The sequence below is a fragment of the Burkholderia sp. BCC0097 genome (genome assembly GCF_902832985.1).
GTDB classification, from domain to species: domain Bacteria; phylum Pseudomonadota; class Gammaproteobacteria; order Burkholderiales; family Burkholderiaceae; genus Burkholderia; species Burkholderia orbicola.
Genome location: NZ_CADFDM010000007.1, coordinates 1 through 56,713, shown reverse-complemented (window position 1 = coordinate 56,713; position 56,713 = coordinate 1). Strand labels below are relative to the sequence as shown.

Genomic DNA, 56,713 nt, shown 5'->3' with positions numbered 1-56,713 from the left:
ATGCGCACGACGAGCGGCACGTTCAGGTTCACGGCCTTCGAACCGGCGATCACGCCTTCCGCGATCACGTCGCAGCGCATGATGCCGCCGAAGATGTTCACGAGGATCGCCTTCAGGTCCGGGTTCTTCAGCATCAGCTTGAACGCTTCCGTGACCTTCTCGGTCGTCGCACCGCCGCCGACGTCCAGGAAGTTCGCCGGTTCGCCGCCGAACAGCTTGATGGTGTCCATCGTCGCCATCGCGAGGCCTGCGCCGTTCACGAGACAGCCGATGTTGCCGTCGAGCGAGATGTACGCGAGATCGAACTTCGACGCTTCGATTTCCGCCGGATCTTCTTCGTCCAGATCGCGGTACGCGACGATTTCCGGATGACGGAACAGCGCGTTCGAGTCGAAGTTGAACTTCGCGTCGAGTGCGGTGACCTTGCCGTCGCCGGAGACGTTCAGCGGGTTGATTTCAGCCAGCGATGCGTCGGTTTCCCAGAATGCCTTGTACAGGCCTTGCAGGATCGCGCGCGCTTGCGGGATCGAAGCAGCCGGCACGCCGATCTTCGCGGCGAGGTCGTCGGCCTGCGCGTCCAGCAGGCCCGTCGACGGCTCGACGATGACCTTGTGGATCAGTTCCGGGTGCTTTTCGGCGACTTCTTCGATGTCCATGCCGCCTTCGCTCGAGCCCATCAGCACGATCTTCTGCGAGATGCGGTCGACGACGAGGCTGACATACAGTTCCTGCTTGATGTCGGCGCCTTCTTCGATCATCAGACGGTTGACCTTCTGGCCTTCCGGACCGGTCTGGTGCGTGACGAGCTGCATGCCGAGGATCTGGTTCGCGTATTCGCGCACCTGCTCGATCGACTTCGCCACCTTCACGCCGCCGCCCTTGCCACGGCCACCCGCGTGAATCTGAGCCTTCACGACCCATACCGGGCCGCCGAGCTCTTCCGCCACCTTGACGGCCTCGTCAACCGAGAACGCCGGCTTGCCGCGCGGTACCGCGACTCCGAATTTCCGCAGGATTTCCTTACCCTGGTACTCGTGAATCTTCATGCGTGATTCCCTTCAGTCTGAGAGTTGGATGAAAAGTCGCTTAAGACGCTTCTTCGAATGATTTCCGTTCATTCCTTCGTGCTGCCTTCACCGGGCAGATCCGGCCGAATCGGGCCGTACCAGCGCGGGTAGTACTGCCGCACGACCTCACCGTCGAATCGCAGCGCACGGCAGCGGCCGAGCTGGAAAGGCGGTTCGGCGTGCGCGCCGTCGTGATCCGGCCCTTCGCCGCCCTCCTCGCGCACGTTCCACACGTCACCGGCGAACGCCTGGATCGCCGCCGTCGGCAGCACGGCGCACAGTTCGGTGAGATGGGAACAGCCTGCGACGCCGGCGAGCAGCCGGTTCGCGTTGCGGCGGAAATTGCGGAAGAGATTGAGCCCGATGAGGGCCCGATAGGCGGGCGGGGCGGATTGACAATGACCAGGATAGGGCACCCATTCCGAAGACGCTTCGGCGTCGACGACATTGAGGTCACGATCGATGGTCACGCGCAGCCAGAGTTCGTGGATCGGCAGGCCCTGGGGCCGGATGCCCGACGCAAGCGCGACATCGCGCGGCTTGTGGTCGGTCAGGCAGGCTTCGATGTCCCACAAGCCGTCGCCGCGCTCGTAGGCTTCCGCTCGGATTGCGCGTCGATGTCGCAACTGACGGGGCACGGGCTCGGATAGCGGCATGCTGGAGGTTGAGGCCGAAGAGGAAAACCCGTGGATTTTAGCATATTGGGTATTTGAGACAGTTTGCCGCGACGGCGGGTATTCCCGCCTGTCCGGAAGCGGTTGCAATGCAGCAAAATCGCGCGCCACGCGCGCGACCGGGCAGCTCAGTCGTCGATCGGGAAATCGTCGCCGACCTTCAGCAACTTCACGATGGTCGCGCTCGAGAAGCCGCGCGCGGCCAGGAAGCGCGCCTGCTTCGCGCGTTCGGCGGGCGTTTGCGGCAGTGCACCGAATTTCTTGCGCCAGACGGCCTGCGCGCGCGTCAATTCGGTCTCGCGCAATTGGGCATTCACCTCTTCGACGAGACTGTCGCCGACCGCATGGCGCTTCAATTCGCTGACGATGCGCGCGACGCCGACACGCGACGCGCGACGATGCACGAGGCTCTCGGCGAAGCGCGCGTCGGACAGCCAGCCTTCCTGCTCCAGCGCATCGAGCACCGGTTCGATGGACTCGCCTTCGTCGACGTAGGGTGCGAGTTTGCGCGCGAGCTCCGCGCGGCTGTATTCGCGCCTCGACAGATAGCCGAGCGCGCGGCCCTTCAACGATCGCGCCGGCTTCGACGACTTGCGCTCGCTGGCGCCCGGCGCGTCGCTTGAAGCAGCGCCGCCGGAAGATGCGCCGAAAGACGCACCGGCTGCGCGGCGTGTGCGGCGCGGATGCTGGCTGCTGCGCGTATAGACGTCTTCCGTCACGGGCGTATCGGCTGTGCGATCGCCCGGGGCACGATCGCCCGGGAAGCGGACACCGGACACGCGACGGCGGGAGCGATCATGCGCGTCGAACGACTCATCGTCGTCGAACGGATCGTCCGGTGCGGCGATCTCAAATGAAACGAGGGCATCGTCAGATGCCCTCGTCGCGGTGCGGTTCGCGGCGTTGCCGCCTGCGCCCCGCCGGTCGGCGCCCGAGGAACCGGCTCGCCGGCCGGAGCGACCCGCCGTTTCGGGCACGTCGCGCTCCTCCGGCTCGCCAGCCTGACCTCGGCGCACAACCATTACTCTTCTTCGTCCAACGCCTCGGCTTCGTTGGCTACGCCATCGGGCATGCTGACGACACCGAGCGATTCGCGGATGCGGTTTTCGATCTCGCGTGCGATTTCCGGATTCTCGCGCAGGAATTCACGCGCATTGTCCTTGCCCTGGCCGATCTTCTCGCCGTTGTAGCTGTACCAGGCGCCCGCCTTGTCGACGATCTTCGCCTGCACGCCAAGATCGATGATCTCGCCCTGACGCGAAATGCCTTCGCCGTACAGGATGTCGAAGATCGCTTCGCGGAACGGCGGCGACACCTTGTTCTTGACGACCTTCACGCGGGTTTCGTTGCCGATCACCTCGTCGTTCTTCTTGATCGAGCCGATCCGGCGAATGTCGAGACGCACCGACGAATAGAACTTCAGCGCGTTGCCGCCCGTGGTGGTTTCCGGGTTGCCGAACATCACGCCGATCTTCATTCGGATCTGGTTGATGAAGATCACGAGGCAGTTCGTGCGCTTGATCGTGCCGGTCAGCTTGCGCAGCGCCTGCGACATCAGGCGAGCCTGCAGACCCGGCAGCGAATCGCCCATCTCGCCTTCGATTTCGGCCTTCGGCACGAGCGCCGCGACCGAGTCGATGACGATCATGTCGATCGAGCCCGAACGCACCAGCGCATCGGTGATTTCGAGCGCCTGCTCGCCGGTGTCCGGCTGCGAGATCAGCAGTTCCGGCACGTTCACGCCGAGCTTCGACGCGTACTGGACGTCGAGCGCGTGCTCGGCGTCGATGAAGGCTGCCGTGCCGCCGATCTTTTGCAGTTCAGCGATGACTTGCAGCGTGAGGGTGGTTTTACCGGACGATTCCGGACCGTAGATCTCGACCACCCGGCCGCGCGGCAGGCCGCCGACGCCCAGCGCGATGTCGAGACCCAGCGACCCCGTGGAGACGACCTGAATATTCTCGGCCGCCTCGCCGTCGCCCATGCGCATGATCGAGCCCTTGCCGAACTGCTTCTCGATCTGTGCGAGTGCGGCCGCCAGCGCCTTGCTCTTCTCGGCGGTCATCCCGGAGCCCTTCTTGCTATCTTCCATGAATCGTCCTTTGCTATGATGAGCAGCGTCTGTTGGAGGCGCGCCCTTCAAGCGCTGCCCACGAATGCAGACACTGTATAAAAAAACAGTGTTTTGTGCAAGCCCGCAATGCAAAGCGTTGTGCACGAATAACTTCGGAGACAGCCGCGCCGGCGCGAACGCCCTGCCGGCACCGGTCAGCAACATGCGAATTCTCATCGCCGAAGACGACAGCATACTCGCGGACGGCCTCACCCGGTCACTCCGCCAATCGGGCTATGCCGTCGATCACGTGAAGAGCGGCGTCGACGCCGACACCGCGCTGTCGATGCAGACTTTCGACCTGCTGATCCTCGATCTCGGGCTGCCGAAAATGTCCGGGCTCGACGTGCTCAAGCGCCTGCGCGCGCGCAATTCCAATCTCCCCGTGCTGATCCTGACCGCCGCCGACAGCGTCGACGAACGCGTGAAGGGGCTCGACCTCGGCGCCGACGACTACATGGCCAAGCCGTTCGCGCTCAACGAGCTCGAGGCGCGCGTGCGCGCGCTGACCCGGCGCGGCGCCGGCGGCGGCCCGACCGTCGTGCGCCACGGCTCGCTCGCGTTCGACCAGGTCGGCCGCATCGCGTACGCGAACGATCACGTGCTCGATCTCTCCGCGCGCGAGCTCGGCCTCCTCGAGGTGCTGCTGCAGCGGATCGGCCGGCTCGTGTCGAAGGAACAGCTCGTCGATCACCTGTGCGAATGGGGCGAGGAAGTCAGCAACAACGCGATCGAAGTCTACGTGCACCGGCTGCGCAAGAAGATCGAACCAAGCGGCGTGCGGATCTCGACCGTGCGCGGCCTCGGCTATTGCCTCGAGAAGGTCGCGCCCGCGACGCCGGCCGACACGGCGGCGCCCCAGCCCGCGGCGGCCGGCACGCCGCTGCGCTGACGCCGGGCGTCGCCGCGATGGCCACGCCGGCCCATTCCCGCCACCCGACCGGCGCGCCGTCGTCGGCTGCCGACGAGGCGCGCGACGCGCGCTACGAGAACCCGTTCGCGCCGCCCGACGAAACCGAATCGCCCGAAACGCCGCGCCCGCGCTCGCTGTTCGGCGAAATCCTCGACTGGATGCTCGCGCCGCTGCTGCTGCTGTGGCCGATGAGCATCGCCGTCACCTATCTCGTCGCGAAGACGATCGCGAACAGCCCGTTCGATCGCGCGCTCGAGACCAACGCCTACGTGCTCGCGCGGCAGATCCATCCGGTCAACGGCGTCGCCGAGTTGACGCTGCCGGAGCAGACGCGCGACTTCCTGCGTGCGGACAACATCGACAGCGTGTACTTCCAGGTGCTCGGCACGCGCGGCGAGCTGGTCGCCGGCGAAGCCGACATGCCGCTGCCGCGCGACGAGGACCGGCCGCCGCCTGGCGTCGTCGTGTTCCGCGACGATCTGCTGCGCGGCAACGACGTGCGCGTCGCGTATACGACCGTCGCGCTGCCGCAGGCGAGCGGCGCGCAGCCCGTGCTCGTGCAGGTCGGCGAGACGCTCGACAAGCGCAACGCGCTCGCGAACGACATCATCAAGGGCGTGATCCTGCCGCAATTCGTGATCCTACCGCTCGCGATCCTGCTCGTCTGGTTCGGGCTGTCGCGCGGGCTCGCACCGCTCAACGCGCTGCAGGCGCACATTCGCGCGCGCCGGCCCGACGACCTGTCGCCCGTCGAGGCGCAGCGCGCGCCGCCCGAGATCGAGCCGCTCGTCACGTCGTTCAACGAACTGCTCGCGCGCCTCGAACAGAACATGGCGCTGCAGAAACGCTTCATCGCCGACGCCGCGCACCAGATGAAGACGCCGCTCGCGGGCCTGCGCACGCAGGCCGAGTTCGCGCTACGCCACCCGGTGCCGCCCGACGTGCAGCGCTCGCTCGAGCAGATCGCGACGAGCTCCGAGCAGGCCGCGCGGCTCGTCACGCAACTGCTGGCGCTCGCGCGCGCCGAGAACCGCGCGAGCGGGCTGACGTTCGAGCCGGTCGAGATCGGTTCGCTCGCGCGGCGCACCGTGCGCGACTGGGTGCAGGCCGCGCTCGCGAAACGCATGGACCTCGGGTACGAAGGCCCGGACGACGATGCGCCGCTCGAGGTCGACGGCAATCCGGTGATGCTGCGCGAGATGCTCGGCAACCTGGTCGACAACGCGATCCGCTATACGCCCGAAGGCGGCCGCATCACCGTGCGCGTGCGGGCCGAGCGCGCGGCGCGGCGCGTGCATCTCGAAGTCGAGGATACCGGCCCCGGTATCCCGGCCGGCGAGCGCGAGCGCGTCGTCGAGCGTTTCTACCGGATCCTCGGCCGCGAAGGCGACGGCAGCGGCCTCGGGCTCGCGATCGTGCGCGAGATCGCCACGCAGCACGGCGGCACGCTGACGCTCGACGATCACGTCTACCAGCACGCGCCGCGCCTCGCCGGCACGCTGGTGCGCATCAGCCTGCCGCTCACCGATACCGCCCCGGATTAACCCTGACGCGCGCCGCCACGGCGCGGCGCCAATACGCAGAAACCGGCGCTTTACCGGACGTTCACGCCACAATCGACACACGAAGCGACTGATTCGACACGGGTTAACGCGCAGTCGTTTTGTACGCGCAAGTCAGTGCGCCGTAAGTTTCCGTGCCAATAATCGTCGACAGGCCCGCCCCTCCCAAGGCGGCCGCACATCTATATCAAGGGACTTGGAGACGATTCATGGCAACGTTAGGCGGGCAAATTTCGCACTCGCCGATGACGGGCGAAGAGAAGAAGGTGATCTTCGCGTCGTCGCTCGGCACCGTGTTCGAGTGGTACGACTTTTACCTGGCCGGCTCGCTCGCGGCCTACATCAGCAAGAGCTTCTTCTCCGGCGTCAATCCGACCGCCGCGTTCATCTTCACGCTGCTCGGCTTCGCGGCCGGCTTCGCGGTGCGGCCGTTCGGCGCGATCGTGTTCGGTCGGCTCGGCGACCTCGTCGGCCGCAAGCACACGTTCCTCGTGACGATCGTGATCATGGGCATCTCGACGTTCGTGGTCGGCTTCCTGCCCGGCTACGCGTCGATCGGCATCGCCGCCCCCGTGATCTTCATCGCGATGCGGCTGTTGCAGGGCCTCGCGCTCGGCGGCGAGTACGGCGGCGCGGCGACCTACGTCGCCGAGCATGCACCGGCCAACCGGCGCGGCTTCTACACTGCCTGGATCCAGACGACGGCCACGCTCGGGCTGTTCCTGTCGCTGCTCGTGATCCTCGGCGTGCGCACGTTCATCGGCGAGGAAGCGTTCGGCAACTGGGGCTGGCGCGTGCCGTTCGTCGCGTCGATCCTGCTGCTCGGGGTGTCGGTGTGGATCCGGCTGCAACTGAACGAATCGCCGGTGTTCCTGCGCATCAAGGCGGAAGGCAAGACGTCGAAGGCGCCGCTGACCGAAGCGTTCGGCCAGTGGAAGAACCTGAAGATCGTGATCCTCGCGCTGATCGGCCTGACGGCCGGCCAGGCCGTCGTGTGGTACACGGGCCAGTTCTACGCGCTGTTCTTCCTCACGCAGACGCTGAAGGTCGACGGCGCCAGCGCGAACATCCTGATCGCGATCGCGCTCCTGATCGGCACGCCGTTCTTCCTGTTCTTCGGTTCGCTGTCGGACAAGATCGGCCGCAAGCCGATCATCCTCGCCGGCTGCCTGATCGCGGCGCTGACCTACTTCCCGCTGTTCAAGGCGCTCACGCACTACGCGAACCCGCAGCTCGAACTCGCGACGCAGAAGGCGCCGATCACGGTCGTCGCCGATCCGGCCACCTGCTCGTTCCAGTTCAACCCGGTGGGCACGTCGAAATTCACCAGCTCGTGCGACATCGCGAAGAGCGCGCTCGCGAAGGCCGGCCTGAACTACGAGAACGTCGCGGCGCCGGCCGGCACGCAGGCCGAAATCAAGGTCGGCGACACGGTGATCCAGACCTACGACGGCAAGGCGGCCGACGCGAAGGCGCAGGGCGCGGCGTTCGACAAGACGCTCGCGTCGACGCTGAAGGGGGCCGGCTACCCGGCGAAGGCCGACCCGGCGCAACTCAACTGGCCGATGACGATCGTGATCCTGACCATCCTCGTGATCTTCGTAACGATGGTCTACGGCCCGATCGCCGCGATGCTGGTCGAGATGTTCCCGACGCGAATCCGCTACACGTCGATGTCGCTGCCCTATCACATCGGCAACGGCTGGTTCGGCGGCTTCCTCCCGGCGACCGCGTTCGCGATCGTCGCGGCGAAGGGCAACATCTACTCGGGGCTCTGGTATCCGATCGTGATCGCGCTGGCCACGTTCGTGATCGGCCTGCTGTTCGTGAAGGAGACGAAGGACTCGGACATCTACGCGCAGGATTGATGTCGGGTCCGCGGCGGGGACGGCCGGCGGAGGCTCTTCTTCCGGTGACCGGCTCCCGCCTGCGATGGAGGTCGGCACGGCGGCTGGCAACTTTTTTCGGGAAAGATGGAAAAAGGTATTGACAGCCGACGGGCCGATCGACATAATTCAAGTCTTCACGGCGAATTAGCTCAGTCGGTTAGAGCGACGGAATCATAATCCGCAGGTCCGGGGTTCGAATCCCTGATTCGCCACCAAATGCGAAAAGCCGCTGTTTCGAAAGAAACAGCGGCTTTTTTCATTGCTTCATCCGGCGCACGCGGCGTCGCGCGTTGCCCGCCTTCAGCCCGCGCGATGCGCCGCGACTACGCCACCACCACTCCGCGCTGCGCATCCGGCGTCTCCGCCCGCAGCTTCCCCCGCCAGTTCTCCCCACCCTCCAGCGCCGGCGTCGACTCGAACACCTCCGCGATCCAGTCGGCGAACACGCGCACCTTCTGCGACAGATGCCGGTTGTGCGGATACACGATCGAGATCGGCTTCGGCTTCGGATTGCAGTCCGGCAGCACCTCGACGAGCGAGCCGTCGAGCAGGTGCGGCAGCACCATGAACAGCGTCGGCTGGATCATCCCGAAGCCTTCGAGCCCGCACGTCACGTACGCATCCGAATCGTTGACCGTGACGCTGGCGTTCATCCGCACCTCGAACGGCTTGCCGTCGATCATGAACACCCACGGAATCGCCCGCGCGCCGTGGCTTGAGCGAAAATTCACCGCGTGATGCTCGACGAGATCGGCAATCTCGTTCGGCTCGCCGTGACGGGCAAGGTAATCGGGCGACGCGCACGTCACGCGCTTGAGCATCCCGATGCGCCGCGCGACCATCGACGAATCCTCGAGCGGCCCGACCCGGATCATGCAGTCGATGCCTTCCTCGACCGGATCGACGTAGCGGTCGGACAGCCCCAGCTCGAGCGTGATGTCCGGATAGCGCTGCCGGAAGATCGACAGCGACGGCAGCACGACGCGCCGCCCGAGCGAATTCGGCATGTGGACGCGCAGCACGCCGCTCGGCTTGCGGTTGCCGGCCTGGAAACTCGCGTCGGCCTCGGCGATCTCCGCGATGATCTTCATGCAATGCTCGTAGTACGCGGCACCCTCCGGCGTCAGCGACAGCCGGCGCGTGGTCCGGTGCATCAGGCGCACGCCGAGCAGCGCCTCGAGATTCTGGATGATGGTCGTCACCGATGCGCGCGGCATCGCGAGCGTGTCGGCCGCCCGCGTGAAGCTGTTCGCGTCGACCACGCGGGTAAAAACCTCCATTGCCTGGATGCGGTCCATGCTGCTTCCCCCTTCGAATCGCCAACGGGACAGAATAGAGCGCGCGGCGGGCGCGGCACAAGCCCCCGCCTATTGTTCTCCGATCCTGAATAGTTTCGACACTTCGGACTGGAAACCGACGATTTCCGTTCAGTTCCGGGTAGCGGCCGCCGCGGCCTTGCTCATCCGTCGACCGTCACCGCACGAACCGCTCGCGATATCCCTGCGGCGATACGCCCAGCACGCGCACGAAACTGCGCCGCAGCGTCTCCTCCGAACCGAAGCCGCAACGCCCGGCGATCCGCTTGACGGGCCACGCCGTTTCGCCGAGCAGGCGTTGCGCGGCCTCGACCCGGATCTGCTCGACCGCACGCGCGGGCGTGCGGCCGGTTTCCGCGCGATAGTGGCGCACGAAGCTGCGCTCGCTCATGCTCACGCGCTCGGCGAGCGCGGGCACCGACAGGTCGGCCGTCAGGTGCTCGGCCATCCATGCGTGCAGCTCGCCGAACCGGTCGGCGGTGCGCTGCATCGACAGCATCGTGCTGAACTGCGCCTGCCCGCCCGGGCGCTTCAGGAACACGACGAGTTCGCGCGCGACGTCGAGCGCGGTCGCCCGCCCGAGATCCTCCTCGACCAGCGCGAGCGCGAGATCGATGCCGGCCGTCACGCCGGCCGACGTCCACAGCGCGCCTTCGCGGATGAAGATCGGGTCCGGCTCGACGCGCACGCTCGGGTAGCGCGCCGCGAATTCGTCGCAGCGCGCCCAGTGCGTGACCGCGCGCCGCCCGTCGAGCAGGCCGGCCTCGGCGAGCAGGAACGCGCCGGTGCAGACCGACGCCACGCGCCGCGCGCGCCCGGCCTGCTGCCGCACCCAGCGCACCACCCGCGCGTCCTTCGACGCCGCATGCACGCCCTTGCCGCCGGCGACGATCAGCGTGTCGGGACGGCGCGCGGCCGCACGCAGCGACTCGGCCATCACGACGAGGCCCGACGACGTCTCGACGGGCCCCGCTTCGACGGCCACGACGCGCGGCGCATACGGCGCCGGTTGCCCGCGCTCCAGCGCCAGCTCGTTGACGGACGCGAACACCTGCAACGGGCCCGTCACATCGAGCAGTTGCGCACGGGGAAACGCGAGGACCAGGATCGAACGCGGGGCGGCGGCAGGCATGGCGATTGGCTGAAAACGTGGGTGATATGGCAATTTCGCCAAACACTACGCGCCTAGAATCGAACTGTCCATCCCGTGCCGAACGGCGCGCCCCTTCCCTCTCGGAGCCTTCGCATGACCCTGCATATCGGCCTTCTCGTCTTTCCGGGCGTCCAGCAACTCGACCTCACCGGCCCGCACGACGTGCTCGCGTCGCTGCCGGACGCGACCGTCCATCTGGTGTGGAAGTCGCGCGACGCGGTCGCGTCGAGCAGCGGCCTCGCGCTCGCGCCGACCTGCACGTTCGACGACTGCCCGCCGCTCGACGTGATCTGCATCCCGGGCGGCATCGGCATCAACGAACTGCTGCTCGATGCCGAAACGATCGCGTTCGTGCAGCAGCGCGCGGCCACCGCGCGCTACGTGACGTCGGTCTGCACGGGCTCGCTGCTGCTGGGCGTGGCCGGCCTGCTGCGCGGGCGGCGCGCGACGACGCACTGGGCGTTCCACGCGCTGCTCGAACCGCTGGGTGCGATACCCGTGCGCGAGCGCGTCGTGCGCGACGGCAACCTCGTCACGGGCGGCGGCGTGACGGCCGGCATCGACTTCGCGTTGACGATCGCCGCGGAGCTGGTCGGCGACGAAGCCGCGCAGGCGATCCAGCTGCAGCTCGAATATGCGCCCGCGCCGCCGTTCGACGCGGGCTCGCCCGACACCGCGCCGGCGGCGGTCGTGAAGCGCGTCACCGAGCGTTCGGACGCCGGCTTCGCGAAGCGCAAGCAGATCATCGAGCAGGCGCTGCGCGCCACGTCGCGCTGAATGCTGAACGGGAAATTCGGATGCCGGAAAAATCACTGGAACGCAGCGCACGCGCGTGCCGGAGAACACCTCGATGAACATCATCCGGAGTGCCGCATTCACCGCGGACCGCGCGTGGGGCGCCCTCGACATCGCGAACCTGAGCGGTATCACGGTGCGGCTGCACTGGACCGACGAGCCGTATCGCTGGCACGTGAACGACGGCGAGGAGGTGTTCGCGGTGCTCGACGGCCGCGTCGAGATGCGCTACCGCGAAGCGGGCGTCGAGCACGCGACGGTGCTCGAAACGGGCGACGTCTTCCACGCGACGGTCGGGACCGAGCACGTCGCGCATCCGCTCGGCGCCGCGCGCATCCTCGTGATCGAGGCCGAAGGCAGCGTTTGACGGCGGGCGTCGGGGTTTCGATGTCGCGCGGATGACGAGCGCCGCCGCGCGGCGAAGGTCACCCCGAGATCGTCCCGGTTGCCTGCGAGGGGATCAGTTTCGGTAGCGGCGTGCACTGGCACTGGCACAGGTCGTGTTCGAGCGCGACGACCTTGCCCATCACGGTCATCGTGCGCTCGCCGCCGTCCGACACGATCACGCCCGGCGACTTGCATGCCGCGCAGAACACGGCTGCGCCGAGATAGGAAAGTTCGCGCCCGTCGAACGACGAATTGGCGATCCCTTCGAGCACGACGCCGCCGTGATCGGTCGTGTCGCCCTTCAGAATGAATTTGCGGCTCATGATGTCGGTTCTTCCCTCGGAAACGCCGCGCAACGCAACCGCGCACGGGCATCGTGAAACCGCCCGTCGGTCGCGGGCGTCCCGCGAGCATATCACCGCTCGCCGCGGCCGCGACACGTGCCTTGCGCATCGCGCCGGCCGCTCCATCAGGTATTCGCCGCGCACGGTGATTCGGCGCCACGGCATGCTCACGCGCCGCGATGCGCCGCGCCCGATCGCCTGCGGCTACCGCCCCACTGTTCCGTCGTGGGCCGCGCCGGCACGATCGCGCGAAGCTGCCATGGCGACAGGGACGTATCCCGTTCGGCACCCCATTTCATCGATAACGTCTGATGCTTTAACCCAAAAATTAGCCTATATTTTCGTACAATTACTAAATACAAATGCATCAAAAAAGTTTAATAGCAATTCGACTCGAATCATTCATTCGACGCCCCACACATCTCAAAACCCGTCATTCTCCGACCGTTCGCATACCCGATAAATACGCAGCTCCACAATAAACATTCATGAAAACAGGCCGTTAAAATTAAGCAAGCCGATAGATAGAATTCAATCAATGCTTTCTGTTTATCGATAAAAAAATGGACGAACTCCTACCGATGCGACTATTCGTCAAGGTCGCCGAACTTCGCAGTTTCGCGCGCGCAGCCACGGAACTGAACATCTCCAACTCGTCGGCCACCCGCCTCGTCATGAGCATCGAGGACCGGCTCGGCGCACGCCTGCTGAACCGCACCACCCGCAGCCTGTCGCTGACCGACGCCGGCCATCTCTATCTGGCGCAGATACGTCACGTGATCGATGAAATCGACCGGGTCGAGGACACGATCGCCTCGATGCATCACGAACCGATCGGATCGCTGAAAATCGCCGCGCCGGTCATGTTCGGCATGCACGTGCTCGCACCGGCCATCGATACGTTCAAGACGCACCATCCGGCCATCGTGCCGGAAGTCACGATCGTGGACCGTCACGTCGATCTCGTGTCGGAGGGCTTCGACGTCGGTCTGCTGCTGTCCCAGCACATCAGCAACAACACGCTGGTGAAGCGCCCGCTCACGCGGCTCAGGCAACTCGTCTGCGCCGCACCGCAATACGTCGAGCGGCACGGCACGCCCGCGCATCCGCAGGATCTCGCGTCGCACGCCTGCCTGGCGTTCCATGCCGATTTCATGGGCGAATACCTGTCGTTCGATCACGACCAGACGCGCATCACCGTACGCCCGAACAAGTCCGCGTCGTCGAACAACGTCGGGCTGATCCGGAACTGGGCGCTGTCCGGCATGGGCATCGCGGTCCTGCCCGACTTCCTCGTCAAGTCGGATCTCGACGACGGCCGGCTGCTCGCGCTGCTGCCCGGCTATCGGCTCGAGGCCCTCGAGATGAACGTCGCGTACCCGAGCCGCCGGCACTTTCCGCGCAAGGCGCGACTTTTCGTCGACCACCTGATCGACCATTTCGTCAGTTGAATGCAGGACGGCATCGCGCACGATTTTTCATGCCGATTCGCCGTCGCCCGCTCGAACCGCACTCGCCCCGCGCTTGGCCGGAGCGGCACGCCGGCAGGCGCTCCACCGGCCGTCGGCCCGTCGCCCGGCGGGTATGGGCACGCCTGTTGCGCCGGCGCATCTCGGTAGTCGACCGCTCTTGGCAGCCCGCCGCGGAGGACTACACTAATCCTTAATGGGGTGCGGCCGGATAACCGCGCCCTCAGGGAGACGCCGCCATGAATCGGCCGCTGAATCGTATCCTGCCGCGCGTGACCGGTCCCGCCTCGGTGTGGACGTGGGTCAAGTGGTCCTTGCTCGCCGCACTGCTGATCGCGCTCGCGATCGTCGCGCGACTCGTGCAGACCGAGATCGAAACCTCCCGGCTGCAGGCGCGCTACCTGTCCGAGCTCACCCGCGACGTCGGCTATACGGTCGAGGCGGGGCCGAGCGATCACATCCGCTTTCCCGCGAACGGCCCGTACGACCAGCGCTTCGGCTACGCGATGATTCCCGCGTTCCAGCAGCGGCTGCTCGCGCGCGGCTTCGTCGTCAGCGAGCAGGCGCGCGATTCGCAGCGGATGCTGGCACTCGGCGAGCGCGGGCTGTTCCTTCCTTATGAAGAGAAAGACCAGACGGGCCTGATGCTGTTCGATTCGACCGGCTCGCCGCTGTTCGCGACCGTGTTTCCGCAGCGCGTCTACGCGGACTTCGACTCGGTGCCGCGCGTGATCACCGATTCGCTGCTGTTCATCGAGGATCGTTACCTCCTCGATGCGAACGAACCGAACCGCAACCCGGCGATCGACTGGGGACGCTTCAGCCGCGCGCTCGCGGACCAGGCGCTGCACGTCGTGAACCGCCATCAGGCGCGCCCGGGCGGCAGCACGCTCGCGACGCAGATCGAGAAGTTCCGCCATTCGCCCGAGGGCCGCACCGCGACGCCGCCCGAGAAGCTGCGGCAGATCGCCTCCGCGTCGGTGCGCGCCTACCTGAATGGCCCGCAGACGATGCTCGCGCGCCGCACGATCGTCGTGCGCTACCTGAACTCGGTGCCGCTCGCCGCGCGGCCGCACGTGGGCGAAATCACCGGCATAGGCGACGGTCTCGCCGCGTGGTACGGCCGCGACTTCAACGACGTGAACCGCATCCTCTCCGCGCCGACGACCGGCGACAACGTCGACCAGCAAGGCAAGACGTTCCGCGAGGTGTTGTCGCTGCTGATCGCGCAGCGCGCGCCGTCGTACTTCCTCAACCGCGGCTATCCGGCGTTGCAGAAGCTGACCGACAGCTACCTGAGGCTGCTGTCCAACGGCGGCATGATCTCGCCCGCGCTGCGCGATGCCGCGCTCGCCGCGCAGATCGAACGCAGCGCGCCGCCGGCCGCCGCTCGCGTGCAGTCGTTCGTGTCGCGCAAGGCCGTCACCTCCGCGCGCGCGTCGCTGCTGTCGGCGCTGGGCATCAGCGACCTGTACCAGCTCGATCAACTCGACCTGCAGGCCACCAGCACGCTCGACAACGGCGTGCAGCAGGCGGTCGCCGAGCGGCTCGCACGGGCGTCGACGCGCGACGGCGCGCAGGCCGCCGGCCTGTATGGTTTCGAGATGCTCGCGCCGAAGGACGATCCGTCGCACCTCACGTACAGCTTCACGCTGTACGAGCACCGCAACGGCGCGAACATGCTGCGCGTGCAGACCGACAGCGTGAACCAGCCGTTCGACGTGAATCGCGGCGGCCGCATCAACCTCGGCTCGACCGCGAAGCTGCGCACGCTGATCACGTACCTGCAGATCGTCTCCGACCTGCATGCGCGCTATGCGAGCCTGTCGAACGCGGAGCTGGCGCGCGTGAAGCCCGATCCGATCGACGGGCTGTCGCGCTGGGCGCTCGACTATCTGTCGCATACGCGCGACCGCTCGCTGCAGGCGATGCTCGATGCGTCCGTCGAGCGCAAGTATTCGGCGAGCCCGGACGTGTTCTACACCGGCGGCGGCGCGCAGGTGTTCTCCAACTTCGAGAAGTCGGACAACGGCCGCATCCTGACGCTGCACGCGGCGTTCGAGCACTCGGTCAACCTCGTGTTCGTGCGGCTGATGCGCGACATCGTCCACTACGAAACGCTGCAGGCGGCCGGCCCGTCGTCGTCGTGGCTCAACGATCCCGCGCAGCGCCAGCATTACCTGCAGCAATTCGTCGACGGCGAAAGCCAGGTCTACGTGAAGCGCTACTACACGCGCTATGCGGGCAAGGCGCCCGACGACGCGCTCGCGCTGATGCTGCGCGACGTACGCAAGTCGCCGCCGAAGCTCGCGACGGTGCTGCGCAGCGTCGCGCCGAACGAATCGCTCGCGTGGTTCGCGGCGCAGATGCGCGCGCAACTGAAAGGCACGCCGGCCGCGACGCTGTCCGACGACGATCTCGCCGCGCTCTACGCGAAGTACGCGATCGACCGCTTCAACCTCAACGACCGCGGCTATATCGCGAGCGTCCATCCGCTCGCGCTGTGGACGCTCAACTACCTGCGCGCGCACCCGGGCGCGTCGCTCGCCGAGGTTCAGCGCGACAGCCGCGATACGCGTTTCTACACGTATTCGTGGCTGTACAAGACCCGCTACCACGCGACGCAGGACCGGCGCATCCGGCGCATGGTCGAGCTGCGCGCGTACGCGGAGATCACGAAGTCGTGGCGCGCGCTCGGCTACCCGTTCGCGGAAGTGACGCCGTCCTATGCGGCCGCGATCGGTGCATCGGGCGACCAGCCCGACGCGCTCGCGAAGCTGATCGGCCTGATCGCGAACGGCGGCCAGAAGGCGCCGACCGAGACGATCACGCGGCTCGATTTCGCGAAGGGCACGCCGTACGAAACCCGCTTCGTGCGCGCGGCCGCGCAGCCGCAGCCGGTGCTGTCGCCGGAGATCGTCAACGTGGCGCACACGCTGCTGCGCGACGTCGTGCTCCACGGCACCGCGCGCCGCCTCGCGGGCGGGCTCACGCTGCCGGACGGCAAGACGCTCGACGTGTACGGCAAGACGGGGACGGGAGACCAGCGCTTCAACGTCTATGCGCGCGGCGCGCGGCTGATCGAGTCGCGCAAGGTCAACCGCAGCGGCACCTTCGTGTTCGCGATCGGCGACCGGTTCTTCGGCGTGCTGACGGCGACCGCGCACGAACCGTATGCGGCGCGCTACGACTTCACGAGCGCGATGGCCGTGCAGTTGCTGAAGTCGATGGCGCCGGCGCTCGCGCCGCTGATCGAACGCCCGGCCGACGCCGGCACGCGTACCGCGGGGCCGGCGCCGCAGGCGGAAACGCCTGCGCCGGGGGCGGTTGCCGTGCAACCGTCCTGACCGCCTGATCGCGGCGCGTGGGCGCTCGCACCGGCGCGCCGCTCAGTGCGAGCGGCCGTCGTAGTACGTGACGGGCAGCGCGTCGAGGTCGACGCCGTCGAGGCAGCGCACGTTGATCGCGGCCATCGCGGTGCCCTTCGGATCGACGCCCTCGCCGAACGCGTGAATCCCGCAGCGCTTGCAGAAGCGATGCCGGATCACGTGCTTGTTGAACATGTAGGTGGCAAGATTCTCGTCGGGTGTCAGCAGCTTCATGTGGTCGCGCGGCACGAACCACATCAGCGCGCCCTTGCGCCGGCAGATCGAGCAGTTGCACGCCATCACGCCCTGCAGGTCGCCTTCCGCCTCGAACGTCACGTCTCCACAATGACAGCTTCCGCGATAAAGCATGGTCGTCTCCCGGTGCAGCCCGTGCACATCGCCGGCGCCCCAGCGGGACACCGTTGGCCGGACTGATCCAAACGCGTACAGTAGCGCTCGCATGCGCCGCCCGCAATGTCCGGACGGCGCCATCCCTCACCGACCCAGGAGACCGTCATGCTCGAACTGCGCCCCGGCTGCGAATGCTGCAACAAGGACCTGCCGCCCGATTCGTCGGAAGCACGCATCTGTACGTTTGAATGTACGTTCTGCGCGACCTGCGCGGACGACGTGCTGAAGGGCCGTTGCCCGAACTGCGGCGGCGACCTGGTCGCGCGCCCGCGGCGGCCGGCGAGCCTGCTCGAGAAGTACCCGCCGTCGACGGAACGCATCCACAAGCCGGGAGGCTGCGCGAACGCCTGACGGCACGGCACCGGCGCCGCCGGCCCGTTTCCGTCACGACATCTCGATCCGCGCGCGCGTCACCGCGAGCAGCGTCGCCATCGCGCGGCGCGCGCCGCTCTCGTCGCGCACGCGGATCGCGTCGCTGACGGCCGTATGCTCGGCCAGCGACGCGTTGTACACGTCCGCCCGGCGCGCATTCAGCTGTAGTTGCGCCTCGAGCGTGCGATCGATCAGCGCGCCGAGCGGCACCAGCAGCTCGTTGCCGCCGGCCTCCAGCACGCTCAGGTGAAAGTGCAGATCGGCGCGCACCCATTCGTCGACGTTGCGCGCGGCGGCCATCGCGCGCACCGCGCCGTCGATCGCGTCGAATGCTTCGGGCGTATGGGTGCGCGCGGCCAACGCGGCCGCGTGCGGCTCGATCATCTCGCGCATCTCCTGCAGCTTCAGCGCGAATGCGAGCGGCGGCGCGACGCGCGCATACCAGTCGAGCAGGTCGGCATCGAGCAGGTTCCACGCCCGGCGCGGCCGCACGCGCGTGCCAACCTTCGGCCGCGATTCGACCAGCCCCTTCGACGTCAGCGTGCGCAGCGCCTCGCGCATGACCGTACGGCTCACGCCGTACATCTCCATCAGGTCGGGTTCCCTCGGCAGCAGCGATTCGGGCGGATAGTCGCCGCGCAGGATCGCCGTCGCGAGCCGGAAGGCCGTCTGTCCATGCAGGTCGCGTTGAATGATCGTTCTCCGTCGGGCGAATTGCCCACTATCTGCACATTAATGCTATTAATACTATTTTTTATTCGGCTACGCTAGGATAACCGCGAAAGCACGGATCGTGCGCCGCGCCCGCGCGGCCGCGCCGGTCAATCATGGAGACTCGCGTCATGAAAATCACCCGCCTCGAAACGTTCGTCGTCCCGCCCCGCTGGCTGTTCCTCAAGATCGAAACCGACGAGGGCATCATCGGCTGGGGCGAGCCGGTCGTCGAAGGCCGCGCGCACACGGTCGAGGCCGCCGTGCAGGAACTGGCCGACTACCTCGTCGGCCGCGACCCGCTCCTGATCGAGGATCACTGGCAGGTGATGTACCGTGCGGGGTTCTACCGCGGCGGCCCGATCATGATGAGCGCGATCGCCGGCGTCGACCAGGCGCTGTGGGACATCAAGGGCAAGCATCACGGCGTGCCCGTGCATGCACTGCTGGGCGGCCAGGTGCGCGATCGCATCAAGGTGTATTCGTGGATCGGCGGCGACCGGCCGAGCGACGTCGCGAACAATGCGCGCGCGGTCGTCGAGCGCGGCTTCAAGGCCGTGAAGATGAACGGCTCCGAAGAGCTGCAGATCGTCGACACCTACGACAAGGTCGAGCAGGTGATCGCGAACGTCGCGGCGGTGCGCGACGCGGTCGGCCCGCACGTCGGGATCGGCGTCGACTTCCACGGCCGCGTGCACAAGCCGATGGCGAAGGTGCTCGCGAAGGAGCTCGACCCGTACAAGCTGATGTTCATCGAGGAGCCGGTGCTGTCGGAGAACGCCGAGGCGCTGCGCGACATCGTCAACCAGACCAACACGCCGATCGCGCTCGGCGAGCGGCTGTACTCGCGCTGGGACTTCAAGCACATCCTCGCGGGCGGCTACGTCGACATCATCCAGCCGGACGCGTCGCACGCGGGCGGCATCACCGAGTGCCGCAAGATCGCGACGCTCGCGGAAAGCTACGACGTCGCGCTCGCGCTGCACTGCCCGCTCGGGCCCATCGCGCTCGCCGCGTGCCTGCAGCTCGACGCGGTCAGCTACAACGCGTTCATCCAGGAACAGAGCCTCGGCATCCACTACAACCAGGGCAACGACCTGCTCGACTATCTGCGCAACCCCGAGGTGTTCCGCTACGAGGACGGCTTCGTCGCGATCCCGCAAGGGCCGGGACTCGGCATCGACGTGAACGAGGAGAAGGTGCGCGAGATGGCGAAGACCGGCCATCGCTGGCGCAACCCGGTATGGCGCCACGCGGACGGCAGCGTCGCCGAGTGGTGATGAACGCGTGAGATGGAGAGATGCGTTGCGCGGCACGTGCGCCGCGCGACGCGTTCGACACGGCCGCCCCGACAAGGCGGCCGTTCTTGCATCCGCGCCATGCCGGTGGCACGCGCCGGCGGCCCCCTGTGCCGCGCCGTTCGGCCGTCAGCCGAGCGCCGCGAACCCCGGCACGCTGAACGACAGCACGGCCGCCGCGATGAACACGCCGATCATCGTCATCCCTTCGAGATGCAGGATGTTGCGGAACGTGTACGCGTCCTCGGTCGACGCGGTACGGCGCAGGCGCGGCAGCGCCGAGAAGCGGTTGAGCCCGCCGAGCACGAGCGCGAGCGCGACGAGCAGCAGCTTGAGCAGCAACACGCGCCCCCACGTGCTGCCGTCGAGCGGCGCGAGCGAGCCGCCGAGCCCGCGGATCGCATTCAGCACGCCCGTGCCGAGCACGAAAACGACCGCGACGATCGACGTGCGCGACAGGTGCTGGCCGATGCGGATCAGCGCGCCGCGCGCGACCGACGCCCCCAGCGCCGGCAGCACCGCGAGCCCGCCTGCGAGCACGAGGCCGCCCCATACGGCGGTGGCCAGCAGGTGCAGCGTCTGCACGCCGACCGCCGCGGACAGCACGCCGCTATCGGCCGCATGGCCGAGCGAGGCCTTGCCGGCCGCGACCACGATCACCGCGAGCCACAGCACCGCATGCGCGAGCGGGCCGTCCGGCTTCGCGAGCGCGACGATCGCGAGCAGCAGCGCCCCGGCGAACGCGACGCTCCATGCGAAGCCCGTGTGCGTCTGCATCAGCATCACGGGAATCGCGGCGAACGCGCCGCCGAGCCCCGCGCCGCTCATCGCCGCGGCCTCGTAGACGAGCCAGCCGAGATCGGCGAGCACCAGCGCCAGCGCCGCCGCGACCAGCGAATGTTGCGCGCGCAGCCAAGCGGGGTGCGACGGCGCGACGAGCGGCCGCGCGCCGTCCTTGCCAAGCCACGCCTTGAGCAGCGCCGAGCCGACCGCCATCGCGAACGCCGCATCCATCAGCGCCGCGAGCGCGACCTGACCGATCCACAAGCTGTCGAACTTCATCGCGCCCCCCCTCCCGCAAGCGGCAGGCCGGCAGGGCGGCGCCGAGGGGACGGACAGCGGGACGGACAGCGTGAGGAAGGCAACGGCACGGTAGAAAACGTCATCGATGAATCCGGAAACGGGAGAAATGACTGGACCTGCGGCGGAGGCGGCGCCGCGCGACCCGCGAGTGTACGGTCTTCGATGGGGAAAACGCACGCCGGTTCACATGACCCCGGCGCAATGCGCGTCAAATTGTCGCAAGTCGCAAACGGACAGGAACCGATGTCCTTTTGCCAAATAGCCGTCATTACCCATCGATGATAGAATGCCGCGTCGCAGCAGCCCGGCTGTCCTGCCGTCCATGCGCCGAGCCGATCGTAGCCCGGACAAGGTCCCCGACGAATAAACATGGAGTCTCGTGTGTCTTCAAGACGCCTCTTCCGTCCGCTGCTCGCCGTTCTGATGATCGGCGGCGCGGGCCTTATGAGCGCTGCCCAAGCGCAGACCAAGCCCACGGAGCAAGCGCACGCCCAGCAGGCGCCGCTCAAGGCACCCGATACCATGGCCGAGCGCGTGCGCGGCTGTACCGCATGCCACGGCGTTCACGGCCAGGGCACGGACAACGACTACTTCCCGCGTCTTGCCGGCAAGCCGGCCGAGTACCTGTACAACCAGCTCGTCAACTTCCGCGATGGCCGGCGCAAGTACCCGCCGATGAACTATCTGCTGACGTACCTGAACGACGACTACCTGCGCGAAATCGCCGAGCACTTCTCGGCCGAACGTCCGCCGTATCCGACGCCGGCGAAGCCGACGCTGCCGGCCGCGACGCTCGCACGCGGCAAGCAGCTCGTCACGCAGGGCGACCCGTCCCGCAAGCTGCCTGCCTGCGTGGCCTGCCACGGCGCAGGGCTGACCGGCATGCAGCCGGCGATCCCGGGCCTCGTCGGCCTGCACGCCGATTACCTGAGCGCGCAGCTCGGCGCATGGCGCTCAGGCAACCGCCACGCGAAGGCACCCGATTGCATGCACGACATCGCCGCGAAGCTTTCCGACGAAGACGTGACGGCCGTGACCGCGTGGCTCGCCGCGCAACCGGCGCCCGCCAACCCCGTGCCGGCCCCGGCGCGTTCGATGAAGACTCCGCTCGCCTGCGGCAGCGAACCGCAATAAGGCAAGGGAGACAGACACAATGAAACGCAAGTCCCTGTTTGCACTCTCGGCCGTCGCGATCGTCGCGGCTGCCGCCCTCGTGCCGGTCCTGTGGCCGGGCAACGACACGCTGCACGGCGCTGCCGCCGTCGCGGCCACGCCGGCCGACCAGGCCGCGCTGATCAAGAAGGGCGAATACCTCGCGCGCGTCGGCGACTGTATCGCGTGCCACACCGTGCGCGGCGGCAAGTCGTTCGCGGGCGGCCTGCCGATGGCGACGCCGTTCGGCACGATGTACACGCCGAACATCACGCCGGACGACCAGAACGGTATCGGCAAGTGGACGTCGGACGACTTCTACCGCGCGATGCACACGGGTCGCTCGAAGGACGGCAGCCTGCTGTACCCGGGCTTCCCGTTCGCGAGCTACACGAAGGTCACGCGCGCCGATTCGGACGCGATCTATGCGTACCTGCGTTCGGTCCCGCCGGTGTCGGTGCCGAGCCGTCCGCACGAACTGAAGTTCCCGTTCAACAACCGCAACCTGCTGATCGGCTGGCGCACGCTGTTCTTCAAGGAAGGCGAATACAAGCCGGACCCGACGAAGTCGGTCGAATGGAACCGCGGCGCGTATCTCGTCGAAGGCCTCGGCCACTGCTCGATGTGCCACACGTCGATCAACATGATGGGCGGCCCGGTGAGCTCGTCGGCGTTCGCCGGCGGCCTGATCCCGCTGCAGAACTGGTATGCGCCGTCGCTGACGAACGACAAGGAACTCGGCCTCGGCGACTGGCACGTGCAGGAGCTGTCCGACCTGCTGCAAGCCGGCGTGTCGCAAAAGGGTGCGGTGTTCGGCCCGATGGCGGACGTGGTCCACAACAGCCTGCAGTACATGACCGACGAAGATACGCGCGCGATGTCGACGTACCTGAAGTCGATCCCGCAGAAGGCTGAAGCGCCGAAGAACATGCAGTACGAGCCGTCGAAGCAGTTCGGCAACGCGCTGTTCGACCAGGGCAAGAAGATCTACGCGGACAACTGCGCGACCTGCCACGCCGAAACCGGCGCCGGCAAGCCGCCGGCCTATCCGCCGCTCGCGGGCAACCACTCGATCATGATGGAATCGGCGGTCAACCCGATCCGCATGGTGCTGAATGGCGGCTACCCGCCGAGCACGTTCAAGAATCCGCGTCCGTATGGGATGCCGCCGTTCGCGCAGTCGCTGTCGAACCAGGAAGTCGCGGCGGTCGTCACGTATATCCGGATGTCTTGGGGTAACAACGGTACGCCGATCTCGCCGCAACAGGTGAGCGACCTGCGTTCCGCGCCGCTCGACTAAGAAGCGGCTCACACAAACGGGGCGCGGCTGCGGGAAACCGCGGCCGCGCCCTTTTGCTTTTTGGCTGTTTAGCGATGCAGGTTTGCCGCGCGGGCCGCGCGCTGCATCGCCGATCATAAAACTCAAGAGTGGTATCTATGTCTTTCGAATCTCTCGGCCTGGCCGAACCGCTGGTCAAGGCGGTCAACGAGCTCGGCTACACGTCGCCGACTCCGATCCAGCAGCAGGCGATCCCGGCCGTCCTCGGCGGCGGCGACCTGCTCGCCGGCGCACAAACCGGCACCGGCAAGACCGCCGGCTTCACGCTGCCGATCCTGCAACGCCTGCACACGTTCTACGCCGAGCACCGTGGCGCGAAGCGCGCGGTGCGCGCGCTGATCCTCACGCCGACGCGCGAACTCGCCGCCCAGGTCGAGGAAAGCGTCCGTGCGTACAGCAAGTACCTGAAGCTGCGCTCGACCGTGATGTTCGGCGGCGTCAGCATCAATCCGCAGATCGATGCACTCAAGCGCGGCGTCGACATCGTCGTCGCGACGCCGGGCCGCCTGCTCGACCACATGCAGCAGAAGACCATCGACCTGTCGGATCTCGACATCCTCGTGCTCGACGAAGCCGACCGGATGCTCGACATGGGCTTCATCCACGACATCAAGCGCGTGCTCGCGAAGCTGCCGCCGCAGCGCCAGAACCTGCTGTTCTCGGCGACCTTCTCGGATGAAATCAAGGCGCTCGCCGACAGCCTGCTCGATTCGCCCGCGCTGATCGAGGTCGCCCGCCGCAACACGACCGCCGAGAGCGTCGCGCAGAAGATCCACCCGGTCGACCGCGACCGCAAGCGCGAGCTGCTCACGCACCTGATCCGCGAACACAACTGGTTCCAGGTGCTCGTGTTCACGCGCACCAAGCACGGCGCGAACCGGCTTGCGGAGCAACTGACGAAGGACGGCATCAGCGCGATGGCGATCCACGGCAACAAGAGCCAGTCGGCCCGCACGCGCGCGCTGGCCGAGTTCAAGAACAGCACGCTGCAGGTGCTCGTCGCGACCGACATCGCCGCGCGCGGGATCGACATCGACCAGTTGCCGCACGTCGTCAACTTCGACCTGCCGAACGTGCCCGAGGATTACGTGCACCGCATCGGCCGCACGGGCCGCGCGGGCGCGACCGGCGAAGCCGTGTCGCTCGTGTGCGTCGACGAGAAGCAGTTGCTGCGCGACATCGAGCGGCTGATCAAGCGCGAGATCCCGCAGGAAGTGATCGCGGGCTTCGAACCCGATCCGAACGCGAAGCCGGAGCCGATCCAGCAACGCCGCGGGCAGCAGCAACCGCGCGGCGGCGGTGGCGGTAATCGCCAGCCGCGTGGCGGCGGCTCAGGCCAGCCGGCCGCGAAACGCGACGGCAACGCGCAACCGAAGGCCGGGCAACCGAAGGCTGCTGCGCAGCAGAAAGCCGCGAAGCCGCGCACGCAAGGCGGCGCCGGCGCGGGGGGTAATGGCGGCGGACGTCCGGCAGGCGGCGGCAACGGCGCCCGCCCGGCAAGCGGCAACGCCGCGCACCCGAACCGCAACCGTTCTTCGCGCAGCGGCCAGCGCGGTCACTGAAGCCGCGCGGCCGCGCGCCGCAGGTGCTCGATCTGGCGTTGCCAGCGGGCGAGCACCGCGGCGCGCTCCCCTTCCAGCGTGAACGTGACGCCGGTCGCGAGACGCGCATAGCCGACCCGCTGCGCATCGCCGTGCGCGATCGTCGCAGCGAATCCGGCGAGGCCGCCGAAGTCGCCTTCGAGCGGCATCATCTCCAGTTGCGCCTGAAAGAACGCCCCGTCCGCGACGAGCGTCAACGCGGCCGTGCGCCGCTGCGCGATCGCGCGCGCCGCCCGCGACTGCGGCCAGAGCGCGATCAGCAGCGTGCGCGCATCGTGTGCATAGATCTCGCCGACGCCGAGCAGCGTCGTGCGCAACTGGCCGTCGTCGGTCGCGACGATCAGCGACGCGGCGAGGTCGGCATGACGCTCGAGTGCGGTGCCGTCGAACAGCGACACGACGGCGGACGGCCACGCGTCGAACGTCCATTGTTCGAGCGCGTGGCGATGGGTATCGGTCATGATGGCGTGGCCCGGGCGCGGATCGGATGAGGATGCGTCAGCATACGCGCGCCGGGCCGTGCCGCGGCGATCAGCGCAGGAAAACGTGCCGCGTGATCTTCGTGAGCGGATAGTGAACGCCGGGCTGAATCTTCGCGGGCAGGTCGAGCGGCTTGAGCAGCATCTTCACGCACATGTCGGCCGACAGGTTGCGCCGCACCAGCGAATTGATGCGCGCGGCGCGTTCGCGGTTGTACTGGCTGTCGCCGACGCGGTCCGGATAGCGGATCGCGAACACGTGGCGCAGCGCGATCTCGGAATCCTCGTTCTTGATTTCCATCACGCGGCGCGCGAGGGCCCCGAGCACCGCGAGCCGGCCGTTGCCTTCGACCTGGTTGTACTTCTTGAAGAACTTGAAGAAGTGCTTGTAGTGACGCACTTCGTCCGTGCGGATGTTGTCGGTGATTTCCTTCAGCACCGGCTCGTCCGAGCATTCGTTGATCGCGCGATAGAGCGTGGCCGTGCCCGTCTCGACGACGCAGCGTGCGACCATTTCGAGCGCGCGGGTTTTTTCGAACGCCTCGACCGAGCAGGTCTTCGAATACTCGGCAAAGAAATTCGCGAAGGCGGTATCCCAGTCGAACTCGGGCCACACGTGCGCGATGTACGCCTTCAGCGCGCGGCCGTGCTGCAATTCTTCGGGCTCCCATGCATTGTTGAGCCATGCGGAGACTTCCGGATCGTCATTGAAGAATTCGCTCAGATTGCTCGTATAGAGATCCGAGCCGCTCTCGATGAACGACGACGCGCACAGCAGCAGCAGCAGATCCTCGTTCGCGGCCGCACGCTGACGATCGATCCGGTTCAGGTCGATGTCCTCGATACGCCACGGCATCACATGCGTCGTTTTGGTGTCCATGGTAGTGCGCTCCCAGTCGTCGCGCGGAGGCCGGCCCGTGCCTGGGGCACAGGCGCCAGCCGATCCGCAGGCGGCGTTTTACTTGCGTTTATAGTGAATCGGTCCGGCCGAACCATCCTGGCATCTTAGCCGGACTTTGATGTTCGTGCTCCAGAGCACTGACCATACCCGACGGGCGCAGTTCCACGGCGTCTGTTGCCGTTCGTTAGATGAGTCCTTCAAACCGCTTGCGCGCGTTCGATGGCAGGCGCCGCGCCAAATGAAAACGGGCGGCCGTCGGGCCGCCCGTCATGCCGGGAAACTGCAGAAGAACCTGGAAGCGATCCGTCAGAAGCCGGCCGCCAGCCCGTCGCGCCGGCTGTCGCTCGCGGCCACGTAGCCGCGCTCGGGATCGTCGGGATCGAGGCGCCAGACGAACTGCCCCGAGCCGAAATCCATGTAAGGATCGTCGATCGACTTGATCGTATGGCCACGGGCGGCCAGCCCATCGACGGTCGCGCGGTTCATCGTCGCCTCGACGTCGAGCGTGAAGTCGCGGTTGACCTTCCAGCGCGGCGCGCAACACGCGGCCTGCGGCTGCTGGCCATAGCCGAGCATCCGGATGATGGTCTGCAGGTGGCCTTGCGGCTGCATGTCGCCGCCCATCACGCCGAAGCTCATCACGGCCTCGGTGCGGCCGCCGACTTCCTCGGTGACGAACGCCGGAATGATCGTGTGGAATGGCCGCTTGCCGCCCGCGACGACGTTCGGCGAAGCCGGGTCCATCGAGAAGCCGTGCCCGCGGTTCTGCAGCGCAATGCCCGTGCCGGGGACGACGAGCCCCGAGCCGAAGCCCATGTAGTTCGACTGGATGAAGCTCACCATCATCCCGCGCTCGTCGGCCGCCGACAGGTAGATCGTGCCGCCGGAATGCGGACGGCCGGCGGCGAAGTGCGTCGCCCGCGCGGGATCGATCAGCTTCGCGCGTTCGGCGAGATATGCATCGTCGAGCATCTGTTCGGGCGTGAGCGCCATCGCGCGCGGATCGGCGACGTAGCGATAGACGTCCGCGAACGCGAGCTTCATCGCCTCGATCTGCAGATGCTGCGAATCGACCGAGTCGACCGGCCATTCCGTCACGCCCGCATGCTCGGCGATGCCGAGCGCGATCAGCGCGGCGATGCCCTGCCCGTTCGGCGGGATCTCGTGAATCGTGTGGCGGCCGAAGCGCTTGCCGATCGGCTCGACCCATTCCGGCCGGTACGCGCGCAGGTCGGCTTCGGTCAGCGCGCCGCCGCCTTCGCGCGCGAACGCGGCGATCCGCTCGGCGAGCGCCCCTTCGTAGAACGCACGGGCGCCGTCCTTCGCGAGCGTGCGCAGCGTCTGCGCATGACCGGGCAGGCACACGCGTTCGCCGACCAGCGGCGCGCGGCCGCGCGGCATGAAGGTGTCGGCGAAACCGGGCAGGCCCTGCAGTTCGGGAACGGCCGCAGCCCACTTGTGCGCGACGATCGGCGGCACCGAATAGCCGCGCTCCGCGATCTCGATCGCCGGCTCGAGCAGGTCCGCGAACGGCAGCGAACCGAACTTCGCGTGCAGCGCTTCCCAGCCCGCGATCACGCCCGGCACGGTGACGGTGTCCCAGCCGCGCGTCGGCTTGTTCGCGATGCCACGCGCATCCTCGCCGTGGCGCTTGCGGAAGTAGTCGACGTTCCAGGCGGCCGGCGCGACGCCCGATGCGTTCAGCCCGGACAGCCGCTCGCCGTCCCACACGAGCGCGAATGCATCGCCGCCGAGCCCGCACGATACGGGCTCGACGACCGTGATCGCGGCGGCGGCGGCCAGCGCCGCGTCCACCGCGTTGCCGCCCTTCCACAGCATCCGCAGCCCGGCCTGCGCGGCTAGCGGGTGCGACGTCGACACGACGTTGCGCGCGAACACCGGAATGCGGGTCGTCGGATACGGGTTGTGCCAGTTGAAGCCACTCATCGATACCACCTCGTCGAAAGCTGGATGAACGTGCCCGCGCGAGCGGGCAGTCCGCCATTGCAGCGCGATCAGCGCCATCGCGCAAATTCATTTGTCACATGAATCCATGCAATTCACGCATGAATTGCGTGCGCCGATGGCGGGCAGGCCGGCCGAACGCCGTTGCCGCCCTTACAATACCCGCTCCGTCTCACGACACGACCATCGAGCCATGACCCGAGATCCCCGCCTCACCCTCAACGCGCGTCAGCAGGAATTGCTCGAATGGGTGCAGCGCGACGGCTTCGTGACCGTCGACGATCTCGCCGCGCACTTCGCGGTGACCCCGCAGACGATCCGCCGCGACGTGAACTGGCTCGCCGACCTGAACCTGCTGCGCCGCTACCACGGCGGCGCGAGCCTGCCGACCAGTTCGGAGAACGTGTCGTACACGGCGCGCCAGCGGATGTTCCACGACGAGAAGCGGCGCATCGCGGCGCTCGCGGCGTCGCACATCCCCGACCAGGCGTCGCTGTTCATCAACCTCGGCACGACGACCGAGGAAGTCGCGCGCGCGCTGAACCGCCATCACGGCCTGCACGTGATCACGAACAACCTGAACGTCGCGTCGATGATGAGCGGCTATCCCGACTGCGAGGTGCTGATCACCGGCGGCATCGTGCGACCGTGGGACAAGGGCATCGTCGGCGAGCTCGCGATCGACTTCATCCGCCAGTTCAAGGTCGACTACGCGATCATCGGCACGTCGGCGATCGAGGCCGACGGCACGCTGCGCGATTTCGACACGCGCGAGGTGCGCGTCGCCGAGGCGATCATGCAGCATGCGCGCACGGTCTACCTCGTGACCGACCATTCGAAGGTGGGCCGCCCGGCGCTGGTGCGCCAGGGCCATCTGAGCCAGGTGCACGCGCTCTTCACCGACAAGCCGCTGCCGCCCGAAATGGCCGACACGGTGGCCGCCGCCGGCACGCAGGTGTACGTCGCGGAATGACGGTTGCGATGCTGCACCGCACCTGAAACTTCAAGTGAAATCAAGAAGTTGGCGCCGCGCGCGGACCGCTCGCGGCGGGCCTTTCTGTCAAACGGAAAATTAACGGGGCACGATTTGTCGTTGCCCGCGCGCTCGACTAGACTCCAGTTCCCCGGCCCGTTCGCCGATCCGCCTGTGCCAGGGCGGTGCGAATCGCAGGCCGGCGAATGCAGCTTTTCCCCCCAAGCCATACCCCCGCGGGGTATCGCGCGGCGGCGTATGCGCCGGCCGCGCGGGCAGTCTGATTGCCACGGAGAGAACGATGCTGAGTCCGCATGAATTCGCCACGCTCTTGCTTGTGAAGGACGCGCCTGATCAGCGCGACATGGATCGGGATGAACTGGACATCCTCCTCGAACAGCAGCTCGTCCGCCTGGAAGGGCTCGGCTCGGGGCGCAGATACTGCGTGACCGAGACCGGCGACGCCGCGCTGCGATCCATCAAGTACCGCTATTCGTAAGCCCCGCTGTTCCCTGACCTGAACCTGATCGCGCGGCCGGATTCCGGCCGCGCGGTCGTTCCTGCCTTTCCCCTCTGCCCGTTCGGCGCCGTCGGCCTCAACCGCCGCGCAGCGTCGGGTCGACCGCCGCCCGCCAACTGATGGCCTGCGCGCGCGCACCGTTGAAATAGGCGATCCATCCGGCGCGTGCCGCCGCGTCAGGCGCCACATAGCGGGTCGAAAGTTCGTTTACGAACGCACAATAGTTCGCTTCGGTCAGCCCGCGATACCGTTTCGCCACATACGCGTCGTACAGCGTCGAGTAGACCGGCTGCGCGTCCGTGCCCCAGTCGCGCGCCGCGCCGCCGCACGACGTCTGCAGGTCGACGAACGACGGCGCCCGCCAGTTGCCGGCGAGCGGCGGCATCCCCGCGCCGCACCCCGCCAGAAGGACGGCGCACACGCCGGCCCACATCCCAATACGCATGATTCACCTCGCGAAACGGTCGATTCCGCCAGTATCGTCCGGGATCGTGTCCCGCGCTACTGGCCCCGCTTTTTCGAACTTTACTTTTTCGATTCCGTTCGTTAAATTTCGAATTCGAACATTTCATGTTCGCCCTATTTCAACAGACGATAAGGACAGCAGGTGACCCAACCGAATCGCTACGATCTGCTCGTCGTCGGCGGCGGCATCAACGGCGCGGGCATCGCGCGCGATGCGGCCGGCCGCGGCCTGTCGGTCATGCTCTGCGAGCAGGACGACCTCGCGTCGCACACGTCGTCGTCCAGCACGAAGCTGATTCACGGCGGCCTGCGTTACCTCGAGTACAACGAGTTCGGGCTGGTGCGCAAGGCACTGCAGGAACGCGAGACGCTGCTGCGCGCGGCGCCGCACATCATGTGGCCGCTGCGCTTCGTGATGCCGCACATGCCGAACCTGCGCCCGGCCTGGCTGATCCGCATCGGCCTGTTCCTCTACGATCACCTCGCGAAACGCGAGCTGCTGCCCGGCTCGCGCGGCATCGACATGCGCCGCCATGCGGCCGGCGCGCCGCTGATCGACTCGATCAAGCGCGGCTTCGTGTATTCCGACGGCTGGGTGGACGACGCGCGCCTCGTCGTGCTGAACGCGATGGATGCGAAGGAGCGCGGCGCCGAGATCCTGACGCGCACGAAGCTCGTTTCCGCCGAACGCCGCGGCGACGAATGGGAAGCGCGGCTGCAGCACGCCGACGGTTCGATCCGCGTCGTGCATGCGCGCGCGATCGCGAACGCGGCCGGCCCGTGGGTCGGCGACGTGCTGCACGGCGCGCTCGGCCGCGGCGCGCATCACAGCGTGCGGCTCGTGAAGGGCAGCCACATCATCACGCGCCGCCTGTTCGATCACGATCACGCGTACATCTTCCAGAACCCGGACAAGCGGATCATCTTCGCGATTCCGTACGAGCACGACTTCACGCTGATCGGCACGACCGACGTCGAATACACGAACGATCCCGCGAAGGTCGCGATCGATCGCGACGAGACGCAGTACCTGTGCGATTCGATCAACCGCTACTTCAAGCGCAAGATCTCGCCGGCCGACGTGCACTGGACCTATTCGGGCGTGCGCCCGCTGCTGGAAGACGAGAACGCGGCGAACGCGTCCGCCGTCACGCGCGACTATCGCCTCGAACTCGACGACGGCGCGGGCGCCCCGCTGCTGTCGGTGTTCGGCGGCAAGATCACGACGTTCCGCAAGCTCGCGGAAGAAGCCGGCGACATGCTGTGCCGCGCGCTCGGCCGCGACGCGAAGACCTGGACGGCCGGCGTCGCGCTGCCGGGCGGCGACATCGCGGACGCGAAGTTCGACGGGTTCGCCAGCGCGTTCGCGAAACGCCATCCGTGGCTGCCCGCCGCGCTCGCGCGCCGCTATGCACGTGCGTACGGCACGCGTGCGGAGCGCGTGGTCGACGGCGCGACCTCGCTCGCCGACCTCGGCGCCGAAATCGCGCCGGGCATCCATGACGCCGAACTGCGCTACCTGCGCGACGCCGAATGGGCGACCTGCGCGCAGGACGTACTGTGGCGCCGCTCGAAGCTCGGCCTGCACGTCGCGCCCGGCACGCTCGACGCCGTGACCGCCGCGGTCGACGCGTGGTTCGCCGCCGCGCATGCGCCCCACGCCTGATCCGAATGCAGTTGCAATTGTAGTTTTGCCTGACCGACGTTGATTCACCGACGCGCCGCCCCACATGCGGCGCGCATCACAACTACGCCAATTCACGGATGGAGATGAGAGACATGCAGGACCAGTACATCCTCGCGCTTGACCAGGGCACCACGAGTTCCCGCGCGATGCTGTTCGATCGCCAGGGCAACATCGTATCGATCGCCCAGAAGGAATTCGAACAGATCTACCCGCAACCCGGCTGGGTCGAGCACGACCCGCAGGAAATCTGGTCGACGCAAGCCGGCGTCGCCGCGGAAGCCGTCACGCGCACGGGCCTGAACGGCACGTCGATCGCCGCGATCGGCATCACGAACCAGCGCGAAACCACGATCGTGTGGGATCGCGAGACGGGCCAGCCCGTCTACAACGCGATCGTCTGGCAGGATCGCCGCACGGCCGACTTCTGCGATTCGCTGAAGAAGCAGGGCCTCGAAGCGAAGGTGCGCGCGAAGACCGGCCTGCCGATCGACTCGTACTTCTCCGCGACGAAGATCCGCTGGATTCTGGACAACGTGCCGGGCGCGCGCGACAAGGCACGCCAGGGCAAGCTCGCGTTCGGCACCGTCGACAGCTGGCTCGTGTGGAACTTCACGAAGCACGAACTGCACGTGACCGACGTGACGAACGCGTCGCGCACGATGCTGTTCAACATCCATACGCGCGAATGGGACAGCGAGCTGCTCGAACTGCTCGACATCCCGCGCAGCATGCTGCCGGAAGTGAAGGCATCGTCGGAGATCTACGGCCACACCAAGACCACCGTGTTCGCGTCGAAGATCCCGCTCGCGGGCATCGCCGGCGACCAGCACGCGGCGCTGTTCGGCCAGATGTGCACGACGTCGGGCATGGTGAAGAACACCTACGGCACCGGCTGCTTCCTGATGATGAACACCGGCGACAAGCCGATCGAGTCGAAGAACAACCTCGTCACGACGATCGCCTGGCAGATCGGCGACGACGTGCAGTACGCGCTCGAAGGCAGCATCTTCATCGCGGGCGCGGTCGTGCAATGGCTGCGCGACGGCGTCGGCATCATCAAGACGGCCGCCGAGATCGAAGCGCTCGCCGCGACCGTGCCGCACACCGACGGCGTCTACCTCGTGCCCGCGTTCGCCGGCCTCGGCGCGCCGCACTGGAACGCGCGGGCGCGCGGCTCGGTGTTCGGCGTCACGCGCGGCACGAGCGCCGCGCATCTCGCCCGCGCGGCGCTCGATGCGATCGCGTACCAGTCGCTCGACGTGCTGGCCGCGATGGAAGCCGATTCGGGTATCAGCATCGGCGAGTTGCGCGTCGATGGCGGTGCCAGCGCGAACGACCTGCTGATGCAGTTCCAGGCCGACCTGCTCGGCGTCGACGCGGTGCGTCCGCAGATCACCGAGACGACCGCGCTCGGCGCGGCCTACCTCGCCGGTCTCGCGATCGGCTACTGGAAGAACCTCGACGAAGTGCGCGACCAGTGGCAGCTCGATCGCCGCTTCGCACCGTCGATGCCGAAGGAACAGGTCGAGCAGCGCATGGCCGGCTGGCAGCGTGCGGTGCGCGCCGCGAAGGCATGGGCCGACGACACCCAGTAATCCGAACGACTCCAAACGAAATACAACAACACCGGCGGACCGCGCGATGCGCGAGCCCGCCGTGACATACGAGAGACAATCATGTCACCTTATATTGCAGAATTCATCGGCACGGCGATCCTCGTGCTGCTCGGCAACGGCGCGGTCGCGAACGTGCTGCTTGCAAAGACCAAGGGCAAAGGCGCGGATCTGATCGTGATCGTGATGGGCTGGGCGATGGCGGTATTCGTCGCGGTCTACGTGACCGCGTCGTTCAGCGGCGCGCACCTGAACCCGATCGTCACGATCAGCCTCGCGCTCGCGGGCAAGTTCGCGTGGTCGAAAGTCGGCGGCTACGTGCTCGCGCAGATGCTCGGCGGGATGGCGGGCGCGCTGCTCGTGTGGCTCGCGTATCGCCAGCACTTCGCGAAGGAAGCCGATGCCGACCTGAAGCTCGCGGTGTTCTGCACGGCGCCGGCGATCCGCAGCACCACGCACAACGTGCTGACCGAAGCGATCTGCACGTTCGTGCTGATCCTCGGCGTGCTGTATCTCGCGTCGCCGCAAGTCGGCCTCGGCGCACTCGACGCGCTGCCCGTCGGTCTGCTCGTGCTCGGCATCGGCATCTCGCTCGGCGGCCCGACCGGCTACGCGATGAGCCCCGCGCGCGACCTGTCGCCACGCATCATGCATGCGCTGCTGCCGATTCCCGGCAAGCGCGACAGCGATTGGCGCTATGCGTGGGTGCCCGTCGTCGGCCCGCTGCTCGGCGGCGCGGCGGCAGCCGGCCTGTATCTGCGCCTGCACGCGATGGCCTGATCGCGGTTCGAACGGAGCGCGCGGCGTTCGCTGCCGCGCGCTTCATTCCCCTCTTTTTTCTATCGGTCGTCACGAGCCGCGCCCCGGGGCGCGCCGCCGGCCCACTCCATTCGCAACTCGGTCGGTATCGCGACGAACGTGCCGGTAGCGTTCTTACTCGAACGCTACCGGCATGCCTATGCGGCCGAGATCGCGCATTTCGTCGACGCGCTGCGCGACGGCACGCCGGTCAGGACGACGATCGACGACGGGCTCGCCGCGCTCGACCTGGCCGAAGCCGCGACGACGTCGTGGAAAACGGGGCACGTGATCGAGCGGCGGCGCCCTGTCACGACCTGCCGCAACCCCACGGCGACATCGGGCAAATTTGCCGCCACGTCACGCGGCATGCGCGTGAAAGCACGTATGATGGCGAATCGATCGGCGTCGCCGATATCCCGCGTTTTCATCACCATGCTCGATCACCTCATCTGCGACTGCGACGGCGTGCTCGTCGACAGCGAAGTCATCGCCGACCGCGTGCTGCTCGACACGCTGTCCGCCACGTTCCCGAACCTCGATTTCGAAGCCGCCGCGAAGTCGGCATTCGGCCAGCAGACGTCGCGTTTCCTCACCGGCATCGAAGCCCGCTTCGGCATCGAGATGCCCGCCAACTTCATCGAGACCATCGAGCACAACATCGAGGTCGCGCTTGCGCAATCGCTCGCGCCGATCAGCGGCGTGCGCGACGCGCTGCTGAAGGTCACGCTGCCGGCCGCCGTCGTCTCGAACAGCCGGCTCGTGCGCGTGCGCAATTCGCTCAAGCGCGCGTCGCTCACCGAGATCTTCGGCGAGCGCGTGTTCAGTTCCGAACAGGTCGCGCGGCCGAAGCCCTACCCCGACGTCTACCTTCACGCGGCGCACACGCTCGGCGTCGAGCCGGCGCGCTGCGTCGTCGTCGAAGACAGCATTTCGGGGCTGAATGCCGCGCGGGCGGCCGGGATGAAGACGATCGCGTTCGTCGGCGCGAGCCACATCCCCGACAACTACGCGGACGCGCTGCGCGCGATGGGCATCACGCGGATCATGCGCAAGATGGACGAACTGCCGGCGCTCGTCGAAGCCGGCATGCGCGGCGAATTCGGCAACGTGCAGTCCTGATCGTCATTCGGGCCGGATCGGTCGATCCGGCCGCGCCACGGGCGCGCGAACGCGCCCGCCTTTCCTTCGCTCAGGCCGGCTCGCAGCAGCGTTCGCGCGCCGCCGCCAACGCCTCGCGGAACTCGACGAGTTCCGCGATCGTCAGCATCGGCAGCCCGTGCCGTTGCGCGAAGCGCTCGACATCGTCGCCGCGCGTCATCGTGCCGTCCGGATTCATCAGCTCGCACAGCACGCCGGCCGGCTTCAGGCCCGCGAGGATCGACAGGTCGACCGTGCCTTCGGTGTGACCGCGGCGCGCCAGCACGCCGCCCGGTTGCGCACGCAACGGAAACACGTGGCCGGGGCGCACGATGTCATGCGGCTTCGCGCCGTCGGCGATCGCCGCGCGGATCGTCGTCACGCGATCGGCGGCCGACACGCCGGTATGCACGCCTTCGCGCGCCTCGATCGACACGGTGAACGCGGTGCCGTTGCGGCTTTCGTTGGTCTGCACCATCGGCGGCAGTTCGAGCGCGCGCACCGTGTCGTCGGTCAGGCACAGGCAGACGATGCCGCTGCACTCGCGAATCAGCAGCGCCATCGTCTCGGGCGTGATGCGCTCGGCGGCGACGATCAGGTCGGCTTCGTTCTCGCGGTCGTGGTCGTCCTGCAGCACGACCGCGCGGCCCGCGCGCATCGCGTCGAGCGCGGCGGCGATGCGCGGCGGCACCGGTTCGGACTCCAGCAGGGGGAGATCGGCAAAGGCATCGGCAGGCGCCGACGAAACGGACATCAAGGACATGTGAAACGCTCCTCGCAAATACGATTAGGGCGAAAAACGTTTCAGGGCATTGCAAACAGACAGAACGACAACCCGCTTCGCATGCAGCGCGAAGCGGCCCTGACGGACATGACTATCTGCACATCTTCTCTCATCCGGACTGTGACCGTCGGCTCTGGCATTCGACCAGATCTGCTGACCCCGCGCGGATGCGCGGGCGCTCGCGGGCTCGCCGGCTTACGCCAGCCTACCGCCGGTGGGGAATTTCGCCCCGCCCTGAAGACGCACTGATTGCCGGACGGGAACGCCCCGTCACCGGCGGGCCAAGCATACAACAGCCGCGCACGACGCGCAGCGTAAAACCTTACTGACGACCCCGTCTAACGGCATCGCCCGAACGGCGAACGGGCGATCCCGCGACCATCCGGGAACGCAGTCGCGCCGCGCGGCCTGCGCGATCAGTTGACGGCCGCGTGCGCCGCGTCGGGCACGAGCCAGCGCGGCGGCACCTCGGGGCTCACCGTCACGCGGAACGCACGCGCTTCGCTGTCGCCCGGGTTGCGCAGGCTGTACGGCTGGTCGGCGTCGAACACGATCGCGTCGCCGGTCGCGAGCAACTGGCGGCGGTCGTGCACGCTGACTTCGAGCGTGCCTTCGCTGACGACGAGATTGACCGTCGTGCCGGGTGCACGGCGCACGCCGGGCTCCGTATGCAGCGGCGCGATCCGCAGCTCGTGGAATTCGGCCGCGGCCGGCTCGCCTTCCGGGTACAGCGCACGCGCCGAGAAACGGCCGTTCGAGCTGACCACGCGTGACGCGCGCTCGGCCGCCAGATGCTCGAAGCCGTTCACCGCATGGCGCCGCAGGAACGCGGCGACCGACACCTTCAGTGCCGCCGCGATCTTGCAAAGCACCTTGATCGACGGCACGCTGCGCGCCGATTCGATCTGCGCGAGCATCGCGCGCGACACGCCGGACAGCCGCGCGAGCGCATCGAGCGACAGTTGCCGCTCGGCACGCAAGCGCGCGAGGTTCACGCCGACGACCTGCTCGAGGACGTCGAGCGACGCGGAGCCGCGTCCGTCGGCGGCATTGCCGGACTCGAAGGAAGACACGTCGCGCACGAGCGCCAGGGATGAAGACATAGCATTGCCTCCGGGCCGCTGCGCGGCCCTGCGTAGGGGGTAAGCCGGAATCGGAATCGGGTTGCGCCGGTCATTGGCGCGTATCGAGACGCTATCACCCGGCCTGGCACGGGCAAACGAAGTTATCTTCACACCGTTATCAGCATCGCGGAGGAATACGTTTCTCGCGAACCTTTTCCTGCCGCTATGGCGTCGCCGCGCAAGGCGCCGTGGCGACGTTCACTGCGCCGCCGGCGCCGCCCCGCGCGCCGGGCCGCGCGTGTCGAGCCGCATCGCGAGCCACGTGACGACTAGCGCCGCGAACGTCACCGCGACCGCGACCCACGGCAGCGCATCGAGCGCGAAGCCGTGTTCCAGCGCGAGGCCGCCAAGCCACGCGCCGCCCGCATTGCCGACGTTGAACGCGCCGATGTTCAGCGTCGACGCGAGATGCGGGGCGCTCGCGGCCTTCTCGACCACGCGCGCCTGCAGCGGCGGCACCGTCGCGAACGCGGCGATCCCCCAGACGAATACGGTGACGGCAGCCGCGACCGGCAGGTGGCTCGTCTTCGCGAACACGGCCATCACGGCCATCAGCGCGACGAGGATCGCGATCAGCGACGGCATCAGCGCGCGGTCGGCGAGCTTGCCGCCGAGCGTGTTGCCGATCGTCAGCCCCGCGCCGAACAGCACGAGGATCAGCGCGACCGCGCGCGGCGAGTAGCCCGACACGGTCTCGAGAATCGGCGCGATGTACGTGAACACGACGAACACGCCGCCGAAGCCGAGCACCGTCATCAGCAGCGCGAGCCACACCTGCGGCTCCTTCAGCACGCGCACTTCGTGGCCGAGGCCGACCGGCCCGCTGTCGTGGCGGTTCGGCACCAGCGCGGCCACGCCGCCGAGCGCCAGCACGCCGAGCGCGGCGACGATCCAGAACGACGCGCGCCAACCGAGCAACTGGCCGATGAACGTGCCGAACGGCACGCCGAGCACGTTCGACAACGTGAGCCCGGTGAACATCAGCGCGATCGCGCTCGCGCGCTTGTCGGCCGGCACGAGCGACGCGGCGACCACCGCGCCGATCCCGAAGAACGAGCCGTGCGCGAACGACGTGACGACGCGCGCGACCATCAGCATCGCGTAGCCCGACGCGGTCGCGCACAGCACGTTGCCGACGATGAAGATCGCCATCAGCAACTGCAGCGCGGCCTTGCGGGGCATGCGGCTCGTCAGCACCGCGAGCAGCGGCGCGCCGACCGCGACGCCGAGCGCGTAGCCGGTGACGAGCAGCCCCGCCGACGGCAGCGACACGGCCAGGTCGTGCGCGACTTCGGGCAGCAGCCCCATGATGATGAATTCGGTGGTGCCGATGGCGAAGGCGCTGATCGCGAGCGCCAGGAGCGGAATGGGCATGACGTTCTCCGGAAGGCGGCGGTGCGGCGCCGCTTCGGCGCCGCACCGCACAAGAAAGCGGGATGTGCGCGCATTGTCCCGAATACGCCTATATTTGATAATTGGCGTGGCATTTGAATCATTTTCAAAAATTTCTGGAAAATCGCATGGACCGACTGGGCGATATCCGGCTGTTCGTCGAGGCGGCGGAGCTGGGCAGCCTGTCCGCCGCCGGGCGCAAGCTGAACCTCACGCCAGCCGCCGCGAGCGCGCGGCTTGCCAAACTCGAGGCGAAGATCGCGACGCGGCTGTTCGAGCGCTCGACGCGGCAATTGCGGCTCACCGACGAAGGCAAGCTGTATCTGAACTGCTGCCGCCAGGCGCTGCAGGCGCTCGACGACGCGGACGCAATGCTGCAGGAAGGTCGCAACGTCGTGAGCGGCAAGGTGCGGCTGTCGTCGACGTCCGATTTCGGCCGCCACCAGCTGCTCGACTGGCTCCACGAATTCACGACGCTGCATCCGGGCGTCACGTTCTCGCTGACGGCGTCCGATTCGTCGTCGAACCTGTGGCAGGACGAGATCGACCTCGCGATCCGCTTCGCCGCGCCGCCCGACGGCGCGCTGATCGCCCGCCGGCTCGCGACCAACCGGCGCGTGCTGTGCGCGGCGCCGTCGTTCGTCGAGCGCCATGGCCTGCCGGCCGATCCGCACGATCTGGCCCGCTTTCCGTGCAACGTGATCACGATCGCGTCCGGTCCGATGAACACCTGGCATTTCACGCGCGGCGACGAAGTGCAGGTTCACACGGTGCCGGTGTCGACCGCATTCGAGACCAACGATGGCGGCCTCACCCGCGAATGGACATTGCGCGGCCACGGCATTGCGCTGAAGTCGCTGTGGGACATCGCCGACGACGTCCGCGCGGGCCGGCTGCGCGTGCTGCTGCCCGACTGGCGGCACCAGGACGCGCCGCTGCACGCGATCTATCACAGCAAGCGCTACATGGCGCCGCGCGTGCGCGTGCTGCTCGACTTTCTCGCCGAACGCTTCGCGCGGGAGGAAGCCGCGCTCGACGATCTGCTGAACGCGTGCCGCTGACGGCCGCTCCGCCGCTATCGAGGGGTCCGAACCCGGAAGTCGGCGTCGCGTGCCCGCAACCGGCCGCCCGTCCGTCGTGGCGCGAAAAGCTATAATGGAAGGCTTTCCCGACGGCCTTTCCTGCCCGATGCGCGCGATTCGCGTGCCGCGCACGGCCGTCCCGATTCACCCTTGACGACGCCCCCAGGTCAACCACTGCGAACGGCGAATCCCCATGACCAAGAAAGTTTACGTAAAGACCTTCGGCTGCCAGATGAACGAGTACGACTCGGACAAGATGGTGGACGTGCTCAATGCGGCCGAAGGCCTCGAAAAGACCGACACGCCGGAAGACGCGGACATCATCCTGTTCAACACGTGCTCGGTGCGCGAGAAGGCGCAGGAGAAGGTGTTCTCCGATCTCGGCCGCGTGCGCGAGCTGAAGGAAGCGAAGCCGGGCCTGCTGATCGGCGTCGGCGGCTGCGTCGCGAGCCAGGAAGGCGCATCGATCGTGTCGCGCGCGCCGTACGTCGACCTCGTGTTCGGCCCGCAAACGCTGCACCGCCTGCCGCAGATGATCGACGCGCGCCGTGAGAGCGGCCGCGCGCAGGTCGACATCACGTTCCCCGAGATCGAGAAGTTCGATCACCTGCCGCCCGCGCGCGTCGAGGGGCCGAGCGCGTTCGTGTCGATCATGGAAGGGTGCTCGAAGTACTGCAGCTACTGCGTGGTGCCGTACACGCGCGGCGATGAAGTGTCGCGCCCGCTCGACGACGTGCTGACCGAAGTGGCCGGCCTCGCCGATCAGGGCGTGCGCGAAGTCACGCTGCTCGGCCAGAACGTGAACGCCTATCGCGGCGCGCTGACGGCCGGTTCGACCGACATCGCCGATTTCGCGACGCTGATCGAATACGTCGCCGACATCCCCGGCATCGAGCGGATCCGCTACACGACGTCGCACCCGAAGGAATTCACGCAGCGCCTGATCGACACGTACGCGAAGGTGCCGAAGCTCGTGAGCCACCTGCACCTGCCGGTCCAGCACGGCTCGGACCGCATCCTGATGGCGATGAAGCGCGGCTACACGGTGCTCGAATACAAGTCGGTGATCCGCAAGCTGCGCGCGATCCGCCCCGACCTGTCGCTGTCGACCGACATGATCGTCGGCTTCCCCGGCGAGACCGAGGATGATTTCGACAAGATGATGGCGCTCGTGCACGAGATGGGCTACGACACCAGCTTCTCGTTCATCTACAGCCCGCGCCCCGGCACGCCGGCCGCGAACCTCGCCGACGACACGCCGCGCGAAGTGAAGCTCAAACGCCTGCAACATCTGCAGGCGACGATCGAGGAGAACGTCGCGCGCATCAGCCAGTCGATGGTCGGGAAGGTCGAGCGGATCCTCGTCGAGGGCCCGTCGCGCAAGGACCCGAACGAGCTCGCGGGCCGCACCGAGAACAACCGGGTGGTGAATTTCCCGGCGCCGCTCGCGTCGCACCCGCGCCTGATCGGCCAGATGATCGACGTGAAGATCAACCATGCGTACCCGCACTCGCTGCGCGGCGAGCTCGTGCTCGTGAGCGACGACGCGAGCACGGCCACCCACTGACCGACCGACGCCCGACAGGAGCCCGACGCTACTTTGAAGACCGTCCAAGCACTGGAATTCACCGCCCCGCGCGACGACAACGCGCGCCTCGCCAACCTCTGCGGCCCGCTCGACGAGAACCTGCGGCAGATCGAACAGGCGCTCGACGTCACGCTCGCGCGGCGCGGCCACCGGATCACGATCCGCGGGCGCGGCGCCAAGCTCGCGCTCGCCGCGCTCGAAAACTTCTACAACCGCGCGCGCGATCCGCTGTCGGTCGACGACATCCAGCTCGCGCTGGTCGAAGTGCGCCACACGGCCGGCAACGGCCGCCAGGACACGGTCGACGTGCGCTTTCGCGGCGACCCCGATCATCCGTTCGACGAACCCGTCGCGCAGCTCGACGCCAGCGAGCCGGAGGAAGAGCCCGGGCCGAAGCTCTATACGCGGCGCGCCGACCTGCGCGGCCGCACGCCCGCCCAGCGCGAATACCTGAAGCAGATCCTGCAGCACGACGTGACGTTCGGCATCGGGCCGGCCGGCACCGGCAAGACCTACCTCGCGGTCGCGTGCGCGGTCGATGCGCTCGAGCGCGACCAGGTCAAGCGGATCGTGCTGACGCGTCCGGCCGTCGAGGCCGGCGAGCGGCTCGGCTTCCTGCCGGGCGATCTCGCGCAGAAGGTCGACCCGTACCTGCGGCCGCTGTACGACGCGCTGTACGACCTGCTCGGCTTCGACAAGACGGCCAAGATGTTCGAACGCCAGATGATCGAGATCGCGCCGCTCGCGTACATGCGCGGCCGCACGCTGAACCACGCGTTCATCATCCTCGACGAGGCGCAGAACACCACGCCCGAGCAGATGAAGATGTTCCTCACGCGGATCGGCTTCGGCTCGAAGGCGGTCGTGACCGGCGACACGAGCCAGGTCGACCTGCCGCGCGGCCACAAGAGCGGCCTCGTCGAGGCGCAGCAGGTGCTCGGCGGCGTGCGCGGCATCGCGCTCACGCGCTTCACGAGCGCGGACGTGGTGCGCCATCCGCTCGTCGCGCGCATCGTCGAGGCGTACGACGAATTCCACGCGCAGCACCAGGACGGCTGAGCGGCGACGCCCGCATGCTGCCCCGGCCTGCCGGCCCGGCCCGCCAGACGGCGCGCCGGGCTTTTTTCCGCCCGCACGCAGCCCGTCCGAATTCGGGCGCGATCGGCCGTTTGGTGTATCCTCAACGCGTCCCAATCGCCGTACGCGTCATGAAATCCTCCCGTTCCCGCAAGTCCGGTCGCGCCCCGTCCGCCGCGCCCGAATCCCCCCGCCTTTCGCTGTTCGACGCGAAGGGCAAAGCCCGCACCGTCAACGCGCAAGGGCTGCGGATCGACTTCCCGGACGGCCGCAGCCTGATGTTCGACCTGTCGGGCAGCTCGGGCGACGCGGCTGTCGCGATCGTCGCGCAGCACAACGATCCGGCGATGCGCGCGAAGCTCGCGCTGCAGCCCGAGCACTACGACAGCGTGACGCTGCACGTCGGTGCCGAGTTCGCGCCGCGCGAGGACGACCCCGAAGACGAGCCGCGCGTGCTGGAGCTCGACCTGTCCGTGCAGTACGGCGACGAGATCACGAGCGATGTGCGCAAGACGCTGCCGAAGCGCAAGCTGATCGCCGAGTGGATCGAGCCGGCGCTGTTCGCGAGCGCGCAGCTCACCGTGCGCTTCGTCGGCGAAAACGAAGGCCGTACGCTGAATGCCGGCTATCGCCACAAGGACTATCCGACCAATGTGCTGACCTTCGCGTACGACGCGGCGCCCGACGGCACCGTGATCGGCGACCTCGTGCTGTGCTGCCCGGTGGTCGAGAAGGAAGCGCACGACCAGGGCAAGCCGCTCGCGGCCCATTACGCGCACCTGCTGGTGCACGGCGCGCTGCACGCGCAGGGCTACGACCACGAGACGAGCGACGAGGACGCGGCCGAAATGGAAGCGCTCGAAGTCGACATCCTCGCGAAACTGGGTTTCCCGAACCCATACCAGTAAGCCGTCCGCCCGATGCGTAACGCCGCGATGCTGCCGCCCGCCTACCCGCCGTCGATCGGCGAAGGCCGTCTGCTGACGGAAGACGAGCTCGCGGCGTCGCTCGCGCATACGATGCGCGACTGGGACGGCCAGCAGGATCTGTGGCTGTTCGGCTATGGCTCACTGATCTGGAACCCCGGCCTGCCGACCGTCGCCGCGGTGCGCGGCAAGGTGCACGGCTATCACCGCGGGCTCTACCTGTGGTCGCGCGTGAACCGCGGCACCCCCGAACGGCCGGGCCTCGTGCTCGCGCTCGATCGCGGCGGCTCGTGCTCGGGCATCGCATTCCGGCTTGCCGGCCCGACCGCGCAGCCGCATCTCGAGACCTTGTGGAAGCGCGAGATGCCGATGGGCTCGTACCGGCCCGCGTGGCTGCCGTGCTCGCTCGAGACAGGCGAACGCGTGAACGCGCTCGCGTTCGTGATGCGCCGCGACGCGCCGACCTATACGGGCAAGCTGCCCGACCCCGTCGTGAAGGAAGTGTTCGGCTGCGCGGCCGGCCGCTACGGCACGACGCTCGACTACGTGAGCCGCACGGTCGACGCGCTGCGCGCGAGCGGCATCCCCGACCGCGCGCTGGAAGGGTTGCTGGCGCGATGCCGGTGATCCCGCTGATCCCGCACGACGCGCGGCCCACCGCCATGCGACACCGTTCAGCCAACGCAGCCCGCGCATCCGCACGAGGACACACCCGATGAAACCGTCACGCTGGTCGCGTTGCAGGATCGCCGCGCTGTTCGTCGCCGCGAGCGTCGCGCTGTCGGGTTGCGGCATACTCGGCTGCGGCGGCGCCGCGACCAACGGCGCGGCTGCCGGCGGCTGCTCGGCCGGCATGCGGTTCTGAGCGACGCGCCGGCGGCGCCCGCCTGCGGCAGAATGCCGCCGGCACGGCCGATTTCCCGCGTCGCGCCGCGCCGCGCTTCCCGCCACCGTTTTTTGGCCGCCACGCCCCGCCGACCCTTTCTGCGATAGGATGGACCCGAAGACGACGCCGCGCCCGGCGCGGCCGTCCGCGAGCGGGGCCCGCGCGAGCCGCCCATCCTGGCCGTGCGGCCGGGGTGACACGGTCGCGTCGTGCCCTTGGTGTATCCTTGCCTACTCCGTGACCGCGCGCTCCGGCATGACCCGGGCGCACCACCATGAACGATTCGTATCCCAGTCGTAAGCCAACCGACAAACCGCAAGAAAAGCGCTCGCTGCTCGAGCGCCTGACCGACTTCATCTCGCCCGAGCCCGAATCCCGCGGCGAGCTGCTGGAAATCCTCCAGGACGCCCACGAACGCAACCTGATCGACGCCGATTCGCTGTCGATGATCGAAGGCGTGTTCCAGGTCTCCGATCTGTGCGCCCGCGACATCATGGTGCCGCGCGCGCAGATGGACGCGATCAACATCGCCGACAAGCCCGAGGATTTCATCCCGTTCGTCCTCGAAAAGGCGCACTCGCGCTATCCGGTGTACGAGGAGAACCGCGACAACGTGATCGGCGTGCTGCTCGCGAAGGATCTGCTGCGCTTCTACGCCGAGGAAGAGTTCGACGTGCGCGGGATGCTGCGCCCGGCCGTGTTCATTCCGGAATCGAAGCGCCTGAACGTGCTGCTGCACGACTTCCGCGTGAACCGCAACCACCTGGCGATCGTCGTCGACGAATACGGCGGCGTCGCGGGCTTGATCACGATCGAGGACGTGCTCGAACAGATCGTCGGCGACATCGAGGACGAATACGACTTCGACGAGGAAGCCGGCAACATCATCTCGGGGCCGGACGGCCGCTACCGCGTGCGCGCGCTCACCGAGATCGAGCAGTTCAACGAGGTGTTCGGCACCGATTTCCCCGACGACGAAGTCGACACGATCGGCGGGCTGATCACCCATCATTTCGGACGCGTGCCGCACCGCGGCGAGAAGCTTCAGCTCGGCAACCTCGTGTTCGAAATCCAGCGCGGCGATGCGCGCCAGGTTCATGTGCTGCTGGTGCGCCGCAACCCGCTCACCAGCCGTCGCGCCGAAACCTCGCACGAAGACTGACCGCTCCGCGCCAGCCGCGCCTCCTTCAACCGCTCGCCCTCTTCCGCTTCACATGGACGATCCGATCCCGTCCCGCCCGGCTGGCGGCCTTCTCGCGCCGGCGCCCGGCCGCGCGCTGCCGCGCTGGCATTATCCGGCCGCGTTACTCGCCGGCGCGGCCAATACGCTCAGCTTCGCGCCCACGCCGCATGGCGGCTGGCTGCAGCTCGTCGTATTCGTCTGGTTTTTCGCGCAGCTGACGCGCACGTCGAGCTGGCGCGGCGCCGCGCTCACCGGTGGCGCGTTCGGCTTCGGCAACTTCATCACCGGCGTCTGGTGGCTCTACATCAGCATGCACGTGTACGGCGAGATGGCCGCGCCGCTCGCGGGCGGCGCGCTCGTGCTGTTCTCGCTGTACCTGTCGCTGTACCCGGCGTTCTCGGCCGGGCTGTGGTCGTTCTGCGCGGGCCATGCGTGGCACCGCCGCGAGCCCGACCCGCGGCCGTTCTCACCGACCTGGCACGGCGCGTTTGCATTCGCGAGCGCGTGGGCGCTCGGCGAATGGCTGCGCGGCACCGTGTTCACCGGCTTTCCGTGGCTCGGCAGCGGCTACCCGCAGGTCGACGGCCCGTTCGCGGGATTTGCGCCGGTAGTCGGCGTGTACGGGATCGCGTGGGTGCTCGCGCTGTTCGCCGCGCTGGTCGTGCAGGCGCTCGCCGCCGCGCGCCCATCGCCGGGGCGTGACGGCGGCGACGGCGCACCGGGCGGCAACGCCCGCGTGCGCATCGCCGCGCCGGCCGGCATCGCCGTCGCGCTGCTCGCGGCCGGCGTCGGGCTGTCGCAGCTCACGTGGACCGTGCCCGCGAACGCGCCGCTCACCGTGCGGCTGCTGCAGGGCAACGTGAAACAGGACATCAAGTTCGAGCAAGAAGGCATCGACGCGGCGATCAAGATGTACCAGCAGATGATCGTCGAGAAGCCGGCCGACCTGATCGTCACGCCCGAGACCGCGATCGCGGTGATGATCCAGGAGCTGCCCGAGCCGTTCGCCGTCGCGATCCGCAAGTTCAGCGACACGACCGGGTCGGCCGTGCTGTTCGGCGCGGTCGGCGCGTCGGTGACCGAGGACGGCCGCTACGTCGACTACACGAACAGCCTGTACGGCGTGACGCCGAATTCGCGCGACATCTATCACTACGACAAGCATCACCTCGTGCCCTTCGGCGAATTCATCCCGTGGGGCTTCCGGTGGTTCGTCAACCTGATGAAGATGCCGCTCGGCGACTTCGCGCGCGGCGCACCGGTGCAGAAGCCGTTCCTCGTGCACAACCAGCCGGTGATGGCCGATATCTGCTACGAGGACTTGTTCGGCGAGGAAATAGCCGCGACGATCCGCGACAACCCGCAGCCGCCCGGCGTGCTCGTCAACGTGACGAATCTCGCATGGTTCGGCGACACGATCGCGCTCGACCAGCACCTGCAGATCGCGCGGATGCGCTCGCTCGAAACGGGCCGGCCGATGCTGCGCTCGACCAACACCGGGATGACGGCCGCGATCGACGCACACGGCCGCGTACTCGGCCAGTTGAAGCCGTTCACGATCGGCTCGCTCGACGTGCGGATCGAAGGCACGAGCGGCTTCACGCCGTACGTGACGAGCGGCAACAACATCGTGCTCGCGGTGTCGCTGGTGCTGCTCGCGTTCGGCTTCACGTTCGGGCCCGGGCTGCGCCGGCGCAATGGCCGGAAGCAGCACGGCGGCGACGCAGCGAAATGATGCAGCGGGCCGCCGCCGCGCGCGGCGGCCCGTGACCGCGAACCGGCCGGCCGCTCAGGCCGGCCGGTCAGATTGGCCTAGTTGCTCCGGCTGCGCGGCGACGCGCCGCAGATCGCGGCTCACTTCTTCCATCACCGGCGCCCACGCGCCGAACGTCGGCTGCCGATACAACGTCGCGGTCGGATACCACGGGCTGTCCCGGCGATCGAGCAGCCACGGCCAGTGCGGATTCACGTCGAGCAGCACCCAGGTGCGCGCGCCGAGCGCGCCGGCCAGATGCGCGACCGACGTGCACACGGTGATCACGAGATCCAGTGCGCCGATGAACGCGGCCGTATCGTCGAAACTCTCCCATTCGGCCGTGTAGTCTTCGATCGCGAAACCGGCCGCGCGCGCGGCGGCGACATCGGCATCCGCACCCGGCTGCAGTGAATAGAACGTGACGCCGTCGATGCCTCGGAACGCGTCGGCATAGCGCTCGAGCCCGACGCGCCGGAACGGATTGCGCTGGTGGCCCGCACTGCCCGTCCACACGAGCCCGATCTTCAGCCGGCCGTCGCCCGCGAGCCGCGCGCGCCACGCGTCGCGGGCGCCCGGCTCGGCCCGCAGGTACGGCACCGAGGCGGCGAGCGTCGATGCCTCCATGCCGAGCATCAGCGGCAGGCCGATCAGCGGCACTTCGTAATCGAATGCCGGCAACGCATCGATGCCCCCGCCCGCGCTGAACACGTCCGCGTGCGCACCGAGGCTGCGCTGCATCAGCGTGCCGAGCGCCGGAAACGTATTCCACGCGTGCCGGCCGCCCTCGCGATGCACGCGTTCGGCGAGCGGCACGACGAAGCGGCAGAACTGCAGCACGTCGCCGAGCCCCTGCTCGCCCCACACCAGCAGCGTCTTGCCGGCGAGCGGCTCGCCCTGCCAGCGCGGGCCCGGCAGCGCCGGCCGGCGGCCGCGCAACTCGCCCGCGCCGTCCCAGCGCGCCTCGTGGCCGCGCCAGCCGGCCGCGTGGTTGCCGCGCACGAGCTGGATGATCGCGAGATTGAAGCGGAACGACGCATCGTCGGGCGCCAGCTCGCATGCGCGCGCCGCATGGCGCTCGGCGTCGTCCCAGCGCTGCGCCTCCTTCATCGCCATCGCGACGTTGTTCATCGCGAGCGCGTTGTCGGGCGCGAGGTCGGCGAGCCGCGCGGCGCACGCGAGCGCGCCGTCCAGGTCGTGCGTCGCGATTCGCGCGACGACGAGGTTGATCCATGCCTGCACGTCCCGCGGATCGTGCTTCACGGCCGCGTCGAGCAGCGCGATCTCCTCCGCGCGATCCGCGCCCGACAAGCGCAGCGCGATCGCGAGGTTGTTGCGCAGCGACGGCCAGCCGGCATCGATCGCGAGCGCCGCGCGGTACGGCGCGACCGCATCCGCGTGACGGCCGGCCATCTGCAGCGCGTAGCCGTGATTGAAGTGCGTGGCCGCGCCCGGCTGCACGCGCACCGCGCATTCGGCGAGCGCGAGCGCGTCGGCCGTGCGCTGCCGCGCGACGAGCGCCGTCGTGAGCCGCACCAGCGCATCGGCATCGACCGCATGCAGATGGGCGGCGGCGGCCAGCCACAGATCGTGCGCGGCGCGCTCGCCGCGCGCCTGCGCGTCGGCGGCCTGCCCGAGCAGCGCGAGAAACGGCGGAAGCAGCGGAATCAGAATGTCGTTCGGTTCGTCCATGCAGTCGGCATCGGCAAGCGGTGACGCGGCACGCGTGGCGCGCGCCGCAATACACGCATCTTAACGCCCGCGCGAAGCGGTACGGCACGCACGTCGCGGCAGGTCGCACGCGGCCCGGCGGCGCCCGCGGGCCACGTGCGCGCGGGCCGCCGGAAACAGGCCGGCGGCGGCCTCGCCCGCGTTCCAGCCGCATCCGGTCGCCGATCCGGTAAAATTACGCGTTTCTGCACACTAACAAGCCGCGCCGCCGCGCGAGCCGACCCTCCGGGCCCGCCCGGAGCGCCGCCCGCAACGGAGCGCCAGCGCCACGAAGGCTCTTCATGCTTACGTTTCAGCAAATCATCCTGACGCTGCAGTCCTACTGGGACAAGCAGGGTTGCGCCCTGCTCCAGCCCATCGACATGGAAGTCGGCGCGGGCACGTCGCACGTCCACACGTTCCTGCGCGCGGTCGGCCCCGAGCCGTGGCGCGCCGCGTACGTGCAGCCGTCGCGCCGCCCGAAGGACGGCCGCTACGGCGAAAACCCGAACCGCCTGCAGCACTACTACCAGTACCAGGTCGTGCTCAAGCCGGCGCCGGAAAACATCCTCGACCTGTACCTCGGCTCGCTCGAGGCGCTCGGCTTCGACCTGAAGCAGAACGACGTGCGCTTCGTCGAGGACGACTGGGAAAACCCGACGCTCGGCGCGTGGGGCCTCGGCTGGGAAGTGTGGCTGAACGGGATGGAAGTCACGCAGTTCACGTATTTCCAGGAAGTCGGCGGCCTCGAATGCAAGCCGGTGCTCGGCGAGATCACGTACGGCCTCGAGCGCCTCGCGATGTACCTGCAGAAGGTCGAGAACGTGTACGACCTCGTATGGACCGAGTGGGAAGAGCAAGGCCCGAACGGCCCCGAGCTGCGCCGCCTGTCGTATGGCGACGTGTACCACCAGAACGAGGTCGAGCAGTCGACCTACAACTTCGAGCACGCGAACGTCGACCTGCTGTTCACGTTCTTCAACAGCTACGAAGCGGAAGCGAAGAAGATGATCGACGCGCAGCTCGCGCTGCCCGCGTACGAGCTCGTGCTGAAGGCCGGCCACACGTTCAACCTGCTCGACGCGCGCGGCGCGATCTCGGTCACCGAGCGGGCGGCGTACATCGGCCGCATCCGCGCGCTGTCGCGTCTCGTCGCGCAGGCTTACTACGACTCGCGCGAGAAGCTCGGCTTCCCGATGCTCGGCAACCCGCCGGGCGTGCCGGGCCTCACCACCGACGCCCAGGACGCCGCGCAACCGGCATGGGCGCCGCCGCTCAAGGTCGAACGCAAGATCGATCAGGACTGACGAGACGAGATTCAATCCAGACATGACGCACAATCATCCCGCCCCCCTGCTCGTCGAACTGCTGACCGAAGAGCTGCCGCCGAAGGCCCTCGCGCGCCTCGGCGACGCATTCGCCGAAGGTATCGCCCAACGCCTCGCCGCGCGCGACCTCGTCGAAGGCGAACTCGTGTTCGAACGCTACGCCACGCCGCGCCGCCTCGCGGTCGTCGTGCAGAACGTGCGCGCCGTCGCGCCCGACAAACAGGTCCGCGAAAAAGTCCTGCCCGTATCGGTCGCGCTCGACGCCGAAGGCAAGCCGACCGCCCCGCTCGCGAAGAAGCTCGCGGCGCTCGGCCACCCGAGCGCATCGATCGCCGATCTCGAACGCGCGCAGGACGGCAAGGCCGAAGCGTTCTTCATCAACTACTCGGCGGCCGGCGCCACGCTCGCCGACGGCCTGCAAGCCGCGCTCGACGAAGCGCTCGCGAAGCTGCCGATCCCGAAATTCATGACGTACCAGCGCCCGGACGGCTCGGACGTGAAGTTCGTGCGCCCGGTGCACCGCCTGACGGTGCTGCACGACGATCGCGTCGTGCCCGTCACCGCGTTCGGCGTCGATGCCGGCGACACGACGCTCGGCCACCGCTTCCTGTCCGACGGCCTCGTCGCGATCCAGCATGCACGCGCGTATGCCGACACGCTGCGCGACAAGGGCCGCGTGATCGCGCACTTCGCCGATCGCCGCGAAACGATCCGCACGCAACTGAACGAACATGCGAACGGCGACACGGTCGTGATGCCCGAGTCGCTGCTCGACGAAGTCACGTCGCTGGTCGAATGGCCGGTCGTCTACCCGTGCCGCTTCGAGGACGAATTCCTGCAGGTGCCGCAGGAATGCCTGATCCTCACGATGCAGACGAACCAGAAGTATTTCGCGCTGACCGACGTTGCCGGCAAGCTGCGCTCGCGCTTCCTGATCGTGTCGAACATCGAGACGAAGACGCCGGGCGAGATCATCGAAGGCAACGAGCGCGTCGTGCGCCCGCGCCTCGCCGATGCGAAGTTCTTCTTCGAGCAGGACAAGAAGAAGCCGCTCGCCGACCGCGTGCCGCAGCTCGCGAACGTCGTCTATCACAACAAGCTCGGTTCGGCGCTCGCCCGCGTCGAGCGCCTCGAGGCGCTGGCCGGCGAGATCGCTCCGGCGATCGGCGCCGACACCGCGCACGCGAAGCGCGCCGCGCGTCTCGCGAAGGCCGACCTGCTGACCGACATGGTCGGCGAGTTCCCGGAACTGCAGGGAACGATGGGCACGTACTACGCGCGCCACGACGGCGAAGCCGACGACGTCGCGCTCGCATGCGCCGAGCACTACCAGCCGCGCTTCTCCGGAGACGCACTGCCGACCACGCCGGTGTCGACCGCCGTCGCGCTCGCGGACAAGCTCGAAACGATCGTCGGCATCTGGGGCATCGGCCTCGCGCCGACCGGCGAGAAGGACCCGTTCGCGCTGCGCCGTCACGCGCTCGGCGTGCTGCGCCTGCTGCTCGAAAAGCAGTTGCCGCTCGATCTCGTGGCGCTGCTGCGCACGGCCCATGCACGCTTTGCCGGCGTGCCGGGCGTGGCCGAGTCGACGGACGCGATCTTCGCGTTCTTCATGGATCGCCTGCGCGGCCTGCTGCGCGAGCGCGGCTATTCGGCCGGTGAAATCGACGCGGTGCTGAGCCTGAACCCGACGCGCATCGACGATCTCGTCGCGCGCCTGGACGCTGTGCGCGAATTCACGCGCCTCGCGGAAGCCGAAGCGCTCGCGGCCGCGAACAAGCGGATCTCGAACATCCTGAAGAAGTCGGAAGGCGGCGCGAACGGCGCGGTACAGCCGACGCTGCTCGTCGAGGCCGCCGAGAAGGCGCTGCACGAACAGCTCGCGGCCGTCACGCCGCACGTGCAGTCGCAGCTCGAGGCGCGTGCGTACACGGGCGCGCTGTCGGCGCTCGCCGCGCTGCGCGCGCCGGTCGACACGTTCTTCAACGACGTGATGGTCAACGCGGAAGATCCGGCCCTGCGCGCGAACCGTCTCGCACTGCTGTTCGCGCTGCACCAGCAGATGAACTGCGTCGCCGACATCTCGAAGCTCGCCGCATAAGGGCCGCACGATGCCGACCAGCCCCAACCGAAAGCTCGTCGTCCTCGACCGGGACGGCGTGATCAACGTCGATTCGGATGCGTTCATCAAGACGCCCGACGAATGGATCGCGTTGCCCGGCAGCTTCGAGGCGATCGCCCGGCTCAACCACGCGGGCTACCGCGTGGTGGTCGCGACCAACCAGTCCGGCATCGGTCGCGGGCTGTTCGACATGGCCGCGCTCAACGAGATGCACCTGAAGATGCATCGCGCGGCGGCCGCGGTCGGTGCGCGCATCGACGCGGTGTTCTTCTGCCCGCACACGGCCGAGGATCACTGCGACTGCCGCAAGCCGAAACCGGGCATGATGCAGATGATCGCCGAGCGCTTCGAGATCGATCCCGGTCACACACCGGTCGTCGGCGATTCGCTGCGCGATCTTCAGGCCGGCGTCGCGGTCGGCTTCCAGCCGCACCTCGTGCTGACCGGCAAGGGCAAGAAGACGCTCGCCGCGGGCAATCTGCCGGACGGCACGAAGGTCCACGACGACCTGCGCGCGTTTGCGCTCGATTTTCTTTCACACGAACACGAGTGATGCGGCTGCCGCGCGCATCCTCCCCAACGCCAGACTCACGCCGATGCGCTTCGTCCGCTCCCTGCTGCTGCTGATCTACTTCATCCTGTACACGGTGCCGTACGCCACCGCGTGCTTCATCGCGTTCCCGTTCATGCGCCCCGACGCGCGCTACTGGATGGCGGCCGGCTGGTGCAAGTCGACGCTGTGGGTCGTGCGCTGGCTGAACGGCATCCGCTACCGGATCGAAGGGTTCGAGAACCTGCCCGACGGCCCGGCCGTGCTGCTGTCGAAACATCAGTCCGCATGGGAGACGCTCGCGTTTCCGGCGCTGATGCCCAAGCCGCTGTGCTACGTGTTCAAGCGCGAGCTGCTGTACGTGCCGTTCTTCGGCTGGGCGCTCGGGCTGCTGCACATGGTCAACATCAACCGCAAGGAAGGCAAGAACGCGTTCGCGTCGGTGATCCGCCAGGGCAAGAAGCGCCTGTCGGAAGGCGCATGGATGATCATGTTCCCCGAAGGCACGCGCACGCCGGTCGGCAAGCAGGGCAAGTACAAGACGGGCGGCGCGCGCTTCGCGATCGAAACCGGCACGCCGGTCGTGCCGATCGCGCACAATGCAGGGCGTGTGTGGCCGCGCAACTCGTTCACGAAATTCCCAGGCGTCGTCACGGTATCGATCGGCAAGCCGATCGCGAGCGAAGGGCTGACGCCCGATGCATTGAACTCGCAGGTCGAAGCATGGATCGAAGCGGAAATGCGCCGCATCGATCCCGATGCGTATCGTCAGGCAGGCAACGCCGGCACCCGCGATGCCGCGCGCGCCTGACGCCCCGGATTGCAGCCGTTGCGTACGACAAAAAGAAGCGAACTGATGAAACAGCGTCCGCGGCCACGGCCTGCCGTCGTGGCCCTCGATCATCGCCAGATGGATCTGCCGCTCTTCGACGGGGCGGCCGCTGCGCCGTCGGCGCCGGCCGCCCCGCCGTCACCACCCGAAGCCGCCCCCGCCGCGCCGCTCGATCCGGGCCCGGCGCCCGATCGCTCGCGCGTGCGCACGTTCGCGCTCGACAGCCGCGTGCTCGAATACCGGCTCAAGCGCTCGGCGCGCCGCACGATCGGCTTCACGATCGACGGCAGCGGGTTGTCGATCACCGCGCCGCGCTGGGTCACGCTCGCCGATATCGAAGCGGCGATCGCCGAGAAACAACGCTGGATCTTCGCGAAGCTCGCGGAGTGGAAGACGCGCACCGAGCAGCGCGCGCTGCCGCAAATCGACTGGCGCGACGGCGCGCAACTGCCGTATCTCGGCAAGACGGTGACGATCGCGCTCGGCGCGGGCGCCGTCGCGTTCGACGCCGATGCGCTGCGGCTGTCGCTGCCGCTGCCGGTGCAGGCCGACATGCAGCAGATCAAGGATCGCGTGCAGGGCTGGCTGCAGGGCGAGGCGAAACGCATCTTCGGCGAACGCCTCGTGGTCTACGCGGAAAAGCTCGGCGTCACGTATTCGATGTATGCGCTGTCGTCGGCCGCGACGCGCTGGGGCAGCTGCTCGAGCGACGGCAAGATCCGCCTGAACTGGCGGCTGATTCATTTCCCGATGTCGATCATCGACTACGTCGTCGCGCACGAGCTGTCGCACCTGCGCGAGATGAACCACAGCCCGGCCTTCTGGCAGACCGTCGAATCGATCTTCCCCGAGTTCCGCGAAGCGCGGCACACGCTCAAGCATCACCCGCCCGAGCTGCTGCCGTCGCTTTGACGCGCACGGCTTCGGCGCCGACGAAAAAGGGCGATGCGGACAACCCCGCATCGCCCTTTTTCGCTGCCGCGGCGCACATCGCACGCCGCGGCCCGATTCGTCCGGCGCTTACTTCTTCTGGATGAACTCGATCTTGTAGCCGTCCGGATCCTCGACGAACGCGATCACGGTCGTGCCGTGCTTCATCGGGCCCGCCTCGCGCGTGACCTTGCCGCCTTGCGCCTTGATCTTCTCGCAGGCCGCGTACGCATCGTCGACCGCCACCGCCAGATGGCCGAAGCCGTTGCCGAGATCGTAGGACGGCGTCTCCCAGTTGTGGGTCAGCTCGATCACGGTGCCCGTGCTCTCGTCTTCGTAGCCGACGAACGCGAGCGTGAACTTGCCTTCCGGATAATCCTCGCGACGCAGCAGCTTCATGCCGAGCAATTCGGTATAGAACTTGATCGAGCGGTCGAGATCGCCGACTCGCAGCATCGTATGCAGCAAACGCATGTGTTGTACTCCTGTGGGGACTTTCCAGAACCGGAAATTCTACCGGAGTCGGGTGAAATTCGCCGGGGGCGCCTAGCCGGGGGCGCCTAGCCGGGGGCGCCTAGCCGGGGGCGACCCGGCGGCGCATCGGTTGAACCGCGCGAGCGCAGCGGCGGAAAACGGCACGAACCGGCTCGCCCGGTCACCACGCCGATCGGGTAACATCCTTCCACTTCGCACCAAAAGCGGGCATGCGAGCCGCCGCCCGACCGCGACCACCCTCTCTTCGTTGCCGCCACACTGCCGTGCGAAACCGCCGATTCGAGCGCGCCGGACGCGCCGCCCGCCCGACCTCGTTGCCACCATGCCCGCCCCACGAGGCACGCCGATGACCGCGCTTGCCGCCGCCCCCGTGCGCCGCGCCCTCGATACACGCGCCGTCGGCCTGATGTTGCTGCTGTGCGCGATCTGGGGCTTCCAGCAGGTCGCGATCAAAAGCACGAACGCCGCGATCGCGCCGATGTTCCAGGCCGGGCTGCGCTCGGCGATCGCCGCGCTGCTGCTATGGGGCTGGGCGCGCTCTCGCGGCACGCCGCTGTTTAGGGCAGACGGCACGTTCGGTGCGGGCCTCGTGGCCGGTGCGCTGTTCGCCGGCGAATTCATCTGCGTGTTCTTCGGGCTGACGCTGACGAGCGCGTCGCACATGGCGATCTTCCTGTACACGGCGCCGTGCTTCACCGCGCTCGGCCTGCACCTGTTCGCACCCGGCGAGCGGCTGCAGCGCACGCAATGGGCCGGCGTCGCCGTCGCATTCGCCGGCATCGCGCTCGCGTTCGCGGACGGCTTCCTGAAGCCGCGCGCACCCGGCGCGTCCGTGCTGGCCGGGCTCGCCGGCGATGCGCTCGGGATCCTCGGCGGCGCGATGTGGGCCGCGACGACGGTGGTGGTGCGCTCGACGGCGCTCGCGCGAGCCAGCGCGAGCAAGACGCTGTTCTACCAGCTCGCGGTATCGGCGTTCGTGCTGATCGCGCTCGCCGCGCTGTTCGGCCAGATGTCGTTCGCGCGGATCACGCCGGTCGCGCTCGCGAGCCTCGCGTACCAGTCGGTGATCGTCGCGTTCGTCAGCTACCTGTCGTGGTTCTGGCTGCTGACGCGCTACAGTGCGTCCCGGCTGTCCGTCTTCACGTTCCTGTCGCCGCTGTTCGGCGTCGCGTTCGGCGTGCTGCTGCTCGGCGAATCGGTCGGCTGGCGGTTCATGTCGGCGGCCGCGCTCGTGCTGATCGGCATCGCGCTCGTCAACGCGCCGCCGCGCCGGCGGGCGTAACGGCCGGCGCAACACGCGCGGTGTCAAGTCCTGGAATAGGTTGACAGTATTCAGACGCTAGAACGCCCGATGCACCGCATCGGGCGTTTTGTATTTCAGCGCGGCATGCGG

At 67.8% G+C, this 56,713-nt stretch carries 51 protein-coding genes, 1 tRNA gene and 1 riboswitch (1 of these 53 cut by a window edge); of the genes, 33 read left to right on the top strand and 19 right to left on the bottom strand.

Translation table 11 applies throughout. The features are described 5' to 3' along the window. The 4 genes from sucC to recA all read right to left on the bottom strand — a co-directional run. On the bottom strand, positions 1–1,046 hold the 5' portion of the coding sequence (sucC, locus tag HWX07_RS23385) for an ADP-forming succinate--CoA ligase subunit beta (RefSeq protein WP_006477915.1). 121 nt of this gene lie to the left of the window's left edge; 1,046 of the gene's 1,167 nt are visible here — the first part of the coding sequence; its start codon is at positions 1,044–1,046; the stop codon falls past the left edge of the window. A 68-nt stretch (positions 1,047–1,114) separates the two neighbouring features. Then, positions 1,115–1,723, bottom strand: coding sequence for a DUF2889 domain-containing protein (locus HWX07_RS23380; RefSeq protein WP_012329167.1), 609 nt, complete (start codon positions 1,721–1,723; stop codon positions 1,115–1,117). A 146-nt stretch (positions 1,724–1,869) separates the two neighbouring features. After that, complete coding sequence (gene recX, locus HWX07_RS23375) at positions 1,870–2,763, bottom strand: recombination regulator RecX (RefSeq protein WP_175877837.1); 894 nt, start codon at positions 2,761–2,763, stop codon at positions 1,870–1,872. After that, positions 2,763–3,833 carry a recombinase RecA gene (gene recA / locus HWX07_RS23370; protein WP_011546125.1) on the bottom strand — a complete coding sequence of 357 codons (1,071 nt, stop codon included), beginning with the start codon at positions 3,831–3,833 and terminating at the stop codon, positions 2,763–2,765. The genes recX and recA overlap by 1 nt, the downstream gene beginning before the upstream one ends. Before the next feature lie 184 nt (positions 3,834–4,017). Here recA and HWX07_RS23365 point away from each other — a divergent pair, with 184 nt between their 5' ends. The 4 genes from HWX07_RS23365 (at position 4,018) to HWX07_RS23350 (ending at position 8,433) form a co-directional block, all read left to right on the top strand. Then, positions 4,018–4,746, top strand: a complete 729-nt coding sequence (locus HWX07_RS23365) for a response regulator transcription factor (protein WP_006497347.1) — start codon at positions 4,018–4,020, stop codon at positions 4,744–4,746. 17 nt (positions 4,747–4,763) lie between these two features. Then, a complete protein-coding gene (locus HWX07_RS23360) occupies positions 4,764–6,311 on the top strand; it encodes a sensor histidine kinase (RefSeq protein WP_175877836.1) in 1,548 nt (515 codons plus the stop codon). Between the two features lie 227 nt (positions 6,312–6,538). Next, positions 6,539–8,197 (top strand): MFS transporter, encoded by a 1,659-nt coding sequence (locus HWX07_RS23355; protein WP_175877835.1) that lies wholly within the window; start codon positions 6,539–6,541, stop codon positions 8,195–8,197. 159 nt (positions 8,198–8,356) lie between these two features. Continuing rightward, a tRNA-Met gene (locus tag HWX07_RS23350) sits at positions 8,357–8,433 on the top strand. Between the two features lie 108 nt (positions 8,434–8,541). Here the strand turns inward: HWX07_RS23350 and HWX07_RS23345 are convergent. Both HWX07_RS23345 and HWX07_RS23340 read right to left on the bottom strand, forming a co-directional pair. Then, the gene (locus HWX07_RS23345) at positions 8,542–9,516 is read right to left on the bottom strand and encodes a LysR family transcriptional regulator (RefSeq protein ID WP_175877834.1); all 975 of its coding nucleotides are present in this window, start codon (positions 9,514–9,516) and stop codon (positions 8,542–8,544) included. Positions 9,517–9,691: 175 nt separating this feature from the next. After that, positions 9,692–10,666 (bottom strand): GlxA family transcriptional regulator, encoded by a 975-nt coding sequence (locus HWX07_RS23340; RefSeq protein ID WP_023476253.1) that lies wholly within the window; start codon positions 10,664–10,666, stop codon positions 9,692–9,694. Between the two features lie 114 nt (positions 10,667–10,780). Between HWX07_RS23340 and HWX07_RS23335 the strand changes: the two genes are divergently transcribed. Both HWX07_RS23335 and HWX07_RS23330 read left to right on the top strand, forming a co-directional pair. Continuing rightward, positions 10,781–11,464 carry a DJ-1/PfpI family protein gene (locus HWX07_RS23335; RefSeq protein WP_175877833.1) on the top strand — a complete coding sequence of 228 codons (684 nt, stop codon included), beginning with the start codon at positions 10,781–10,783 and terminating at the stop codon, positions 11,462–11,464. Between the two features lie 73 nt (positions 11,465–11,537). Further along, a complete protein-coding gene (locus HWX07_RS23330) occupies positions 11,538–11,849 on the top strand; it encodes a cupin (protein WP_175877832.1) in 312 nt (103 codons plus the stop codon). Between the two features lie 58 nt (positions 11,850–11,907). Here HWX07_RS23330 and HWX07_RS23325 read toward each other — a convergent pair whose 3' ends face one another. Next, positions 11,908–12,192, bottom strand: coding sequence for a PAAR domain-containing protein (locus HWX07_RS23325; protein ID WP_012329175.1), 285 nt, complete (start codon positions 12,190–12,192; stop codon positions 11,908–11,910). 584 nt (positions 12,193–12,776) lie between these two features. Between HWX07_RS23325 and HWX07_RS23320 the strand changes: the two genes are divergently transcribed. Both HWX07_RS23320 and HWX07_RS23315 read left to right on the top strand, forming a co-directional pair. Then, the gene (locus HWX07_RS23320) at positions 12,777–13,664 is read left to right on the top strand and encodes a LysR family transcriptional regulator (protein WP_175877831.1); all 888 of its coding nucleotides are present in this window, start codon (positions 12,777–12,779) and stop codon (positions 13,662–13,664) included. 257 nt (positions 13,665–13,921) lie between these two features. Then, complete coding sequence (locus tag HWX07_RS23315) at positions 13,922–17,029, top strand: transglycosylase domain-containing protein (protein ID WP_175877830.1); 3,108 nt, start codon at positions 13,922–13,924, stop codon at positions 17,027–17,029. Between the two features lie 42 nt (positions 17,030–17,071). Here the strand turns inward: HWX07_RS23315 and HWX07_RS23310 are convergent, their stop codons facing one another. Continuing rightward, positions 17,072–17,419, bottom strand: a complete 348-nt coding sequence (locus HWX07_RS23310; protein ID WP_175877829.1) for a GFA family protein — start codon at positions 17,417–17,419, stop codon at positions 17,072–17,074. Positions 17,420–17,566: 147 nt separating this feature from the next. Between HWX07_RS23310 and HWX07_RS23305 the strand changes: the two genes are divergently transcribed. After that, positions 17,567–17,812: a DUF1272 domain-containing protein gene (locus HWX07_RS23305; protein ID WP_175877828.1), complete on the top strand. Its 246-nt coding sequence runs from the start codon at positions 17,567–17,569 to the stop codon at positions 17,810–17,812. A gap of 33 nt (positions 17,813–17,845) precedes the next feature. Here the strand turns inward: HWX07_RS23305 and HWX07_RS23300 are convergent, their stop codons facing one another. Next, complete coding sequence (locus HWX07_RS23300; protein ID WP_175878153.1) at positions 17,846–18,529, bottom strand: FadR/GntR family transcriptional regulator; 684 nt, start codon at positions 18,527–18,529, stop codon at positions 17,846–17,848. Positions 18,530–18,675: 146 nt separating this feature from the next. Here HWX07_RS23300 and dgoD point away from each other — a divergent pair, with 146 nt between their 5' ends. Further along, a complete protein-coding gene (dgoD, locus tag HWX07_RS23295) occupies positions 18,676–19,824 on the top strand; it encodes a galactonate dehydratase (RefSeq protein WP_006483258.1) in 1,149 nt (382 codons plus the stop codon). Positions 19,825–19,971: 147 nt separating this feature from the next. Here dgoD and HWX07_RS23290 read toward each other — a convergent pair whose 3' ends face one another. After that, entirely contained in the window at positions 19,972–20,904 is a 933-nt protein-coding gene (locus HWX07_RS23290) for a CopD family protein (RefSeq protein ID WP_175877827.1), read from the bottom strand. 390 nt (positions 20,905–21,294) lie between these two features. Between HWX07_RS23290 and HWX07_RS23285 the strand changes: the two genes are divergently transcribed. From HWX07_RS23285 to HWX07_RS23275, 3 genes are all read left to right on the top strand, one after another. After that, positions 21,295–22,059 (top strand): c-type cytochrome, encoded by a 765-nt coding sequence (locus HWX07_RS23285; RefSeq protein WP_124453691.1) that lies wholly within the window; start codon positions 21,295–21,297, stop codon positions 22,057–22,059. A gap of 19 nt (positions 22,060–22,078) precedes the next feature. Further along, positions 22,079–23,377 carry a cytochrome c gene (locus HWX07_RS23280; RefSeq protein ID WP_006477897.1) on the top strand — a complete coding sequence of 433 codons (1,299 nt, stop codon included), beginning with the start codon at positions 22,079–22,081 and terminating at the stop codon, positions 23,375–23,377. Positions 23,378–23,514: 137 nt separating this feature from the next. Beyond that, a complete protein-coding gene (locus HWX07_RS23275; protein ID WP_175877826.1) occupies positions 23,515–24,978 on the top strand; it encodes a DEAD/DEAH box helicase in 1,464 nt (487 codons plus the stop codon). Here HWX07_RS23275 and HWX07_RS23270 read toward each other — a convergent pair. From HWX07_RS23270 to HWX07_RS23260, 3 genes are all read right to left on the bottom strand, one after another. Further along, positions 24,972–25,478, bottom strand: coding sequence for a hypothetical protein (locus HWX07_RS23270; protein ID WP_175877825.1), 507 nt, complete (start codon positions 25,476–25,478; stop codon positions 24,972–24,974). The two genes, HWX07_RS23275 and HWX07_RS23270, sit on opposite strands and share 7 nt — an antisense overlap. 70 nt (positions 25,479–25,548) lie before the next feature. Beyond that, complete coding sequence (locus HWX07_RS23265) at positions 25,549–26,376, bottom strand: ferritin-like domain-containing protein (protein ID WP_011546143.1); 828 nt, start codon at positions 26,374–26,376, stop codon at positions 25,549–25,551. Between the two features lie 327 nt (positions 26,377–26,703). After that, complete coding sequence (locus HWX07_RS23260; protein WP_175877824.1) at positions 26,704–28,344, bottom strand: gamma-glutamyltransferase family protein; 1,641 nt, start codon at positions 28,342–28,344, stop codon at positions 26,704–26,706. 211 nt (positions 28,345–28,555) lie between these two features. On the opposite strand from HWX07_RS23260, the gene HWX07_RS23255 reads away from it, so the two are divergent. Beyond that, complete coding sequence (locus tag HWX07_RS23255; RefSeq protein ID WP_006493999.1) at positions 28,556–29,335, top strand: DeoR/GlpR family DNA-binding transcription regulator; 780 nt, start codon at positions 28,556–28,558, stop codon at positions 29,333–29,335. Positions 29,336–29,636: 301 nt separating this feature from the next. Beyond that, on the top strand, positions 29,637–29,834 hold the full coding sequence (locus tag HWX07_RS23250; RefSeq protein ID WP_175877823.1) for a hypothetical protein: 198 nt from the start codon (positions 29,637–29,639) through the stop codon (positions 29,832–29,834). A gap of 97 nt (positions 29,835–29,931) precedes the next feature. Here HWX07_RS23250 and HWX07_RS23245 read toward each other — a convergent pair whose 3' ends face one another. Then, positions 29,932–30,300 carry a hypothetical protein gene (locus HWX07_RS23245; RefSeq protein ID WP_175877822.1) on the bottom strand — a complete coding sequence of 123 codons (369 nt, stop codon included), beginning with the start codon at positions 30,298–30,300 and terminating at the stop codon, positions 29,932–29,934. A gap of 162 nt (positions 30,301–30,462) precedes the next feature. Here HWX07_RS23245 and glpD point away from each other — a divergent pair, with 162 nt between their 5' ends. From glpD to HWX07_RS23220, 4 genes are all read left to right on the top strand, one after another. After that, on the top strand, positions 30,463–31,986 hold the full coding sequence (gene glpD, locus HWX07_RS23240) for a glycerol-3-phosphate dehydrogenase (RefSeq protein WP_175877821.1): 1,524 nt from the start codon (positions 30,463–30,465) through the stop codon (positions 31,984–31,986). A 113-nt stretch (positions 31,987–32,099) separates the two neighbouring features. Next, on the top strand, positions 32,100–33,602 hold the full coding sequence (gene glpK / locus HWX07_RS23235; RefSeq protein ID WP_175877820.1) for a glycerol kinase GlpK: 1,503 nt from the start codon (positions 32,100–32,102) through the stop codon (positions 33,600–33,602). Positions 33,603–33,683: 81 nt separating this feature from the next. Further along, on the top strand, positions 33,684–34,400 hold the full coding sequence (locus HWX07_RS23230) for an MIP/aquaporin family protein (protein ID WP_011546148.1): 717 nt from the start codon (positions 33,684–33,686) through the stop codon (positions 34,398–34,400). A 453-nt stretch (positions 34,401–34,853) separates the two neighbouring features. Further along, complete coding sequence (locus HWX07_RS23220; RefSeq protein ID WP_175878152.1) at positions 34,854–35,540, top strand: HAD family hydrolase; 687 nt, start codon at positions 34,854–34,856, stop codon at positions 35,538–35,540. A 70-nt stretch (positions 35,541–35,610) separates the two neighbouring features. Here HWX07_RS23220 and ribB read toward each other — a convergent pair whose 3' ends face one another. The 3 genes from ribB to HWX07_RS23205 all read right to left on the bottom strand — a co-directional run bounded on the left by ribB (position 35,611) and on the right by HWX07_RS23205 (position 38,840). Continuing rightward, on the bottom strand, positions 35,611–36,321 hold the full coding sequence (gene ribB / locus HWX07_RS23215; RefSeq protein WP_107314323.1) for a 3,4-dihydroxy-2-butanone-4-phosphate synthase: 711 nt from the start codon (positions 36,319–36,321) through the stop codon (positions 35,611–35,613). 118 nt (positions 36,322–36,439) lie between these two features. Beyond that, positions 36,440–36,588, bottom strand: a riboswitch (FMN riboswitch). 170 nt (positions 36,589–36,758) lie between these two features. Next, positions 36,759–37,445, bottom strand: coding sequence for an XRE family transcriptional regulator (locus tag HWX07_RS23210; protein ID WP_027807652.1), 687 nt, complete (start codon positions 37,443–37,445; stop codon positions 36,759–36,761). Positions 37,446–37,664: 219 nt separating this feature from the next. Further along, positions 37,665–38,840: an MFS transporter gene (locus HWX07_RS23205; RefSeq protein ID WP_175877819.1), complete on the bottom strand. Its 1,176-nt coding sequence runs from the start codon at positions 38,838–38,840 to the stop codon at positions 37,665–37,667. A gap of 146 nt (positions 38,841–38,986) precedes the next feature. Between HWX07_RS23205 and HWX07_RS23200 the strand changes: the two genes are divergently transcribed. The 8 genes from HWX07_RS23200 (at position 38,987) to lnt (ending at position 47,335) form a co-directional block, all read left to right on the top strand. Then, the gene (locus HWX07_RS23200; RefSeq protein WP_175877818.1) at positions 38,987–39,919 is read left to right on the top strand and encodes a LysR family transcriptional regulator; all 933 of its coding nucleotides are present in this window, start codon (positions 38,987–38,989) and stop codon (positions 39,917–39,919) included. A gap of 214 nt (positions 39,920–40,133) precedes the next feature. Continuing rightward, positions 40,134–41,507 carry a tRNA (N6-isopentenyl adenosine(37)-C2)-methylthiotransferase MiaB gene (gene miaB, locus HWX07_RS23195; RefSeq protein WP_175877817.1) on the top strand — a complete coding sequence of 458 codons (1,374 nt, stop codon included), beginning with the start codon at positions 40,134–40,136 and terminating at the stop codon, positions 41,505–41,507. 33 nt (positions 41,508–41,540) lie between these two features. After that, entirely contained in the window at positions 41,541–42,587 is a 1,047-nt protein-coding gene (locus tag HWX07_RS23190; protein WP_006477874.1) for a PhoH family protein, read from the top strand. 149 nt (positions 42,588–42,736) lie between these two features. Continuing rightward, on the top strand, positions 42,737–43,513 hold the full coding sequence (gene ybeY, locus HWX07_RS23185) for an rRNA maturation RNase YbeY (RefSeq protein ID WP_175877816.1): 777 nt from the start codon (positions 42,737–42,739) through the stop codon (positions 43,511–43,513). A 12-nt stretch (positions 43,514–43,525) separates the two neighbouring features. After that, complete coding sequence (locus tag HWX07_RS23180; protein WP_027813077.1) at positions 43,526–44,158, top strand: gamma-glutamylcyclotransferase; 633 nt, start codon at positions 43,526–43,528, stop codon at positions 44,156–44,158. Positions 44,159–44,246: 88 nt separating this feature from the next. Then, positions 44,247–44,396 (top strand): hypothetical protein, encoded by a 150-nt coding sequence (locus HWX07_RS23175; RefSeq protein ID WP_175877815.1) that lies wholly within the window; start codon positions 44,247–44,249, stop codon positions 44,394–44,396. A 295-nt stretch (positions 44,397–44,691) separates the two neighbouring features. Further along, positions 44,692–45,579 carry a transporter associated domain-containing protein gene (locus tag HWX07_RS23170; protein WP_175877814.1) on the top strand — a complete coding sequence of 296 codons (888 nt, stop codon included), beginning with the start codon at positions 44,692–44,694 and terminating at the stop codon, positions 45,577–45,579. A 52-nt stretch (positions 45,580–45,631) separates the two neighbouring features. Next, positions 45,632–47,335, top strand: a complete 1,704-nt coding sequence (gene lnt, locus HWX07_RS23165) for an apolipoprotein N-acyltransferase (RefSeq protein ID WP_175877813.1) — start codon at positions 45,632–45,634, stop codon at positions 47,333–47,335. Positions 47,336–47,389: 54 nt separating this feature from the next. On the opposite strand, the gene HWX07_RS23160 is transcribed toward lnt, so the two are convergent. After that, positions 47,390–49,045, bottom strand: coding sequence for a hypothetical protein (locus HWX07_RS23160; RefSeq protein ID WP_175877812.1), 1,656 nt, complete (start codon positions 49,043–49,045; stop codon positions 47,390–47,392). Positions 49,046–49,365: 320 nt separating this feature from the next. On the opposite strand from HWX07_RS23160, the gene glyQ reads away from it, so the two are divergent. The 5 genes from glyQ to HWX07_RS23135 are packed head-to-tail and all read left to right on the top strand — an operon-like array spanning position 49,366 to position 54,807. Continuing rightward, positions 49,366–50,370: a glycine--tRNA ligase subunit alpha gene (gene glyQ, locus HWX07_RS23155; RefSeq protein WP_006477868.1), complete on the top strand. Its 1,005-nt coding sequence runs from the start codon at positions 49,366–49,368 to the stop codon at positions 50,368–50,370. 22 nt (positions 50,371–50,392) lie between these two features. Then, positions 50,393–52,492 (top strand): glycine--tRNA ligase subunit beta, encoded by a 2,100-nt coding sequence (gene glyS / locus HWX07_RS23150; protein WP_175877811.1) that lies wholly within the window; start codon positions 50,393–50,395, stop codon positions 52,490–52,492. Between the two features lie 10 nt (positions 52,493–52,502). Further along, on the top strand, positions 52,503–53,066 hold the full coding sequence (gene gmhB, locus HWX07_RS23145; RefSeq protein ID WP_175877810.1) for a D-glycero-beta-D-manno-heptose 1,7-bisphosphate 7-phosphatase: 564 nt from the start codon (positions 52,503–52,505) through the stop codon (positions 53,064–53,066). Between the two features lie 43 nt (positions 53,067–53,109). Continuing rightward, entirely contained in the window at positions 53,110–53,874 is a 765-nt protein-coding gene (locus HWX07_RS23140; protein WP_006477865.1) for a lysophospholipid acyltransferase family protein, read from the top strand. Positions 53,875–53,919: 45 nt separating this feature from the next. After that, a complete protein-coding gene (locus HWX07_RS23135; protein WP_175877809.1) occupies positions 53,920–54,807 on the top strand; it encodes a SprT family zinc-dependent metalloprotease in 888 nt (295 codons plus the stop codon). Between the two features lie 108 nt (positions 54,808–54,915). Here HWX07_RS23135 and gloA read toward each other — a convergent pair whose 3' ends face one another. Continuing rightward, a complete protein-coding gene (gene gloA / locus HWX07_RS23130) occupies positions 54,916–55,299 on the bottom strand; it encodes a lactoylglutathione lyase (RefSeq protein ID WP_006477863.1) in 384 nt (127 codons plus the stop codon). A gap of 367 nt (positions 55,300–55,666) precedes the next feature. Here gloA and HWX07_RS23125 point away from each other — a divergent pair, with 367 nt between their 5' ends. After that, the gene (locus HWX07_RS23125) at positions 55,667–56,602 is read left to right on the top strand and encodes a DMT family transporter (RefSeq protein ID WP_175877808.1); all 936 of its coding nucleotides are present in this window, start codon (positions 55,667–55,669) and stop codon (positions 56,600–56,602) included. Positions 56,603–56,713: the final 111 nt, after the last annotated feature.

Bases quoted from the DNA above. Each gene is read 5' to 3' on its own strand.
- HWX07_RS23380 (WP_012329167.1), bottom strand. From the start codon at position 1,723: ATGCCGCTATCCGAGCCCGTGCCCCGTCAGTTGCGACATCGACGCGCA.
- recX (WP_175877837.1), bottom strand. From the start codon at position 2,763: ATGGTTGTGCGCCGAGGTCAGGCTGGCGAGCCGGAGGAGCGCGACGTG.
- recA (WP_011546125.1), bottom strand. From the start codon at position 3,833: ATGGAAGATAGCAAGAAGGGCTCCGGGATGACCGCCGAGAAGAGCAAG.
- HWX07_RS23365 (WP_006497347.1), top strand. From the start codon at position 4,018: ATGCGAATTCTCATCGCCGAAGACGACAGCATACTCGCGGACGGCCTC.
- HWX07_RS23360 (WP_175877836.1), top strand. From the start codon at position 4,764: ATGGCCACGCCGGCCCATTCCCGCCACCCGACCGGCGCGCCGTCGTCG.
- HWX07_RS23355 (WP_175877835.1), top strand. From the start codon at position 6,539: ATGGCAACGTTAGGCGGGCAAATTTCGCACTCGCCGATGACGGGCGAA.
- HWX07_RS23345 (WP_175877834.1), bottom strand. From the start codon at position 9,516: ATGGACCGCATCCAGGCAATGGAGGTTTTTACCCGCGTGGTCGACGCG.
- HWX07_RS23340 (WP_023476253.1), bottom strand. From the start codon at position 10,666: ATGCCTGCCGCCGCCCCGCGTTCGATCCTGGTCCTCGCGTTTCCCCGT.
- HWX07_RS23335 (WP_175877833.1), top strand. From the start codon at position 10,781: ATGACCCTGCATATCGGCCTTCTCGTCTTTCCGGGCGTCCAGCAACTC.
- HWX07_RS23330 (WP_175877832.1), top strand. From the start codon at position 11,538: ATGAACATCATCCGGAGTGCCGCATTCACCGCGGACCGCGCGTGGGGC.
- HWX07_RS23325 (WP_012329175.1), bottom strand. From the start codon at position 12,192: ATGAGCCGCAAATTCATTCTGAAGGGCGACACGACCGATCACGGCGGC.
- HWX07_RS23320 (WP_175877831.1), top strand. From the start codon at position 12,777: ATGGACGAACTCCTACCGATGCGACTATTCGTCAAGGTCGCCGAACTT.
- HWX07_RS23315 (WP_175877830.1), top strand. From the start codon at position 13,922: ATGAATCGGCCGCTGAATCGTATCCTGCCGCGCGTGACCGGTCCCGCC.
- HWX07_RS23310 (WP_175877829.1), bottom strand. From the start codon at position 17,419: ATGCTTTATCGCGGAAGCTGTCATTGTGGAGACGTGACGTTCGAGGCG.
- HWX07_RS23305 (WP_175877828.1), top strand. From the start codon at position 17,567: ATGCTCGAACTGCGCCCCGGCTGCGAATGCTGCAACAAGGACCTGCCG.
- dgoD (WP_006483258.1), top strand. From the start codon at position 18,676: ATGAAAATCACCCGCCTCGAAACGTTCGTCGTCCCGCCCCGCTGGCTG.
- HWX07_RS23290 (WP_175877827.1), bottom strand. From the start codon at position 20,904: ATGAAGTTCGACAGCTTGTGGATCGGTCAGGTCGCGCTCGCGGCGCTG.
- HWX07_RS23285 (WP_124453691.1), top strand. From the start codon at position 21,295: ATGGAGTCTCGTGTGTCTTCAAGACGCCTCTTCCGTCCGCTGCTCGCC.
- HWX07_RS23280 (WP_006477897.1), top strand. From the start codon at position 22,079: ATGAAACGCAAGTCCCTGTTTGCACTCTCGGCCGTCGCGATCGTCGCG.
- HWX07_RS23275 (WP_175877826.1), top strand. From the start codon at position 23,515: ATGTCTTTCGAATCTCTCGGCCTGGCCGAACCGCTGGTCAAGGCGGTC.
- HWX07_RS23270 (WP_175877825.1), bottom strand. From the start codon at position 25,478: ATGACCGATACCCATCGCCACGCGCTCGAACAATGGACGTTCGACGCG.
- HWX07_RS23265 (WP_011546143.1), bottom strand. From the start codon at position 26,376: ATGGACACCAAAACGACGCATGTGATGCCGTGGCGTATCGAGGACATC.
- HWX07_RS23260 (WP_175877824.1), bottom strand. From the start codon at position 28,344: ATGAGTGGCTTCAACTGGCACAACCCGTATCCGACGACCCGCATTCCG.
- HWX07_RS23255 (WP_006493999.1), top strand. From the start codon at position 28,556: ATGACCCGAGATCCCCGCCTCACCCTCAACGCGCGTCAGCAGGAATTG.
- HWX07_RS23250 (WP_175877823.1), top strand. From the start codon at position 29,637: ATGCTGAGTCCGCATGAATTCGCCACGCTCTTGCTTGTGAAGGACGCG.
- HWX07_RS23245 (WP_175877822.1), bottom strand. From the start codon at position 30,300: ATGCGTATTGGGATGTGGGCCGGCGTGTGCGCCGTCCTTCTGGCGGGG.
- glpK (WP_175877820.1), top strand. From the start codon at position 32,100: ATGCAGGACCAGTACATCCTCGCGCTTGACCAGGGCACCACGAGTTCC.
- HWX07_RS23230 (WP_011546148.1), top strand. From the start codon at position 33,684: ATGTCACCTTATATTGCAGAATTCATCGGCACGGCGATCCTCGTGCTG.
- HWX07_RS23220 (WP_175878152.1), top strand. From the start codon at position 34,854: ATGCTCGATCACCTCATCTGCGACTGCGACGGCGTGCTCGTCGACAGC.
- ribB (WP_107314323.1), bottom strand. From the start codon at position 36,321: ATGTCCTTGATGTCCGTTTCGTCGGCGCCTGCCGATGCCTTTGCCGAT.
- HWX07_RS23210 (WP_027807652.1), bottom strand. From the start codon at position 37,445: ATGTCTTCATCCCTGGCGCTCGTGCGCGACGTGTCTTCCTTCGAGTCC.
- HWX07_RS23205 (WP_175877819.1), bottom strand. From the start codon at position 38,840: ATGCCCATTCCGCTCCTGGCGCTCGCGATCAGCGCCTTCGCCATCGGC.
- HWX07_RS23200 (WP_175877818.1), top strand. From the start codon at position 38,987: ATGGACCGACTGGGCGATATCCGGCTGTTCGTCGAGGCGGCGGAGCTG.
- miaB (WP_175877817.1), top strand. From the start codon at position 40,134: ATGACCAAGAAAGTTTACGTAAAGACCTTCGGCTGCCAGATGAACGAG.
- ybeY (WP_175877816.1), top strand. From the start codon at position 42,737: ATGAAATCCTCCCGTTCCCGCAAGTCCGGTCGCGCCCCGTCCGCCGCG.
- HWX07_RS23180 (WP_027813077.1), top strand. From the start codon at position 43,526: ATGCGTAACGCCGCGATGCTGCCGCCCGCCTACCCGCCGTCGATCGGC.
- HWX07_RS23175 (WP_175877815.1), top strand. From the start codon at position 44,247: ATGAAACCGTCACGCTGGTCGCGTTGCAGGATCGCCGCGCTGTTCGTC.
- HWX07_RS23170 (WP_175877814.1), top strand. From the start codon at position 44,692: ATGAACGATTCGTATCCCAGTCGTAAGCCAACCGACAAACCGCAAGAA.
- lnt (WP_175877813.1), top strand. From the start codon at position 45,632: ATGGACGATCCGATCCCGTCCCGCCCGGCTGGCGGCCTTCTCGCGCCG.
- HWX07_RS23160 (WP_175877812.1), bottom strand. From the start codon at position 49,045: ATGGACGAACCGAACGACATTCTGATTCCGCTGCTTCCGCCGTTTCTC.
- glyQ (WP_006477868.1), top strand. From the start codon at position 49,366: ATGCTTACGTTTCAGCAAATCATCCTGACGCTGCAGTCCTACTGGGAC.
- glyS (WP_175877811.1), top strand. From the start codon at position 50,393: ATGACGCACAATCATCCCGCCCCCCTGCTCGTCGAACTGCTGACCGAA.
- gmhB (WP_175877810.1), top strand. From the start codon at position 52,503: ATGCCGACCAGCCCCAACCGAAAGCTCGTCGTCCTCGACCGGGACGGC.
- HWX07_RS23140 (WP_006477865.1), top strand. From the start codon at position 53,110: ATGCGCTTCGTCCGCTCCCTGCTGCTGCTGATCTACTTCATCCTGTAC.
- HWX07_RS23135 (WP_175877809.1), top strand. From the start codon at position 53,920: ATGAAACAGCGTCCGCGGCCACGGCCTGCCGTCGTGGCCCTCGATCAT.
- gloA (WP_006477863.1), bottom strand. From the start codon at position 55,299: ATGCGTTTGCTGCATACGATGCTGCGAGTCGGCGATCTCGACCGCTCG.
- HWX07_RS23125 (WP_175877808.1), top strand. From the start codon at position 55,667: ATGACCGCGCTTGCCGCCGCCCCCGTGCGCCGCGCCCTCGATACACGC.